The organism is Mesorhizobium sp. P2_C7, assembly GCF_056404515.1.
Map to the genome: position 1 here is coordinate 1 of NZ_JBFUDW010000020.1, position 56781 is coordinate 56781.

Below are 56781 nucleotides of genomic sequence, written 5' to 3' on the forward strand. Positions count from 1 at the left end.
GCATAGGTGATTGCCAGGAGATCCGTCAGCGACGCATAGCGCCAAATACCACGGTTCAGCCCAAACAAGAAACCGACGCCGCTAACAATGACCCCGAATAGAGCCGCTGCACCAAGGAAATACGTCAGGTTCTGAACGACAATATCGAAATCAAGCCTCAACACGAGCGAAAGCAACATCGCGGCAGCACCCATTATGCCGTCGTGAACCAGAGCCAAGCCCCGCAATACTATCAGCCGAGAAACCCTCCATGGCCAAGTCGTATTGTCTACAGTATAAACACGCTCTCGCCGTTTGCGTTCTGCTGGAAACACTAGTTTAGACCTTAATAAAGGTGGCGATCATCCGCCGATGTCTAATTTCCAAACAACCAAGGCTCGGTCGCTCGGAGTCGCAGTATAGGGCTCTGGCGCTGACATGTGCCACCAACTTCTGAAAATGTGAATCTTTCACGCGGCGATTATCAACTTCCCCGATGGAGGCCGCCAGGTTCAAGGCGATGGTCGAAGCGGGTTGCGATGGATCCTGTCGACGTCGGAGGCCACACTGTCTGGCAGGGCGCCGAAGGCTTCCTCGAGGAACTTGACCTATTTAGGTGTGCTCTCTCAGAGTCTTACGCGGGCCGGATGGCTTCGGATTGGGCGGGACATAAAATAGGTTCCTTGGGGTATCGGGGCTTGTAGCGCTCGATGCTCCAGCCGTCAGCCTCCATGGCGGCAGCCTCCTCAGCATGGCGCAGCTCCTGGATTCCAGCCGAAGTTGACAGAGACTCAAATAGTGGTTTTGGGCTCTGGTTTGTCAACTTGATGTAAACTTAGGGTAAAGCGCGCTCTTACGGCTTAAGAGAACGCACGTTTTCTGGTTGACAGAAATGCCCACGGATCGCCTCTCCCGCAGAGGCCAAGTTGACACTGTCAACCTAGATCCTCGGTCGGGTAGTGTCTCAGTTTGAATTTCGGCTACGAGTGGTTTTCAGACGTTGGGCGCGACAGTATTGTTGTAGTGTGGGTCTGCAAGCACACCCATGGGTTTCGAGAGGTATCGTATGCCCAAAGCGCGAGGCCGAATGGCGCTGACCGCAGATTTGGTCGCGCGCGCCTATCGGGCGATTGAGAACACCGGCCCAGCCCCGGATATGGTTCGTAATACCGAAACGGAGTGGAACGCCACCGTTCGGGAAATGCTTGCGTCGCGTCCTGGGGGACAGGATGTGTGGATCTTCGCCTATGGCTCACTTCTCTGGAAGCCGGCTGTGGAGCATGTGGAGCAGCGTTCGAGCGTCGTGCGGGGATGGCACCGTTCGTTCTGCATTGGCATGAAAGATTGGCGCGGAACCGTCGACCAGCCGGGCCTCATGATGGGGCTCGACAGGGGTGGGCAGTGCAAGGGGATGGTTTTGCGGCTGGCCGAGGATAACGTTGAGGCCCAGCTCGGAAAACTTGTCCGGCGCGAGATGCCCGTGAGGCCCTCCAGCAAGCCTTTCACCCACACCCCGCGATGGGTGCAGGTTCATACAGCCCAAGGGCACTTTCAAGCGCTTGCCTTCGTCGTCAATCGAAGGGGGGTCAACTATGTGGGAGGCCTTACGCCGGATGAGACGGCGGGTATTTTGGCCAACGCATGTGGCCATGGAGGCTCGTGCGCCGAATATCTTTACAACACAATCTCGCAATTGCTTTAGGCATTCGGGATCGCAACTTGTGGCATTTGCAGTCGCTTGTGGCAGACAAGCTTGTTTCATTGCATCCGTGACAGGGCCTCAGGCGGGCCTACACCCCGCCGGGGTTGAGCGCTGAAAGGCGGCGCAATTGCCATCTTTGCCGAGCCACCAGGGTCGTAAGCAAAAATTCAAACTGAGACACTACCCCTCGGTCCGGTATGTGAGCAGCGAAGGCAAGCTCTCTGTGCTGGATTAGCCGGCGCAAAACGGGCGTTGCATTGAGCCGCCTCCGGTCACCCCACAGGGAGCGGAGTATCAATGGTATTTTTTCTCCGGCAACAAAAGGCATCCCCATGCGCTCGCCATGGCTTATCTAAGACTTCATCCAGACCCAGAAACGAAGTCGATCGGGAGGAACCCGGACGATCGTCCTCAGCTTCCTCTCATGGCATCCAGAACCGGCACCCGATTCCCCTAGTGGTGCACTCGCTGACGCGCACCTGCTTCGCCGAGTCCTCCCCCGCCGGATTAGCGGGACTGACCGAACATGCGCTCCATGCTCGCGGTCTCGCGGAGCTGAGGGCAGTAGTAAGTAAAATCGGCTGGCTGGCACCAATGGCATAGATGGATTGGAGTTATCGTTCGATCATCTGCCAGAACCACCACGTTGCGCCATTTCGCACCTACGCGGGGACAAGCGTGAACGTCTCATCTCAACCATTCCGTTACATTCCAGTCCAAACGGACAACGCGCGTCTCGGGTGCGCAATGAGCCAAGCTTGCATCAGATCGACGCAAACTGCGTTGTCGGAACCGACGCAGATGGTGCGACCTCAGCGGCTCAGCGCGTCCAGCGCCCGTTGTGCCGCGATGAGGTCGACCACCGGATATCTGGTTTCAAACGTGTCGATCACGGATCGTAGACGCGTCGCGGCCTCATGGACACGACCTTGACGTGCCAGAACTGGTGCTAGTTGGGTTGTGGCGCGAAGCTCGAAGAGTCTCGCTTGCTGACGACGGGCAGTGGCAATCGCAGTTTCGAATAGGTGCGCGGCGCCCGTCAGGTCACCTCTGCCCGCGGCGATTTGGCCACGAAGGCGAATGCATTCTGCTAGGTAGCTCGCTTCGTCCGTATCGAAAACGAGGGTATCGATATCATCAAGCATTTGCGATGCCTCGTCGAGGCGACCGGCCCGCAGGAGAAGATCACAAAGTTCGCATGCCTTCTCAGGGGTATGAAATACGACGCCCTGCCCACGCCAAAGAACCATACTCTCCCGGACGTCATCGATGCCGGCATCCAGTTCACCTAAATGCGAGCGGGCATGGCCACGCCACCTAATGCCGCTGCTTCGACGCGCCGTGTAGCCATGCCGATCGCAAATCTCGACGATCTTCGTAGCGTTCTCAAGGAGTTCCTCGTATTGACCGAGTAGCGCGCACAATTCGCAATGCCCGAGAAGACGCCACGCGAATTCGAAGGGCTTATCGACCTGGTCAAAATTTCGAATTAGGCGCTCTTTCTCTTCGACGGCATCATCAAAGAAACCCAATATTATCAGCGTTTCACTAAAATATTCCTCGGCAGCGACACGGAGTTGATCGAACAAGATACCCGGATTTGGGTCAACATGATCGATCAAATCTAAGCCATTCCGCAAAGCTTCAGCTGCCTGTGGTTGTTCTCCCCGGCTATAATGAGCCATCCCCTTGGTTGCCCAAAGACCGCTTAGATAGGCCGGTGGAAGGAGATCGGCACAATCTGCGAGCTGCTTTTCGGCTAGGGTCAGGTAATCGTGATTGCGCCCAGTGGCTAAAAAAAATGGAGCGGATGAAAGCGCAACGTCACATTGCAATTCGACCGATGCGGTGTTCGCGGCAGCAAGACGTGCATCTTCAAGCGTCTTCCCAAGGCGCTCAGAACGATATCCTTCAGCCTGCATCAAGGCATTGGCCATCGCAAGGTGGAGGCGTGTCATCCGTTCGGCGCCGCCGGACACATCGCCAAGTCTCCTGCTGCAGTCAATGGCACTGGCAAAGTGCGACACGGCTTCCCGAGTGGCAGCTCTGGCCACGGCGGTCCTTCCAGCCTTTTGCCAGTGATCGAGCGCGCCCGCCCAATCCCCAGCTTCCTGAAGGTGGTGCGCGAGGAGCTCGGGTTGCGCTTCAGTGATTTCGGTCCACTTTTCCTCCAACACATCTGCGACACGCTTATGTAGCGCCTGGCGCTTGGCGCGCAGCAGCGTGCCATACGCTGCGTCCTGAACGAGCGCATGCTTGAAGAGGTAAGTGGCCAGTGGCCGCGTCCCGCGGCAGAACACCAGACCGGCGCCGACGAGTTGATCCAGTGCTCCATTTAGATCAGCGGCATTTCGCTGTGCGACCGCTGCCAGCAATTCGTAGGAGAACTCCCGACCGAGAACCGCGCCGACCTGTGCGACCTCCTTAACGGTTGAGCCGAGGCGATCGAGCCGCGCCATTAACGAGGCATGCAGCGTCGCGGGGACGTTCAACGCCGTTGCAGCAGCTCTTGAGAGCACTGTCCTGGCGTTGCCGCCCTCCAACACCGCCTTGGTCAGCTCCTCGACGAACAGTGGCACCCCATCCGTGCGCTCGATGATCTCCGCGACAACGTCGCTCGGCAGCTCCCCGGTGCCGACGACCCGCTGGACCAGCGCGGCGCCTTCACGACGGTCGAGCCGGTTGAGGACAAGAACCGTGACGTGCGCCTGCCCAGTCCACGGCGGTTGAAACTCGGGGCGGAACGTCAGGAGAAGCAGCACTGGCAGGCGCTGCACCCGCTCGACTACAAGGTCGAGCAGCTCGCGCGAGCTGGGGTCGATCCAGTGCACATCCTCGAAGAGCATCAGCACCGGACCTTGTCGCGCCAGGTCTTCAAGCTGCCGGAGCAGCGCATCGAAGGTTTTCTCTTTCTTACGCTGGGGCGTCAGTTGGAGAGGCGGGAAACGGCCTTCGGTCGGCAACGACAGCAGCTCGGCCAGCAGCGCTACGTCCTCCGGCGAGGCCGGGGCAAGCAGGGCCGTAAGCTTATCCAGCTTCCTCTCAGGTGGGTCGTCGCGCTCCAACCCGGCGGCACGTTCTAGCTGCGCAATGGTCGGGTGGAGCGCGCTGTCTTGATGGTGCGGCGAACAGAAATAGCGCAAGCGGGTGTGTGGCTCATTCTGGATCCGCTCCTGCAAGGTGACGGTGAGGCGCGACTTTCCGATGCCGGGCTCACCTGAGAGCAGCACCACACGACCTTCACCACTTTTCGCGCGATGCCAGTGGCGCTGCAGCAGGTCGACCTCCTCCTCACGCCCGACCAGCGGCGTGGGCGTCGTCCCATGCAGCGCCTCGAACCGGCTTTCGACAGCGCTCTCACGAAACACTTGATAGGGATGGATCGGCTCCGGAAAGCCTTTCACCTCGACGGCGCCAAGATCGCGATATTCGAAAAGATCGCCGACCAGCTGCCGCGTTTGCGGCCCGATCACGACCGCGTCGGGTTCGGCAAGAGCTTGCAGGCGGGCGGCGAGGTTCGGCGTTTCACCCACGACGCCGCGCTCTTGCCCTTCGCCGGCGGTGATCAGATCGCCAACGACGACCTGTCCGGTGCCGATGCCGATACGAACCCGCAATGGCTCGGGCTCCGGAAGTCGCCTAACGGCATTGACGAGAGCAAGGCCAGCGCGCACCGCCTGCTCGGCTGCGTTCTCGTGCGCCTGCGGATAGCCGAAATACACCAAAACTCCGTCGCCCATATACTTGGCGACAAAGCCGCTGAAGTGGGCGACCGTATCGGCGACACAGCGGTGATACGCTCCGATGGTCTCACGTAGGTCCTCGGGATCCAGACGCGTCGACAGCGCCGTCGAGCCGACGAGATCCACGAACATGACGGTCAGTTGTCGACGCTCCGCGCTTAGCTCCCGGGTGCGGCTCTGAATCGCGATGTCATCGGTGCTCGCGTCGGGATGGCTTGATGACGGCCCCAGCCCCACTACCGCCTTGCGGAATCGCTTGCGATGACCGAGGAGCATACCGAGCTTCTCGAGGTCGGCGTCGGTCAGTTCCGGCAGGACTTCCGCGTCGATCGCGTTGTCGCGAAATGCCTGCTCGTATTGCTGGAGGCCGAGGCCTCGCAACCAAGCGGCGACGTCCACACAGCTCTCCCAAGGCTGAATTCGGGTCCTTCAGCCGCAATATTAACTCAGATGCCAGGGAAATGCTGTAGTCCGACGCGGGTTTCCGCGGCGGTGACAGCTTCTGGCAGCAAAGCGGACGATACGCTCCTAGTGATCAAGCGTCCGCAACGGGTCAGTCGCGTCGTCCGACGACCGCGACTGATCGATCCACAGAGGGTCGAACTCGGCCGATCACAGGGTTTCGACCCGTGGCACCTGTGATCATTGGCAACCACGGTTCGCATTGTTCGCATGCGATAGCCACGGACACATATCGCCCCCTACCAACCGTATTGGAGCGACCGCCAGTGGGCGAGGTTCGACCGTTGCGACCATTGGATTACTCACACAGCAGCTCTCATTGACCCGGGTATGGTCCGATCTTCCCAAAAATCGCGCGCAAGATCCTTGCGCGCTTGGCAGTTACGGGTGGATCGGTGTTGTCGGAGGCTTTGCGAAGCGCCTCGATCCATGAAACCTCGTTCTCGCTCACGACAGTTCCGAAGATCTGCTTGATCGCCATCAACGCGCTGCTCTCAAAGTATTGCTCGAGCGCCAGGAGGAAAAGTCTCGCAGGGTCGCACTCCAGCGCCTTCGCGAGACCGGGGACCCGATCAAATGGAACTTTTGCTACACCCGATTTTATCATCGAAATAAAGTTGACGTTGGTGAACCCGGCTTCGACGGCGATGTCTTTCTGGCTTTTACGACCCTTTAGCCGATCGATGCGGCCATCTATAAACTTCGCGATTTCTGAGTTCGCGTTTGGGCGACCTGAAGGTGTATTCATTTTTACTTCTCGCTTTTTCTAAATAAAAACATCTAAGTCTTTTATATAGCGAGAATGTAATGGGATATTATATATAACTCAGCCTATGCGCGCAAAAATTTATTAAGTATAAAATCGATCCTCTATTGCCTGCTCCATATCTACAACTGGCCATCAATTGGAACGCCTCACAGACGCGCGGCATTCCCAAGTCGGGCGCGGATCGTGTCGCTTGCCGGCGTCACCATGTAGCCCTCTTGGAAGTCCCCAATCATAATCGAGTGACTTCGATCTGCCTGAAATGTGACGGCGGATGGTCGTGGATCCGCGGCGGCCAAAGATGGCGAGGCGGAAATGGCATCGAGTGCAGAAGCGGTGTCGCACGGTTGATGCGACTCGGATAAGGGCTGTCCGGTGTGGTCAACCGGCTGCTCGATGGGATGACCACCACGGATGAACTACTCGACCACAGTCGTCCTCCAAGGCTTCAAGGACCCGACGCGACAGGTTGTGCTGGAATACTTGGCGACACTGTCGACAGCGACCCAGCGGCGGTTGGCGGGAAGGACAGTTGTTCACCCGGTGATCGATCTCGGCGACTACACGTGCCGAGCCGTAATTGACTGGGTCGAGATCGACTTCTGGTTCCAGCGCACGACCCAGTTTCGATTCGTCCAGGACATCCTGCGCCCGATCATCGGTCGACAACCACACATGGATCCAATCGAACCAGGCCTCGGAAGGGAAAGCACTAAGTTTCGAGTCAAATTCCAGGAACCTGAGCTGGACCTTCTGACCACGTGCGAAGATGAGCTGAACAAGAAATTCGGCCCGGAACTGCAGGCGATAATTCACTCAATTGAGATCAGCGTAGATTTTAAGCCGAAGACGCCATCGTCCGACAAGATCGGGAGGATGGCCGGCGTCTTAGCCCGACATCTGTTTCCGGACCGGGATTTCATGACGGTCGGCCTCGACAGACCACGTTTCCTATGGAGTCGAGAAGAGCCAACTTTTCTGATGGCGGCGGGAAGCCTGATGTCCTCAGATGCTGACCAGCCTGCTCCCATCGATGCAACGTTCTATGTTGGCAAACAGGATGGGCCAGTGCGTTGGCGAGTGATGGAAAAGACAATCGACAACCAAAACATCGCAGCCGGAACTTGGGATGAGCTACCAGTCAGCGAACACCGAGCTAGGATCGAAGTGACTCTGGATCGGCAGGAGCTGATCGACCTCGGCGTCAGCTCTCTGGATGATCTGCGGCGCTTCAACTTCGGCAAGCTTCAAGGCAGCTACTTCCAGTTCATGGTTCCAACGTTCGAGAACGACTTCGCCAGGAAGCACCCTGCCCGCAGGGCGATCGAGGTCGACCGCTGGAAAAGGTTCGTCAACGCCGGTGTTGTCGGGCTAGTCGCCATGGAAGGGGCGCGGCAGTCGTTCCGACACAAAGCCAGGCCGGAGCTCAAGAAGCAGGTGCGAGCTAAGAGGCTCAAGGTCCGGCCCACGACCAGGGTCGGCGCCGGCTCTTCAGGTAGCTTCCTCGCCTATGAGGATCTCAATGGGCGGGCGGCGATGGCACTGGAGAAGCTGGGGCATAGGGAGGGTGGGGGAGGTAGATGAGGCAGGCTCTACACAGAGCAAGTTATTAGGTCGCCGGAACCGCTGATTGCGTCGAACCCTTGCTCCGAAAGCAGCTGTTTACATCCGAACACGCTAATAGCCAGAGTTTCTGGTGGGAAAAACCTGCCAAATTGGGATCGACGAATACATACCCAGGCGCTGATTTAGACCACCCTGTGCTTCGCCATCAGGTCACCTAACGCTGCGCTCTCGGTAACCGCGCTTTCGCGATCGCGTAGCCCAAGGCTTCGAGCCAGTATCCGTCGATACCTGAGAGGGGCAATGGCCTCGATCCTCGGTCTCGCAGAGACCGGACACGGTTCGATCTTCCTCTCCAGTCTAGCGCCCGACAACGCACCGTTCGGAAGAGCGCCCCGCCCTGTTGATGTCGAGAAAAAGACTTATATGCGATATTCATACCTCTCAAGCGAAACGGCGGCAGACCGAAAGCTGGTTTGACAATTTGGGAATAAAGCCTTTGTTATCAATGACCGGCAATCGAGCGTTTGACAGCCTAACCACTTGAACTGCCACGGCTGTTCCAGAACGGCTCAGCGTGGAATAGAATGCCGCCTGCGGCCGGTCGAACGGTTGCGGGCAAGCGAAAAGAGCGAATGGCAACCACGGAACTGCAACAGCCGGGCAATAACGGCTTGAGCGCACGCGCCGCGCGCACGCTCAAGGCGGTGCCGCGTGCCTGGAACCGGTTCTGGCGCCTCGTTTCGCTGTATATGCCGAAGCGGCTCTATGCCCGCTCGCTGATCATCGTCATCGCGCCGATGATCCTGCTGCAATCGGTGGTCGCCTTCGTCTTCATGGAACGCCATTGGGCAACCGTGACGCAGCGTCTATCGCAGGCCACCGTACGCGACATCGCCGCCATCATCGACATGATCGAAACCTATCCGCACGACGCCGACTACGCCAACATCATCCGGATCGCCCAGGACCGCATGCAGTTGAAGGTCGACCTCTTGCCGCCCGACCCGCTGCCCGCGCCCGGGCCCAAACCCTTCTTCTCGATCCTCGACGATGTTCTCTCGGCCGAAATCACCCGCCAGATCAACCGCCCGTTCTGGATCGACACGGTCGGCAATTCCAACATCGTCGAGGTGCGCGTCCAGCTTGAGGGCAAGGTGCTGCGCGTCTTCGTGCGCCGCAGTCAGGCCTATGCCTCGAACACTCACATCTTCCTGATCTGGATGGTCGGCACCTCGCTGGTGCTGTTGATGATCGCCATCCCCTTCCTGCGCAACCAGATCCGGCCCATCCTGACGCTCGCCGAGGCGGCCGAAAGCTTCGGCAAGGGCCGGCCGATGCCGCGCGATTTCCGGCCGCGCGGCGCCGAGGAGGTTCGCCGCGCCGGCTTTGCCTTCATTCAGATGCGCGAGCGCATCGAACGCCAGATCGAGCAACGCACCGCCATGCTGACCGGCGTCAGCCATGACCTGCGAACCATTCTCACCCGCTTCAAGCTGCAACTGGCGTTGGCCGGCGGCAAGGCCGAGACCAAGGCGGCGCTCGACCAGGACATCGACGATATGCAGTCGATGCTCGAAGGCTACCTCGCCTTTGCCCGTGGCGAAGCTTCCGAGGATGCCGGGCGGTTCGATCTCGAGGCCTATTTCCAGAAGCTCGACGAGGAAGCCGGATTGCGCAAGCGCAAGCTGTCGACGACGCTAGTTGGCGACCGTGATGTGCATGTGCGGCCGAACGCCTTTGCCCGGCTGCTGTCCAACGTCATCGGCAACGCCTTCCGCTATGCCAGGACGGTGGAGGTCAACGCCAACCATGGCCGCGGCTCGCTGCTGGTCACCATCGACGACGATGGCCCTGGTATCCCGCTCGACAGGCGCGAAGACGTCTTCAAGCCCTTCGTGCGGCTCGACGAAGCTCGCAACCTCGATGCCAGCGGCACGGGGCTCGGCCTGTCGATTGCCCGCGATATCGCCCGCAGCCATGGCGGCGACATCACCCTCGACGACAGCCCGCTCGGCGGCCTGCGCGCCGTCATCAAGGTTCCGGCCTGATCGGGGCATGATCTCGAAAAATGGAAACCGGCTTTCTCGGACAAACGGAAACTGTTTATCGAGATATCATGCTTAGCTAGACGACTGCTTCATCCGCCCGTCATGAAACCATGGTGAAGAGCGCGCATGAAGCGCGCGACCTCACTTGATTCGGCCTTGCCGCCTCACTTCGATCCCGTGCCCGCCCGGGTGCGCAGGAGCGAAGCGAGAGCCGCAGGCTGGTCGCCGTTCCGGCATCGTCTCAAGGCAACCGTCGACCTTTCGAGCAAAGGGCCGCCATGCGCATATTGATGGTCACCGACGCCTGGCGCCCACAGGTCAATGGCGTCGTCCACACGTTGGAACGGCTGACCGAGACGCTGAAATCCTTCGATGTCGCGGTGGATTTCCTGACACCCAACATCTTTCGCACGCTGCCCTTGCCGACCTACCCCGACATCCGGCTGGCGCTGACCACGCCCGGCCATGTCGCGCGCCTGATCGAAGCCGGCAAGGCGGACCACATCCACCTCGTCACCGAGGGACCACTGGGCATCATGGCGCGACGCTATTGCCGCAATGCCGGCCGGCCGTTCACCACCAGCTATCACACCCGCTTTCCCGAATATCTGAGCGCCCGCCTGCCGGTGCCGGAAAGCTGGGCCTATCGCTGGCTGCGCGATTTCCACAATTCCGGCCAGGGCACGCTGGTCGCCACGCAGTCGCTCGCCGACGATCTTGCCTCGCGTGGCTTCAACAAGCTGCGCCCCTGGACGCGTGGCGTCGACACCGACCATTTCCGGCCGGACAAGAAGAAGGATCTCGGCTTTCCCAGCCCGATCTTCCTTTGCGTCGGCCGCGTCGCCATCGAAAAGAACCTCTCGGCCTTTCTCGACCTCGATCTGCCCGGCAGCAAGGTGATCGTCGGCGAGGGTCCGGAACTGGCCAAGCTGAAGGCGAAATACCCGCAGGCGCATTTCCTCGGCCATCGCCCCAATGACGAACTGGCCGAGATCTACGCCTCGGCCGACGTCTTCGTCTTTCCCAGCCGCACCGACACGTTCGGCAATGTCATCATCGAGGCGCTGGCCAGCGGCACGCCGGTCGCCGCCTATCCGGTGACCGGTCCGATCGACATCGTCGGCGACGGTTTTGGCGGCGCGGTATCGACCGATCTGCGCGAGGCGGCGCTCGCCGCCCTCAACGTCGACCGCGCCGAGGCGCGCGAACGCGCCATGCGCTACAGCTGGAAAGCCTGCGCCGAACTGTTTCTCGACACGGTCGAGGAAGCGCTGGGCATGCCGCGGAAACTGGCTGCCTGACATTTGCCTTCGTCATCCACGGTTGAAGCGGTGGCAAAGCCGACGCGCAGACCCGGGGATGAACAAGCCGTGGTCAGTCGACGACCCTACCTAAAAAAGCCGCCCGCCATCCGGCACCCTACGCTCGATGGCGCCGAGCACCACGGCACCCTCCTCGTCGGGAAAGCCGAGCGTCAGCACTTCCGACATGAACGGACCTATCTGGCGCGGCGGGAAATTGACCACCGCGAACACCTGCCGGCCGATCAGCGTCTCGGGCGTATAGTATTTGGTGATCTGGGCCGAGGATTTCTTGATGCCGATGTCGGCGCCGAAATCGATCTTAAGCTTGAATGCCGGCTTGCGCGCTTCGGGAAACGGCTCGGCCTCGACGATCGTGCCAGCGCGGATGTCGACACGATCGAAGTCGGCAAAACTGATGTCGGGCTTGCGCTCGCTGCTCGAACTCATCTCTGTCTTGTCTGCCTTGCGGTCGCTCTAGAGCATGATCCCGAAAAGTGGACCCCAGTTTTCTCGGACAAACGGAAACCGATTGTCCAGAGATCATGCTCAAACAATGAGATAGAGCCCCATCCCGATTCCATCGGGATGGAACGGGCTCTAGGCGTTGCCGTACGTCTCGAACAGCACTCCGGCCAGCGCGTCCTTGGCCGAGGTTCCCGACCAGACGACGAACTGGAAGGCCTGGAAATAGCATTCGCAGGCTTCCAGCGCCGACGACAGCAGCACTTCGACCTGCTGGCTCGACGGCTCGACACCGCCGGCCAGGAGCAGCGACTGGCGGAACATGATCGCGCCTTCCTGCTCCCAGAGGTCGAAATGGCCGAACAGCATCTGTTCGTTGATGAGCGACAGCAGCCGCATCACTTCCAGTGCGCGGGCCTCCGGCACCTTGATGTCGAAGGCGCAGGCCAGGTGCAGCGCCTCGAAATCCTCCATCCACGAGAAGGAGACGTGATAGTCGGTCCAGCTGCCGGCAACCGAGATCGAAATCTCGTCATCACCGGCCCGCTCAAAGGACCAGTCGTTGTTGTGGGCCACCTGCTCGATAACATCCACCGGATGGATTTCGCGGGAGAATTCGAGTTCGAGAAGTTCCATGGAATGCTTCCTGTCGTTCTGAGGAGCGCCGCCACACGCTCCGCGGGAGGGCACACACAACGAACAATCTTGTCTAGAACTCGGACGGCCAGGACTTCTCGACGCAAAGACCCCCAGACCGGACCCCACCGCCCGGCCACATGACCCTGCTCCGAATCATGCAACAAATTCAGTCTATTGATCGGGAGTCGCGTGAACAGCCCAATTTTTCGCACTGCGTCATTCGCATGTGGAAAGCCGCTGTCACAAAGATTCATGCAACGCCGTTAAGCGATTCACGGCAAAGCGCTTTTCAGGATCGGGCTATGTGGAAAAGTTTAATGATTATTTTTTTGCGCGGGGCTTTGCCGCCGCCGCCGGTGCGGCCTGTCCGCTCAATTCGGCAAGCTTGGCCTCGAGCGCCTCGATACGCTCTGCAAGGCGGGTGTTTTCTTCCCGGGCCTTGGCGGCCATCTCGCGCGCCGCCTCGAACTCTTCGCGCTGCACCACATCCATGGTGTTGAGGATGCGTTCGGCCTGGCCCTTGAAGGCGGTCTCGACCTCGCGGCGCACGCCTTGGGCGGCCCCTGCGGCATCGGTCATCAGCTTGGCGAATTCATCGAGAATGCGGTTCGGTCCGGTCGACATGGCAAATCCTCGCTTGCTCGAATTGACGTAGTGGTGCTGCGCGCGGAATGCAAGAACGTTGAGGCCTGGTGTGGCATCAAGTCGGACACACCTTATCCAAAATTACTGGCAAGCCCGATCAATAACTATTATTATTCCAATGGTTTTGCAGGAGTACCGTCATGGCCATTAGCGCAGACTTGGGCAACCGTCTCGAAGAGATCGTGAACCAGCTTGTCAGCACCGGTCGCTACAATTCGAAGAGTGAAGTGCTGCGTGAGGGTGTTCGCCTCGTCGAAGAGCGGGAGAAGCGCCTTGCCGCCCTCGACGCAGCCCTCGCCAAAGGCATTTCGGATGCCGATGCCGGACGGATAAAGCCGGCCGACGAAGTGCTTGATCGACTGGAGGCCAAATACAGGGCAATGGTAGAGAAGAGCAAGTGAAGCGGCTGGTCTTCACCAGCCAGGCTGAGGCAGACCTTGAAGCCATTGGCGACCACATCGCACTCGACAACCCGTTTCGTGCCATAACATTCATTCAAGAATTGCGCCGCGATTGCATGGAATTGCGCGCAATGCCGGAGCGATATCCACTTCTTGAGCCCCATCGATCCACAGGCATTCGTCGGCGCGTCCATGGCAACTATCTGATTTTCTATCGCGTCGGCTCAGACACAGTAGAGATACTGCATATCCTGCACGGCGCGATGGACCTTGGGGCGATCCTGTTCCCAGATAATTGACGACGTCCGCCTTGCCTTGACCCTGCCAAAACCCTGCCGCATGGTCCGCGCCCAAATGCGATCGCAACCGAGAGTTCCCTGTTGAACGACTATTTCCTGCTGCCGCTGGCCTCCCTGCCCTTCCCCAACATCAACCCGATCCTCATCCAGATCGGGCCGCTGGCGGTACATTGGTACGGCGTCGGCTACATCGTCGGCATCCTGTTCGCCTGGTGGTACGCCAAGCGGCTCGCCGCCAATGCGAGGCTGTGGCCGAACGGCGTCCTGCCGATGAAGCCGGAGGACCTCGACGACTTCATCGTCTGGGCGGCCATCGGCGTCGTACTGGGCGGCCGCACGGGCTACGTGCTGTTCTACGACCTGCCGCGCTACATCGCCCACCCGCTCGACATCTTCGCTCTCTGGCAGGGCGGCATGTCGTTCCATGGCGGCCTGCTCGGCGTCATCCTCGCCATGACGCTGTTTTCCATCAAGCGCGGCATCCGCACATGGTCGCTGTTCGACGTGGTGGCGGCCGGTGTGCCGGTTGGCCTTGGCCTGGTGCGCGTCGCCAATTTCATCAATTCCGAGCTTTGGGGGCGCCCCACCGACGTGCCCTGGGCGATCGAATTCCCCAATGGCGGGCCGTTTGCCCGCCATCCTAGCCAGCTCTATGAGGCCTTGCTGGAGGGCGTGGTGCTGTTCCTCGTCCTGCGCATCCTCACCCATTCGCGCCTCAAGCTGAAGACGCCGCGCTTCGTCGGCGGCGCCTTCATCTGCGGCTACGGCCTGTCGCGCATCTTCGTCGAATTCTTCCGCGAGCCCGACCAGCAGCTCGGCTATCTCCTTGGCACCAATTGGCTGACCATGGGCATGATCCTGTCGTCGCCGATGGTGCTGGTCGGCATCTGGGCGATGGTGACCGCCAAGCCGGTGCCACAGCCGCAGCCGGCATGACACGGCTGAGGACCCGCATCGTCGGCCTTATCGAGGCGTCGGGGCCGCTTCCCGTCAACGAATACATGGCGATGTGCCTGTTCGACCCCGTGGACGGCTACTACACGACGCGCGAACCCTTTGGCGCGGCCGGCGACTTCATCACCGCGCCGGAGATCAGCCAGATGTTCGGCGAACTCGTCGCCATCTGGCTCTACCAGGCCTGGCTGGCCAGCGGCCGGCCGCTGCCGGTCACCGTCGCCGAGATCGGTCCTGGCCGCGGCACGCTGATGAACGACATGCTGCGCACGCTGTCGCGACTTGATCCTGATCTGGCCAAAGGCGCCGGCTTCGCGATGATCGAGACCAGCCCACGCCTGACAGAAGTTCAGAAACAGACGCTCGGCACGACGCCATTCGCGATCGATTGGCACGAAACCATCGACACGCTGCCGCAACAGCCGCTGTTCATCGTCGGCAACGAATTGTTCGATGCCGTGCCCATCCGCCAGTTCGTCCGCGCCGGCGCCGGCTGGCGCGAACGCGTGGTCGGTCTGGACGAGACCAGTGAGCTGCGCTTCTTTGCCGGCGCCGGCTCGGTCGACCCGACACTGCTGCCTGACGACGCCACCGACGCGCCGCAAGGCGCGATCGTCGAGGTCGCGCCGGCACGCGCAGCCCTGATGGCGACCATTGCCGAACGCATAATTACGCATGGCGGAGCCGGCCTGTTCGTGGACTATGGCCACCTCCGGCCAGGTGTCGGCGACACGCTGCAGGCTCTGCGCAGGCACGATCACGAAGATGTGCTGGCCAATCCCGGCGAGGCCGACCTGACGACCCACGTCGATTTCGCCGCTCTTGCCGCAACCGTCCGCGCGCATGGGCTCGACGCCCATCTGTCGACGCAAGGCGGCTTCCTGCTCGGCATGGGCATTCTCGAGCGTGCCGGCCGGCTCGGCGCCGATGCCGACCAGACGGCGCGCGACAAGATCGCCGACGACGTCGAACGCCTCGCCGGCGCGCAAGCCATGGGCGAGCTGTTCAAGGTGCTTGCCGTGCTCCCCCGCGACATGGCCGTCCGGCCCTTTGCCACGGCGGATTGACTTTTCACTGCCGCCTCTCCCAATCTCCCGTCCGGCAAGCACCGTTCGGACCGCCAGCCGAACTCTGCCCCGCCTTCTTGTCGAAAAGCACTTCTCCTTGACGAAACCGCCCACACGGACAACAACGCCCGCATGCTGAATCAGACCAAACCGGATCCCGTTCGGTCGGCCCTGCTGGACAAGGCGCAGGCGCATGGCATCCGCCACGGCTATTTCACCCGCCTCGGCGGTGTTTCCAGCGGCATCTACCAGGGCCTCAACATCGGCACCGGATCGAATGACGACCAGGCGCTGGTCGCCGAGAACCGCAGCCGTGTCGCCGCCTGGATGGGCGTGCCGGCGAGCCATCTGTTGACCGCCTGGCAGGTCCATTCTCCCGATGTCATTGTCGTGCGCGAGCCCTTTGCCGGCGAGCGGCCCAAGGCCGACGCCATCGTCACCGACCGGCCGGGCATCGCCATCGGTGCCTCGACCGCCGATTGCGGCCCGGTGCTGTTCGCGGATACGCAGGCGCGCATCATCGGCGCCGCGCATGCCGGCTGGAAAGGCGCCTTCACCGGCGTGCTGGAAAACACCATCCTCGCCATGGAAAGCCTTGGCGCCAGCCGCCAAAACATCGTTGCCGTGCTCGGCCCTTCGATCGGCCCTGAAAACTATGAGGTCGGGCCGGAATTCGTCGCCCGTTTCGTCGAGGCCGACGCTGAAAACATCCGCTATTTCGTACCCTCCGCCAACGCCGGCCATGCGATGTTCGACCTCAATCGCTACACGGTCGACCGGCTGGCTAAGGCCGGCGTGACGGCCGAGGGCCTCGGCCGCTGCACTTATGCCGAGGAAGATCTGTTTTACTCCTACCGGCGCACCACGCACCGCAAGGAGCCCGATTACGGCCGGCAGGTTTCGGCAATCGTTTTGGAGAAGCAATAATGGCGCTGCATTTTGAACGTTCGGAATTTGATGCGCGGCGCGACCGGCTGATGATCGAGATGGCCGAGAAGAAGCTCGACGCTATCCTGCTGTTCGCCCAGGAAAGCATGTACTGGCTGACCGGCTACGACACGTTCGGCTTCTGCTTCTTCCAGTGCCTGGTGGTGAAGGCCGATGGTTCGATGGTGCTGTTGACCCGCTCGGCCGACCTGCGCCAGGCGCGCCAGACCTCGATCATCGACAACATCGTCTTGTGGACCGATCGCAACGGCGCCAATCCGGCGGTCGACCTGCGCAATCTGCTCAACGAGCTCGACCTGCTCGGCGCCCGCATCGGCGTCGAATACGACACCCACGGGCTGACCGCCTACAATGGCCGGCGGCTGGACGAACAGCTGCAGACCTTTGGCCAGATCGCCGACGCGTCCGGCATCGTCGGCCGGCTGCGCCTGTTCAAGAGCCCGGCCGAAATCGCCAAGGCCGAGAAGGCCGCCAACCTTTCCGACGACGCGCTCGACGCGGCCTTGCCGCTGATCAAGCAGGGCGGCGACGAAGCGCTGATCCTGGCAGCCATGCAGGGGGCGATCTTTGCCGGTGGCGGCGACTATCCGGCCAACGAGTTCATCATCGGATCCGGCGTCGATGCGCTGCTGTGTCGCTACAAGTCCGGCCGCCGCAAGCTCACCAAGAACGATCAGATGACGCTTGAATGGGCTGGCGTCTTCAACCACTACCATGCGCCGATGATGCGCACCGTGCTCACCGGCAAGGTCTCGAAGCGCCATCAGGAGCTGTTCGACGCCGCCCGCGCAGCACTTCTGGCCGTCGAGAAGGCGATGACGCCGGGCAACAGCTTCGGCGACGTGTTCGACGCCCACGCCCGCACCATGGAGGCGCACGGCCTGACCAAGCACCGGCTGAACGCCTGCGGCTATTCGGTCGGCGCCCGCTTCACCCCGTCCTGGATGGACATGCCGATGTTCTACCAGGGCAACCCCGAGCCGATCGCGCCGAACATGACGCTGTTCGCCCACATGATCATCATGGATTCCGACACCGAGACGGCGATGACGCTTGGCCGCACCTACCTGACCACCGAATCCCAGCCGAAGCCGCTGTCCCGCCATGATCTCGACTTGATCGTACAGTGAATCCACAATGGGAGGCGTGCTTCGCCAAGGAGTTAGAAGGCAAATGAGACGATCGCATGTGACGACCGTGTCATTGCTTGTGGCATTGGCTCTTGCCGCCTGCACCAACGCAAAGGACGTTCTCGAACCGTCAGCCATCACCCCGCCGGCGACCTCGACGCCGTCGACGCCCGGCACCCAGGGCAGCGCCGCCCCCGCCCCGTCGCCCGCCGACCCCGCCATTGCGGGCAATCCCGCAACCACCACCACGCCGGTCACACCAGCCCAAAGTGCTGCCATCCTGTCGAAGACCCGCCTGCAGATCGCGCCGATCGTCGGTGCTTCGGTGGAGGCCGCCACGCCGCTGACGGCGGAATTGCAGACGCGCGCCAGGCAACGTGGCATCACGCTTGCCGGCAGCACCGACCAGACCGCGACCCATGTGCTCAAGGGTTATTTCTCGGCGATATCGGAAGGCAAGGACACCACCGTCATCTATGTCTGGGACGTCTACGACCCGGCCGGCAACCGGCTGCACCGCATCAACGGCCAGCAGAAGGCAGCTTCGACAAAATCCGGCGACAGCGGGGGCGGCGATAGCTGGAAAGGGGTCTCACCGGCGACTATGCAGGCAATCGCCGACCAGACCATCGACCAGTTCGCGGCCTGGCTCGGCGGCAAGGCGGGCTGAGGTGTTGCCCACTGGCGATGGCGCGAGGCTTTCTTGAGATTAGCCGGCGGATTCCCGATCTCGGCGCTTGCAATACCGGCGCGGGCCGCTAAAAGCCCGGTTAAAAGGTGCAGGAGAGTCTGTCTGATCTCTCCATCCTCCACCAGGAACGGTGTATGAAACTCTTCGCGGGCAATTCCAACAGGGTGCTGGCCGAAGCGGTCGCCCGCTATCTCAACATCCCGCTGGGCAAGGCCAGTGTCAGGCGCTTCGCCGACCAGGAAATCTTCGTCGAAATCCAGGAAAATGTGCGCGGCGAGGATGTCTTCATCCTGCAGTCGACCTCGTTCCCGACCAATGATCACCTGATGGAACTGCTCATCATGATCGATGCCTTCATGCGCTCGTCGGCCAAGCGCATCACGGCGGTGATTCCCTATTTCGGCTACGCCAGGCAGGACCGCCGCGCCTCCGGCCGCACGCCGATCTCGGCCAAGCTGGTCGCCAACATGATCACCCGTGCCGGCGTCGACCGCGTTCTGACGCTCGACCTGCACGCCGGCCAGATCCAGGGCTTTTTCGACATCCCGACCGACAATCTGTTTTCGGTGCCGGTCATGGCCCGCGACGTGAAGGCGAAGTACAAGCAGCTCGGCAATGTCGTGGTGGTGTCGCCCGACATCGGCGGCGTGGTGCGCGCCCGTGCGCTGGCCAAGCGCTTCGACGCGCAGCTGGCCATCGTCGACAAGCGCCGCGAGCGTCCGGGCGAATCGGAAGTGATGAACATCATCGGCGCCGTCGCCGGCAAGGATTGCCTGCTGATCGACGACATTGTCGATTCCGGCGGCACGCTGTGCAATGCCGCCGATGCGCTGCTGGCCAACGGCGCCACCAGCGTCACCGCCTACATCACCCACGGTGTCCTGTCGGGCGGCGCCGTCGCCCGCATCAGCGGCTCGAAGCTGCAGGAACTGGTGATCACCGATTCCATCCAGCCGACCCAAGGCGTGCTCGACGCTCCGAACATCCGCGTCATCTCGATCGCCGACCTCATGGGCGAAGCCATCTCGCGCACGGCGACCGAGGAATCGGTGTCGAGCCTGTTCGACTAGGCCTGTCTCCAAACAGCTTCAAACCTCGAAATAACTCGGGCCGTCGAGGTCGGCAACCAACCCGGGCTGCGTCGGCTGCCATCCCAGCGCCTGCCTGGTCTGCTCGCTGCAAGCAGGCCAATCCATGCCGAAGAAGTGGCCGAGGAAGCCGAAATGGTCGGCTGCTTCCTCGCGGGTTTTGGACACCACCGGCAGTTTCAGCCGGCGACCGATGATCTCGGCGATCTCCCGCGTCGGCACACCCTGGTCGGCAACGCCGTGGTATCTGGCTCCTCCAGCCCCCTTCTCGAGCGCCAGCCTGAAGAGGGTGGCTGCATCGAGCCGGTGCACTGCCGGCCAGCGGTTCGTCCCGTCGCCAATATAGGCCGAAACACCCTTTTGACGCGCGATGCCGATCAGCATCGGAACGAAGCCATGATCGCCGTCGCCGTGGACCGAGGGCGAAAGACGCACCGCCGAGGCGCGCACGCCGCGTGCCGCCAGCGTTTCGGCCGTCACTTCCGAGGCGCGGGGATAGGAAGCGGATGGAGGAACAGGCGCGTCGTTCTCACTCGCCACTTGACCGGCCGGCGTCAGCAGCGCCAGTCCGGAGGTGACCAGCAAGGGCCGCTCGGAGCCTTCGAGTTCCGCCCCGAGCGTCTCGATGGCGCGCCGGTCCGCCTCGCAATTCGCCGCGAATTTCGAGAAGTCATGGTTGAAGGCGGTGTGGATGACGCCATCCGAAAGGGCCGCTCCACTGCGCAGGCTCTCCAGGTCCTCGATATCGCCGCGATGCACCTCGGCGCCCGCAGCGACGATCGACCTCGCACCTGCATCCGAACGGACGAGGCCAAGCACCTGATGGCGCGCTCCAACGAGCTCCCGCACAACCGCTGAACCGACAAAACCGGTGGCACCGGTGACAAATACACGCATCGCGATTTCTCCTTTGTTTGCTCAAGGGCCGTATGGACAGCCCGTTGCCGAAGGAGATACGGGATTGAGGAAATACGATCTATGCTGTAAAGTCCGTATTATCTTCGCAATCGTCCGGAATGCTCATGGATCCGCTCTCAGATGTGCTGTCGCTGCTGAAGCCGCGCAATTACCTGTCCGCCGGGCTGGAGGCCGGTGGCGACTGGTCGATCCAGTTCCCCGACCAGCAGGCAGCCATCAAATGCGGTGCCGTGGTATCCGGCCGATGCTGGCTGTCCGTGGACGGCGTGGCGGATGCGGTGCGGCTGGAGACGGGTGACTGTTTCCTACTGCCGCGCGGGCGTCCTTTCCGCCTTGCCAGCGACATGGAGCTGCCATCGGTCGATGCCCGCACCATCTTTTCCCCCGCACGCACCGGTGGCATCACCTTGCATAATGGCGGCGGCGATTTCCTTCTCGTCAGCAGCCGCTTTGCCCTATCCGGGAACCATGCCGGCATCCTGTTGCGAATGCTGCCGCCGATCGTCCACATCCGCAGCGACTCCGATCATTCGGCGCTGCGCTGGCCGGTGGAGCGGATGATGCAGGAATTGCGCGAGCGGCGGCCAGGTGGCTTTCTCATCGTCGAGCATCTGGCCCACATGATCCTGATCGAGGCCTTGCGCCTGCATATGGCCGAGGGCTTGCGGGGCGGCGTCGGCTGGCTGTTTGCGCTGGCCGACAAACAGATCGGCGCGGCGATCGGCGCCATGCACGAAGACCCGGCGCATGGCTGGACATTGCAGGCGCTGGCCGAGCGCGCCGGCATGTCGCGGTCGACCTTTGCGCTGAAATTCAAGGCGATGGTCGGTGCTTCCCCCATGGACTACCTGACGCGCTGGCGCATGCTCTTGGCCGGCGACAGGCTGGCGAGTTCCGGCGATCCTGTTTCCGTCATTGCACTGTCGCTCGGCTACGAATCGGAAAGCGCCTTCAGCACCGCCTTTAAGCGGGTGATGGGCTGTTCGCCGCGCCAACAGAGCCGTGGCCGGCCACCGGCTTCCGCCCCGCATGGCGAGCAGATCATCCGCACCAGCCTGCCCGAGCCGGTCGCGGGCTGAAGGGCCGCGCATAACGCCGAAATCATGGGCTTTCCAGTCGAAGCGCAGCGCTTGGCCGACGTATGCTTTCGCCGCTGTCACGCGCACCGCGCATATAGCCGCGTGGCGACGCGCCCAGCATGCGCTTGAACATGGTGATGAAGGCCGGCACGCTGTCATAGCCGAGATCGAGTGCCACCCTGGTGATTGGTTCCCCGTCGGCCAGCCGTGGCAGTGCTGCGAACAGGCAGGCCTGCTGCCGCCACGTCGACAGCGACAGGCCGGTCTGACGCTGGAAGGCGCGGGTGAAGGAACGGCGGCTCATGCCGGCGGCATCAGCCCATTCGTCGATCGTCGCATGCGGCGAAGGGGCCGCCACGAAACGCCGGCAGAGTGCCGCCAGCCTGGGATCGGACGGGAACGGCAGGCCGAGCGGCCGTTCCGGCAGGGTCGGGATTTCATGCAGCAGGAGATTCATGATCAGCCCGCCACGGCCTTCCAGCACGCCGCCCTGCGGCAGCTTCTCGGACTCCACGATCAGGCTGTGCATCAGGTCGGTGACGCCGACCACGCGCAAGCCTTCCGGCAGCCCCGGAATAGCCTGCGGCATGACATAGACCGAACGCATCGAGACATCGCCCAGCATCTCGACCGAATGCTCGGTGCCGGCCGGAATCCACATCGCATGATCAGGCGGTACCATCCAGCGCCCATGCCGCGTCGTCACCAGCACGACGCCGACCAGCGCGTGCAGCAGCTGGTTGCGGCTGTGGCGGTGTTGCGGCACATGGTAGCCGTCGGGATATTCGGTCGGCAGCGCCACCGCCGGCCCGACTGCTTGCTCCAGCCACAGCCAGCGGCGCTCGTGCAATTGCTCGAGGTTGGCATTGCCCGCGTGAAAGATTTCCCTGCCGTGCGGCATTGGGTATGGCCCACTTGCGAAACTATTGGACCAAACCACGAAAGAAGTCGCGCCGCAAGCAGCTTATAAGGCAACCGTCCTAAGGCGGTCTGCAGGAGCGTCCGCCAGAGCTGCCCGCGGGCGTGCCCGCCAAAAAGACCACGGAGCCTACCTTGACCGATACGACAGCCGCCAGCGTCGCGCCACCAGCGACCGCCAGTCACGCTTCAGCCCAGGCGACGGCCTTCACCGTCATCCTGGCGGTAAGCTTCTGCCACTGCATCAACGACATCATGCAGTCGCTGCTATCGGCCATCTATCCCTTGCTGAAAGAGAATTACGGCCTCGACTTCTGGCAGATCGGCCTCCTGACCTTCACCTTCCAGGTGACCGCATCGCTGCTGCAGCCGGTGATCGGCATGGTCACCGACAAGCGGCCGATGCCCTATTCGCTGCCCTATGGCATGGCGTCGTCGCTGATCGGCCTGGTCGTGCTCGCCTATGCCGGGCATTATTCGCTGCTGTTGATCGGCGCCTCGCTGATCGGCATCGGCTCGGCGATCTTCCATCCGGAATCCTCGCGCATCGCCCGCTTTGCGTCCGGCGGCCGCTTCGGGCTCGCGCAGTCACTGTTCCAGGTCGGCGGCAATTTCGGCCAGTCGATGGGGCCGCTGCTGGCTGCCTTCATCGTCGTGCCGTTCGGCCAGACCAGCATCTCATGGTTCGCTGTCGGCTCGCTGATCGGCATCATCGTTCTGTGGCAGGTCGGCGGCTGGTACAGCCGCCTGCGCGCCGCACAGGGCAACCGCAAGACGGCAACCTTCGTCTCGCCCTTCCCGCGCCGCAAGGTGATGAATGCATTGATCGTGTTGACCCTGCTGGTATTGAGCAAGAACGCCTACATCGCCAGCCTCGCCAGCTACTACACCTTCTATTCCATCCATAAATTCGGCGTTTCCGTGCAGATGTCGCAGGTCATGCTGTTCCTGTTCCTCGGCTCCTCGGCACTCGGCATCCTGCTTGGCGGCCCGTTCGGCGACCGCTACGGGCAGAAGGCGATGATCTGGTTCTCGATCGTCGGCGTGCTGCCCTTCACGCTGGCCCTGCCCTACGCCAACCTCGAATGGACGATGGTGCTGACGGTGCTGATCGGCCTGATCCTGTCGTCGGCCTTCTCCAACATCGTCGTCTTTGCGCAGGAGCTGGTGCCGGGACGTGTCGGCATGATTGCCGGCATCTTCTTCGGCTTCGCCTTCGGCATGGGCGGCATCGCGGCCGCCGTGCTTGGCGTCGTCGCCGACATGAAGGGCATCGAGTTCGTCTTCCAGATCTGCTCGTATCTGCCACTGCTCGGCCTGCTGACGGTGTTCCTGCCGAACATGCGGGAAGCCAGGAAGGCGGAGGCGGCGATCAGCTGATATCAGCCAGTCTTCAGGATTTTGACGTGAGGGCGTGGCAGCTGCCACGCCCTCAATGATTCTTTCGTCATTCGCGGGATATAGGCCTGTTGTTGTTCGAAACACGTGCAACAAATGGCGCCGACGGCAAGGCTGGGTCAGCGGACGCTTTCACGTTGAAAATAAAGTACCGGGCTCGGCGCGACTGATCAGTGCGCAGCGCTCCGCGTCAGGAAAGGCAATCTGTTATGTCCAGGCTTAAGACAAGGTCGCGCTGATTACGGGTGGCACCAGCGGCATCGGCCTGGTGACGGCGCAACGTTTCATTGAGGAAGGCGCGCGCGTCGCCATTACCGGCACCAATGCGGGCCGTCTCGAGGAGGCGCGCAACATCTTGGGCAGCGATGTGCTTGTCATCGCCTCCGACGCCGGAGATGCCGCCGCCCAAAGCGACATTGCCGGGCGGATCGGCGAAACCTTCGGCAAGCTCGACGCTCTCTTCCTCAACGCCGGCATCGCCGATCTGCGGCCGCTTGGCGACTGGACCGAGGCAGCGTTCGATAGGAGCATCGATGTCGACCTCAAGGGACCGTACTTCCTGGTCAAGGCGCTCGTTCCCCTGTTTTCGAACCCGTCGTCGATCATCCTCAGCGGCTCGGTCAACGCGCATATGGGAATGGCAGGAACGCATGTCTATTCGCTGGCCAAGGCTGGCATGATTTCGCTGGCGCGGACGCTGTCGGGCGAACTGATAGGACGCGGCATTCGCGCCAATGTAATCAGCCCGGGCCCGATCGACACACCGCTCAATGACAAACTTGGGCTGGATCCGGCAGCGGCGAAGGCCCGTGCGAAAGCGGTGGTCGGCCTGGTCCCCGCGGGCCGTTTCGGAACCGCCGAGGAAATTGCCAATGCGGTGGTGTTTCTGGCTTCGGACGAATGCCCGTTCATGGTCGGTGCGGAAATGCTGATCGACGGTGGCTTGAGCATCGCCTGAGATCGGCAGGGCCTTAGCACCCGCCAGATGGCGGGTGCTTTTGTCTGTGACGTCGAAATATCCTACGCCTTGAAGAAGGCCAGCAGGTCGGCGTTGATGATCTCGGCATGGGTCGTGGCCATGCCATGCGGGAAGCCCTTGTAGACCTTGAGCTCGCCCTTCTTCAGCAGCTTGATGCTCAGCAGTGCCGAGTCGGCGATTGGGACGATCTGGTCGTCGTCACCGTGCATCACCAGCACCGGCACGTCGATTGTCTTCAGGTCCTCAGTAAAGTCGGTCTCCGAGAAGGCCTTGATGCAATCATAGTGTGCCTTGGTGCCACCCATCATGCCCTGGCGCCACCAATTGTCGATGACACCTTGCGAGACTTCCGCGCCCGGACGGTTGAACCCGTAGAACGGGCCAGCCGGAACGTCGCGGAAGAACTGGGCGCGGTTGGCTGCCTGGGCGGAGCGGAAACCATCGAAAACCTCGATCGGCAGACCGCCGGGATTGGCCGGGGTCTTGAGCATGATCGGCGGCACCGCGCCGATCAGCACTGCCTTGGCGACACGACCTCCCGAACCATACTGGGCGACGTACCGCGCCACCTCGCCGCCGCCGGTCGAGTGGCCGACATGGATGGCGTCCTTGAGGTCCAGATGCGCCGCCAGTGCCGCGACATCGGCGGCATAGGTGTCCATTTCGTTGCCGATATCCGTCTGGGTCGAGCGGCCATGGCCGCGGCGATCATGGGCAATGACGCGGTAGCCCTTGGACAGGAAGAACAGCATCTGGGCGTCCCAGTCGTCGCTGCTCAATGGCCAGCCGTGATGGAAGACGATGGGCTGACCGGTTCCCCAGTCCTTGTAGTAGATCTGCGTTCCGTCCTTGGTGGTGATTGTGCCGCTGCCGGTGCTGGGCTTGGATTGCGAGGCCTGGTTCATCTCAATCTTCCTTCGATTGTTGTCGCGATAAACAATATCGCGATGTCCACATGCCTAGCGTAGCCCAAACCGCTTGTCCATGGAAATATGTATCGCGATATCATTTTTCGTGGTACAGACTTGGTGCCTGCCTTGGCAAGAAGGAATCCGCCGTGCCTCTCCCGTTGGACAATCAGCTCTGTTTCACGCTCTACGCCACCAGCATGGCGATCAATCGCACCTACAAGCCGATGCTAGACGAGATGGGCATCACCTATCCGCAATATCTCGTGCTCAATGCGCTGGCAGAGGCCGACGGCATGTCGGTCGGCACTATCGCGCACCGGCTCGCCTTGGAATCGAGCACCGTCACACCGCTGGTGAAGCGAATGGAACAGGCTGGGCTGGTGAGGCGCCAGCGCAGCCAGCTCGACGAGCGCCAGGTGCAGGTCGACCTGACCGCAACCGGGCGCGCGCTGCTTGTCCGGTGCAACTGCCTGAATGAGACCTTGATCGAGCGCTCGGGCATGACGCTGGCACAGCTTGATGCCTTGAACCGGCAGATTCAGGCGCTGCGCGACGCGTTGACCGGCGACCGGTAGCCAGCCGCCAACAACAGTCTAGGCCAAAAACCACAGTGCCGGCGCCGGCACGGCTATCATGCGGATTTAAGCACGGTGAATGGGCGTTTGCGCAGGGTCCGCTTTGCCTGGAAACTTGCGGCGGGAGCGGGACGGCCGACATGGAAGCCCTGGACCTTGTCTATGCCAAATTCGCGCATAAGGGCCATCTGCTCGTCCGTTTCCACCCCTTCGACCAGGATTTTGTGGCCGCGATTTCGGACCAGGGTAATAATGTCCTGGAGCATTGCCTTGCCGTTCGGGGCGCTGCAGTCGTGCAGAAACGAGCGGTCGATCTTCACCGTGTCGAAATCGATGAGACGAAGCCACGACAGGCCGGCAAAGCCGGTCCCAAAATCATCGAGCCATATCTTGATGCCGAGCAGCTTCAGGTCGCTGATGCAGCGAAGAATGTCCGAGTGCATCTCCATTTCCAGTCCTTCGGTGATTTCGAAGGCCAGCCTGCTGCCGGCGACGCCGGTCTCGCCCAAAATGGTCGCGACGGACGTTGCGAAGCCAGGTGTCTTGAGCTGAATTGGAGAGACGTTGACACTGACGACACGGACGTGGTCGTCCGCCAGAAGCTCGGAGCACACTGTCCTTATTGCCCAGCGCCCGAGTTCCAGGATCGCGCCGGTTCGTTCCGCAACGGGAATGAACAGGCTCGGCGGAACCGACGTACCGTCCAGCATTCTGAGGCGCATCAGAGCCTCTACGGCTTCGACCCGGCCCGATTTGACATCCTGGATAGGTTGATAAACGAGCGAAACGAGATTCTGGCCAATCGCGATCTTCAGCAAGGCCGCGATGTTCTCACTTTCGTCGCTGCTCTGGGGATCGGTCGGATCGAACAGCCGAGCGCAATTTCGACCACCGGCTTTTGCCAGATAGAGCGCGCGGTCGGCTTCGTGGATGATTTTCTCCAGCTTGGCGCCAGTCTGCGTCCTGGTGAATGCAGCGCCAACGCTCACTGTCACAATCGAGACGCCGTCTCGCCGCAGCTCGTGGGTAAGCGCCAAGCCCTCCACCGTACTGCAAATGGCTTCGGCCAGATCCATGATCTGTTCTTTTCTCTCCACTCGAGCCAGGACAATGAATTCCTCCCCGCCATAGCGACCGATCGAGCCACTATACTGCTTGATCATTTCGCTAAGGGCATTGGCGACATGGATCAGGCAGCGGTCGCCTTCCTGATGGCCGTAGCAGTCATTGAACTTTTTGAAGAAGTCCACGTCGATGAGGATCGCCCCAAAACTGGTGCCAACCCGTTGCCAGTCGCTCCAGTAATCCCGCAGCTTTTCGTCGATCGCCCGCCGATTTTCGAGACCCGTAAGCGGATCGGTCCGCGACAGTCTCAGCAGAGCCTTGCCTCGTTCGGTCGCCTCGTTGTGCTGAATTTTGGCTTCCAGCGCGTTCAGGAAGACGTTGTAGCGCTCCTCATTCAGTTTCCAGTTCACATATGAGGTGAATGTGAAGCAGGAAATGTAGAACGTTCCAAACACCAACTTGTATGTTAGCGTGGAAGGCACAAAGTAGTTTACGACATACAATATGCATAGGATTATAGTTGACGTTATAATAGAAACTTTGAATCTGAACGTAAAGAAGAGATTGGCACTCATCATGAAGATGGTGCCGAAGACCATATAATAAGAGACGCTTTCCTTGTCCGCACCCATAACCGCTGGGGACAACCAGCCGACATAGCCAAAGATAATGGCCCCGGCGCAAGTGATGTCGAGCCATTCCGTCCCGACGCCATGGCGAAGCTGCATTTCCAGGATCAAAAGCGCGGTCAGTCCGACCGCGAAGCGCGCCGTGATCGTGTAGGCGGCCACATCCGGGATCAGCAGCAGGTCAGTTGCCGAAAACAGCACATAGATGGCAACGGCCATCCAAAGCCCGGGCCTGGCTTCCCCTCTTCGCGTCACCTGGGCTTCCGTCCGGTAAAGGCTGCGAAGCTCGTCGGACGCCAGTTCGTAACGCGGTTCGTACGGTTCCGCATCAGCCGCATCGGCAAATACGGATGCCACGCGTTCGTCCATCACAACGAACCCCGTTTGAAGGGGATCTTGTATGCCGAACTCATCTCTAGCTTCTGCCCTCACGCAGGCCGGCTCCTTGGACGCGACGCGATTGCGACGCCGGGCCAACAAATGCAATCGAGCAAGACAAGTTTCCGTTAACTCGAACGAGGAATCGGCCCCAGAAGCGGCCTAACGAATGAACATGGTTTGCGGGAAATTAATCATACCGATAAAATGCGCCCGACCCGCCATTGGCAAATGGAGCATTCTACGCAATAAGTTAACTGACTGTTAACTATGGAGTGATGGGTTGCAAACCGTGTTTGATGGCAAAAGCCTGATTACTGCCAAGATGATCGCCAGCAGTCTCCGTCGAGGAACGATCGAGCATCATGGCGAAGAGTTCGAAAACGCTCGCGCGGAGCTGGCGCTCATTCTCAGCGCGACACAGCAGCAAATCGAACAACGAAAAGACCCTGCCGAGATCATTCGTCGCCTGATGTCGCACCTCAACGCGACGCGTTCCAAGGTGCATCCCGACGTTTGGCAAGCATTGATACCGGTGGTGCAGGGCCACCCGGTCCTGGAGTATTTTCTCGAGGATCCCCTGACACGGTGGTCCTTCAGCAAGCCCAGGGGGTATTCTGGCGACGCGGAGTTGCTCGACTACATCTATTGTGATCCGCACGTGGCCGAGAGCGTGGCAAACGCCTCGGAGACCGGCAAGGCGCTCTATACCCATACCCAGGACGTGCCGTCGTGCGTCGCGGCACGGGAACGACGCGATCTTTTGACCCGATATGTCGACGAGTCTGCGGCCAAGAACGGACCGCAAACCGAGGTCCTGGCGATCGCGGCCGGCCATTTGCGTGAGGCCAATCGCTCAGTCGCCCTGGCGGAGGGCCGTCTCAAGCGCTGGGTTGCGCTCGATCAGGATCCCCAGAGCGTCGGATTGATTTCGCGCGACTTCCAGGGCACCGCGATCGAAGCCATCGACGGCTCGGTGCGCACCGTGCTCACGAGGGGCCACAAGCTGGGCCAGTTCGACTTGATCTACGCCTCAGGCCTTTACGACTACCTTGCGCACAACGTTGCCGTGAAACTCACGAAGACCTGCCTGCAGATGTTGAAGCCGAACGGGACGTTCCTGTTCGCGAACTACGCGGAGGGCAATCCTGACGCCGGGTACCGTGAGACGTTCATGGACTGGGTGTTGCTGCTGCGCTCGGAAGTCGACATGTGGAACATCGTCAATGCCAGCGTCGACCGCAACACCGTCGAGGCCAAGGTGTTCTTTGGCGAGAACCGCAACGTGCTGTACGCCGTCATCGAAAAGCGCGGCTAGCCTTTGGCTTGCACCTCCGGCCACCTTCCGCTATAGAGCCGCCACCCGCGTAGACACCCTTGGAGGCAACGCGGCGGAAAGCCGCCTCACCCGGCGGCTTTCGACGTTTACGGCCAAGCACGTTGCCGGCCGCGAACGCTCCAGAACAAACCGAAAGGAAATGCCATGAGCCACGACACTTACGAGCTCAAGGCCGAAGCACGCGAACAGGTCGGTAAGGGGTCCGCCCGTGCAGTTCGCCGCAACGGTAAAGTGCCTGCAGTAATTTATGGTGACAAGCAGCCTCCCCTGGCCATCGCGCTCACCTACAAGGACATCTACTACAAGATCCATGGCGGCGGGTTTCTGACCACGATCGCCACGATCGATGTCGACGGCAAGAAGATCCAGGTCCTGCCGAAGGACTTTCAGCTCGACCCGGTCAAGGATTTCCCTGTCCATGTCGACTTCCTGCGCATCGGCAAGGACACCGAGGTCAATGTCGACGTGCCTGTCCACTTCATCAACGAGGACAAGTCGCCCGGCATCAAGCGCGGCGGCGTGCTCAACATCGTGCGTCACGAAGTCGAGTTCCACTGCCCGGCCAATGCGATCCCGGAATTCATCACCGTCGATCTCACCGGCGCCGACATCGGCGACTCGATCCACATCTCGGCGGTCAAGCTGCCGGCCGGTGTGAAGCCTGTCATCTCCGACCGCGACTTCACCATCGCGACCATTGCCGGTTCGTCGGCGATGAAGCCGGAGACGGAAGTTACGGCTGAAGTGGCGACCCCTGAAGCGGCCCCTGCCGCCGAAGAGAAGTAACTCTTTCACGCCCGGAGCAGGCGATGCTGCTGTTTGCAGGTCTCGGCAATCCGGGCGCGAAATACGCCAACAACCGGCACAATGTCGGCTTCATGGCGGCGGACGCAATCGTCCGCCGCCATTCCTTTTCGCCCTGGTCGAAGAAATTCCAGGGCCTGATTAGCGAAGGCACGCTTGGCGGCGAAAAGATCGTCCTGATCAAGCCGCAGACCTTCATGAACCTGTCCGGCCAGTCGGTCGGCGAAGCGCTGCGCTTCTACAAGCTCGAGCTTTCCGCGCTCACCGTCTTCTACGACGAGATCGACCTTGCCGAGGGCAAGCTGCGCATCAAGACCGGCGGCGGCGCCGGCGGCCATAACGGCATCCGCTCGATCGACGGCCATGTCGGCAACGCCTATCGCCGCGTGCGCATCGGCGTCGGCCATCCCGGCGTCAAGGAAATGGTCCAGTATCACGTGCTTGGCGATTTCGCCAAGGTCGACCGCGAATGGCTGGAACCGCTGCTCGACGCGATCGCCGACAACGCCGCCATGCTCGTCAAGGGCGACGAATCCGGCTTCATGAACAAGGCCAGCCTCGCCGTCCAGGGTAAGGCCGCGCCGGAGCCGGAAAAGCAGGCGCCAAAGCAGCCGGCGCCCAAGCAGCAAAGTCACGTCCGCCAGGCTCGCCCGCAGCAGCCGGCAGTCAAGCTGCCGGAAAGCGGCCCGATGGCCGCGATGCTGAAGAAACTCTTCGGCAAGGAGTGAACGCAGCAGGAGCGTGCGGCGTTACAGGGCTTGACGTTGATCACCCCTATCGCCCATAGCCCTGATCAAATTTCGATTTCCCGATAGGACCGGACAAAATGGGTTTCAAATGCGGCATCGTTGGCTTGCCCAATGTCGGCAAGTCGACGCTTTTCAACGCGCTGACCAGGACGGCGGCGGCGCAGGCCGCCAACTATCCGTTCTGCACCATCGAACCGAACACCGGCGAGGTGGCGGTGCCCGATCCGCGCCTGCAGAAGATCGCGGCGATCGCCAAGTCGAAGGAGATCATCCCGACCCGCATCTCCTTCGTCGACATTGCCGGCCTGGTGCGCGGCGCCTCGAAGGGCGAAGGCCTGGGCAACCAGTTCCTCGCCAACATCCGCGAGGTCGACGCAATCGTGCACGTGCTGCGCTGCTTCGAGGATGACGACATCACCCATGTCGAGGGCCGCATCGACCCCGTCGCCGACGCCGAGACGGTCGAGACCGAGCTGATGCTCGCCGATCTCGACAGCCTCGAGCGGCGCATCGTGCAGATCCGCAAGCGCGCCGGCAGCAAGGACAAGGAAGCGACGACCGTGCTGCCGCTGATGGAGGCGGCGTTGGAGCTGCTGCAGGCCGGCAAGCCGACCCGCATCCTGCTCAAGGGTATTTCGGCGGACGACCTGCGCATCCTGCAGGGGCTGAACCTTCTGACCTCGCATCCCGTGCTCTATGTCTGCAACGTCGCCGAAGCGGACGCCGCCACCGGCAACGAGCACACAAGGGCCGTGGAAAAGATGGCCACAGCGCAAGGCGCCAGCACCGTGGTGATCTCGGCCGCGATCGAAGCGGAAGTCGCCCAGTTGTCGGACGAGGAGGAGATGGAATTCCTGTCCTCGCTCGGCCTCGACGAGCCCGGCCTGAACAAGGTCATCCGCGCCGGCTACGAGCTGTTGCAGCTGATCACCTATTTCACCGCCGGCCCCAAGGAAACGCGCGCCTGGACCGTGCACAAGGGCGCCAAGGCACCGCAGGCCGCAGGCGTCATCCACACCGATTTCGAGCGCGGCTTCATCCGCGCCCAGACCATCGCCTACAACGACTTCATCACGCTGGGCGGCGAAGTGGCGGCCAAGGAAGCCGGCAAGGCGCGCGACGAAGGCAAGGAATATGTCGTCCAGGACGGCGACGTCCTGCTGTTCAAGTTCAACACCTGATTTTGTGAAGATCACGCTTGGCGGCAAGCCCTTCCGGTACCGGCAGCTCTAAGAGTTCTTCCGAGCCGCCGGAGTCATTCGCCCGCCAGTTGCTTGTCTTGATTTTGTCACGCCACAGGACTAAGCGGCAGGTGCACGCGCCGGACCGCCGTGCCATCCGACACGAGCTTCAATCCGAACGCACCCTTTGGCCCCAACAAGGGAGACCCGGCGATGATCAAGGCCTTCGTCGTGGACAATGACCGCCTGCGCGTCATCGACGATCTCCTGGCAAACGGCGAGAACGTCGTCTGGGCCGACCTGCTCAACCCGACCAGGGAAGAGGAAGTGGCGATCGAAAGCTGGCTCGGCGTCGCCATTCCGACGCGCGAGGAGATGGAGGAGATCGAGATTTCGAGCCGCCTCTATGTCGAGGACGGCGCCTACTTCATGACCGCCACCCTGCCCGCCCAGACCGAGGTTGACGATCCCCTGATGTCGCCGGTCACCTTTGTGCTCGCCGGCTCCCGGCTGATCACCGTGCGCTATCACGAACCGAAGGCATTCAAGACCTTTCCGCAACGCGCCGAAAAAGTGGCAACCGGCTGCACCAGCGGCGACACCATTCTGATCGGGTTGCTGGAGGCGATCGTCGATCGCCTCGCCGACATCCTGGAGCGCGCCGGCCGCGACATCGAGGCGATTTCGCGCGATATCTTCGAGGCGCGGTCGACCAAGGTTTCCAAGCGCAATCGCGATTTCCAGGATCTCCTGAAAGCCATCGGCCGCAAGGAGGACATCGCCTCCTCGATCCGCGACAGCCTGATCTCGCTGCAGCGCTTGGCCGGTTTCTTCGCCCACGCCTCGACCCGGACCAAGATGAGCAAGGACACCAAGGCGCGCATCAAGACGCTGTTGCGCGACGTGCTGTCGCTAGCCGACCACGCCACCTTCCTGTCGCAGAAGATCAGCTTCCTGCTCGATGCCACGCTCGGCATGATCTCGATCGAGCAGAACGCCATCATCAAGATCTTCTCGGTCGCCGCCGTCATCTTCCTGCCGCCGACGCTGGTGGCTTCGATCTATGGCATGAATTTCGACATCATCCCCGAGCTCAAATGGCAGCTCGGCTATCCCTTCGCGATCGGCCTGATGATCTTGTCGGCGATCCTGCCCTTCTGGTATTTCCGCCGCCGCGGCTGGCTTTGACCCGTCCGCCAAAGGCCACGTGGCCGTGACGTGGCGCTATAGAAATCTCTTGACCAAACGGCGGCCTGCCTGCATCCGGAAACCCCGATCCGAAATCGTGGGTCTATGAACCGGATTCCAGACCATGACTGCAAAAACCTGGGCCTATGAGGACTTTGTCGAGGGCGCCTTGTTCGACCTCGGCAGCAAGCAAGTGAGCGCCGCCGAAATCATCGAATTCGCCAGCGAATTCGAYGCGCAGCCCATGCATCTCGATGAGGAAGCCGGCAAGGCGAGCATCCTCGGCGGCCTCTCCGCTTCGGGCTGGCATACCTCAGCCATGTTCATGCGCATGCTGTGCGATGCTTTCCTGCTCGACTCCACCTGCCAGGGATCGCCCGGGGTCGATCAGGTGAAATGGAAGAAGCCGGTGCTGGCCGGTGACACGCTGACAGGAAGCCTGGTGGTTCTCACCAAGCGCCTGTCGCGGTCGAAGCCGCAGCTCGGCTTCGTCACCATGCGCAGCGAACTGCTCAACCAGCGCGGCGAAAGCGTCTTCGAGCTCGAAAACTCCGTCATGTTCCTCACGCGAGACGCTACCGGGAGCGCAGCATGACACTGGACGAATTCTTCCGCATCGGCACTACCGTTACGCTCGGCTCGCACACATTCGAGCCAGAGGCGATCAAGGCGTTCGCCAGGAAATACGACCCGCAAATTTTTCATATCGACGAGGAAGCAGCCAAGAAGAGCGTGCTCGGCGGGCTCTGCGCGTCGGGCTGGCACACGGCCGCGACCTGGATGAAACTCAATTTGGCAAGCAGCATGGACGCCGAGATCGCTGCGTGGAGCGGGCCCGGCCCGGTGCCGGAATTCGGCCCCTCGCCTGGCTTTAAGAACCTGAAATGGCTGAAGCCGGTCTATGCCGGGCAAACGATCACCTTCACGCGTACGGCACTTTCCCACCGGCCGATCGCCTCACGCCCCGGCTGGCGGCTGCTGGCGTTGCGTTGCGAGGCCTTCGATTCGACCGGCGACAAGGTGCTGGAGTTCGAAAGCGCAGTGCTGGTGAAGGTGGAGTAAGCCCGGCGCTTCTCCCTTCTCCCTTGTGGGAGAAGACGTCGGTGCTCCCTGGAACACCCCTCATCCGACCGGGCTTCGCTCGGCCACCTTCTCCCACAAGGGGAGAAGGCAAGAGGTCCCCTCAATGCCCCTCGAATCCGATCAGCGTCCTCACCGGCACGCCGAGCGCTTCGAGCTTGGCGCGGCCGCCGAGATCCGGCAGGTCGATGACGAAGCAGGCTGCAAGGATGTCGGCGCCGATCTGCCGCAGCAGTTTGACCGCCGCTTCCGCGGTGCCGCCCGTGGCGATCAGATCGTCGACGAGGATCACCTTCTCGCCAGGAGAAACGCCGTCCTTGTGCATCTCCATCTCGTCGAGCCCGTATTCAAGGCTGTAGGCGACGCGCACGGTCTCGAAAGGCAGCTTGCCCTTCTTGCGGATCGGCACGAAACCGGCCGAGAGCTGATGGGCGACGGCGCCGCCAAGGATGAAACCACGCGCCTCGATGCCGGCGATCTTGTCGATCTTCTGGCCGGCATAGGGATGCACCAGCTCGTCAATGGCGCGGCGGAAGGCGCGCGCATTGCCGAGCAGCGTGGTGATGTCGCGAAACAGGATGCCGGGCTTGGGATAATCCGGAATGGTACGGATCGCGGCAAGCAGTGAGTCTTCGAGGGAGGATTTCATGGGTCGAGATTACCTGAAACGGAGATTCTTGCGCGACAATTGTTCGATCGAACTGCAGCCCATCAGCTTCATGCCGCGCTCGATCTCGACCCGCATCTGTTCGAGCGCCCGTTCGACGCCCGGCTGGCCGGCCGCCGCGAGCGGGAACAGATAGTAGCGGCCGACGCCGACCGCCTTGGCGCCGAGCGACAGCGCCTTCAGCACATGCGTGCCGCGCTGCACGCCGCCATCCATGATGACGTCGATCTTGTCGCCGACCGCGTCGACGATCTCGGCAAGCTGGTCGAACGCCGCTCGCGAGCCATCCAGCTGCCGGCCGCCATGGTTCGACAGCACGATGCCGCTGCATCCGATCTCGACGGCGCGTTTGGCGTCCTCCACCGACATGACGCCCTTGAGGCAGAACGGACCCGACCACAGCCTGACCATCTCTGCGACATCGTCCCACGTCATCGACGGGTCGAGCATTTCGGTGAAGTAACGGCTGATCGACATGGTGCCGCCGCCCATGTCGACATGCTCGTCCAGCTGCGGCAGCTTGAACCCCTCATGGGTGAAATAATTGATCGCCCAGGCCGGCTTGATCGCGAACTGCAGCATCCCGGCCAGGTTGAGCTTGAAGGGGATGGCAAAGCCGGTGCGTTTGTCGCGTTCGCGGTTTCCCCCGGTGATGCTGTCGACGGTCAGCATCATCACTTCGACGCCAACCTCCTTTGCTCGCTGCATCATCGCCCGGTTGAGGCCGCGATCCCGATGGAAATAGAACTGGTAGACCTGCGGGCCGCTGCTGATCCCGCGCGCCTCCTCGAGGCTGACGGTGCCAAGCGAGGAGACGCCGAACATCGTGCCGTATTTGGCCGCGGCCTTGGCGACCGCGCGCTCGCCCTGATGATGGAACAGCCGCTGCAAGGCGGTCGGCGAACAATAGACCGGCATCGCCAGCTTTTGACCCATCACCGTCACCGACATGTCGATCTCGCTGACGCCGCGCAGGACGTTGGGAACCAGATCGCAGGCATCGAAGCTTTCGGTGTTGCGGCGATAGGTGACCTCGTCGTCCGCCGCGCCGTCGATATAGTCGAAGATCGGCCCCGGCAGCCGCCGTTGCGCCATGCGGCGGAAATCGGAAAAATTGTGACAGTCGCTGAGCCGCATCATTGATTTCCAGACGTCATATCGTGGCAATCGCTTCGCCACCGTTTGGTGCGTCGAATATCAACCTGTTGTCTCCGTGCCAACGGCCTAATTGCCGAGCCGTCCCACGAGCTACAATCGCCAGCACAAAAAGGGGCGCCCGAAGCGCCCCTTTCGTCGGAAACCGGCAGCTAGCGAAAAATTACATGCCGAGATCGGAACGAAGCTCGGCCTTGGCCACGTCGTATTCGGCCTTGAAGTCGTCCCGGTTGAGCAAGACGGCGGCGATCACGCTGCCGGAAATCTTGCCCATTTCAACATCGGACGCGTAATGGATACCGCCAACCTCGCGATTGTGGGCGTATTCAGCCGCACGCGCCATGATCTCGGCGCGCTTTTCCGGAACCATGTCAGACAGGATGATGCCCATCATGGTGCCGACGGTGGCGTGGCCGGAAGGCCACGAACCGGAGCTGGACAGCTTGACCGCGGGCTTGACGAGGTCGCTGAGCTGGTGCGGACGCGGGCGCTTCCAGACATCCTTGGCCGGATCGACGACGGCGCCTTCGGTGGCCACCACGCGATCGAAGAAAGCACTGAATTTCGGCAGTGTTTCCTTGTTGAACTTCGGCCCCATCACATTGGCGAAGCGCCAGACATTCTCCTCGGCGTCGGCAACAGCGCTGGCCACCATTTCGGGCGTGCGCGTCACCTGCAGCGTCAGCACCTCGCCAAGTTCGGCCTTGGTCTGCGCCGAATCGTTTGCCGGCGGCGGCGGCAGGATCATCGTCAGGTCGACATCCTTGTTGGTGATGAAGGGCTGGGCGTCTTCTGCTTGCGCGGCCGAGCCGAGGATGAGCAGCAGCAAGCCTGCCGCGAGCGATGCGTATCTTTTCATGGGGGGCGATCCTTTGGTGAGAGCGGCACAGGATCGCCGGATGCGGTGACGGCCATGTGACACCACAGGCCTCCCCAAATGCAAAGGGCGCCTTTCGGCGCCCTTTTTTGATCGTATGGCTGTGCGCGGTTTAGTGCGCCACGCCTTCCCACACCTTGCGCTTGGTGAGATAGACCAGCGCACCGAACAAAAGCAGGAACACCAGCACGCGGAAGCCGGTCTTCTTGCGGTCTTCCATATGCGGCTCGGCCGCCCACATCAGGAAGGCAGAGACGTCGCGGGAATACTGGTCGATGGTCTGCGGCGCGCCGTCGTCATAGGTCACCTGGCCGTCGGACAGCGGCTTGGGCATCTTCAGCGACACGCCCGACATGAAGTACGGATTGTAGTGGGTGCCTTCCGGGATGACCATTCCGGCCGGCGGCGTCTGGTCGTAGCCCGTCAGCAGCGAATGGATGTAGTCGGGGCCGCCCGCGGCATACTGCGTGAAGATATCGAAGACGAAGCGCGGGAAGCCGCGCTCGACGCCGCGCGCCTTGGCCAGCAGCGACATGTCGGGCGGGGCAGCGCCGCCATTCGAGGCAGCGGCGGCTTCCTCGTTGGCGAATGGCGGCGGGAAGTGGTCGGACGGCTTGCCAGGGCGGTCGAACATGTCGCCGGCGTCGTTCGGGCCGTCATGGATGGTGTACTCGGCCGCCAGCGTCTTGATCTGCGCGTCCGAATAGCCGAGGTCCGACAGCGTGCGGAACGCCACCAAATTCATCGAATGGCAGGCCGAACAGACTTCCTTGTAGACCTTCAGGCCGCGCTGCAGCTGCGCCTTGTCGTAGGTGCCGAACGGCCCGGCGAAGCTCCAGTCCATCTCCTTCGGCTCGTTGATCGGGAAATGCGTCGGTGCGGCCGCGTTGTGTGCCTCCTCGGCGGCGATCGCCCCGGTGCCAACAACCACGAGGCCGAGCAACGCCAGCGAGGTGAGAATCTTCTTCATGCCAAATCCCCTTAGATTCTCTACCCGCTCAGCCCTTGGTTTCCGGCGCGGCCGTAGCCCCCGCAGGATGATGACCGCCACCCTTGTTCTTCTCGAGCACCGCTTCGGTGATCGAATTCGGCAGCCGCCGCGGCGTCTCGATCAGGCCGAGCACCGGCAGCGCGACCAGGAAGAAGGCGAAGTAGAACAGTGTCGCCATCTGCGCCATGAACACGTAGCTGCCTTCCGCCGGCTGCGAGCCCAGCCAGCCGAGCAGGATGGCATCGGCCACGAACAGCCAGAAGAACAGCTTGTACCAGGGCCGGTACACCGCCGACCGCACCTTCGAGGTGTCAAGCCACGGCACCAGGAACAGCATGACGATGGCGCCGAACATGCAGATCACGCCGCCGAGCTTGGAATTGATCGGCCCGATGTTGAAAGTGATGGCGCGCAGGATCGCGTAGAACGGCAGGAAGTACCATTCAGGCACGATATGCGCCGGTGTCTTCAGCGGATTGGCCACGATGTAATTGTCGGGCGCCATAAGGAAATTCGGAATGTAGAAGACGAAATAGGCGAAGAAGAACAGGAACACGATCATGCCGAACGCGTCCTTGATGGTCGCGTAAGGGGTGAAGGCGACGGTGTCGGTCTTCGACTTGACCTCGATGCCGGTCGGATTCGACTGGCCGACGACATGCAGCGCCCAGACATGCAGCACGACGACGCCGGCGATCATGAACGGCAAGAGGTAGTGCAGCGCAAAGAAGCGGTTCAGTGTCGGGTTGTCGACGGCGAAACCGCCGAGCAGCAGTTGCTGGATCCATTCGCCGACCAGCGGGATTGCGCTGAAGAAGCCGGTGATGACGGTGGCGCCCCAGAAGCTCATCTGGCCCCACGGCAGCACATAGCCCATGAAGGCCGTCGCCATCATCAGGAGGTAGATGATACAGCCGAGGATCCACAGCAGCTCGCGCGGCGCCTTGTAGGAGCCGTAATAAAGGCCACGGAAGATGTGGATATAAACGGCCATAAAGAAGAACGAGGCGCCTGTGGCATGGAGATAGCGCAACAGCCAGCCCGAATTCACGTCGCGCATGATCTTCTCGACCGAATCGAAGGCGAGACTGGTGTCGGCCGCAAAGTGCATGGCCAGCACGATGCCGGTCAGCATCTGCGACACCAGCATGATCGCCAGGATACCGCCGAAGGTCCACGCATAGTTCAGGTTGCGCGGCACCGGATAGGCGATGAAACTGTCATAGACCATCCGCGGCAGCGGCATGCGGGCGTCGAACCAGCGTTCGATACCGGTCTTGGGCGTATAGGTCGAGTGTCCCTCGCTCATCGAAATATCCCCTGCCTCAACCGATAAGGATCTTGGTATCGGAAATGAACTTGAATACCGGCACTGCCATGTTCTCGGGCGCCGGGCCTTTGCGAATGCGGCCGGCCGTGTCGTATTGCGAACCGTGGCACGGGCAGAACCAGCCGCCGAATTCGCCTTCCTGGCCGAGCGGAATGCAGCCCAGATGCGTGCAGACCTGGACCATCACCATCCAGGCTTCCTTGCCGGGCGTGGTGCGGTTGGCGTCGGTCGCCGGCGCGTCGGCCGGAAGGTTCGCGTTGCGGGCGATCGGATCCTTGAGGTCTGTCAGCTTGACCGCCTCGCCGTCCTTCATCTCCTGCTCGGTGCGGTTGCGCACCACGACAGGCTTGCCACGCCATTTGACAATCAGCGACATGCCCGGGGTCAGTGAAGCGACGTCGACCTCGACGGAAGCCAACGCCAGTGTCGAGGCGTCAGGGCGCATCTGGTCGATGAACGGCCATGCGAGGGCACCCGCGCCGACCACCGCGGCCATGCCGGTGGCGACATAGAGAAAATCACGACGGTTGGGATCCTGGGTGTCGGTTGCGCTCACGGGTGCCTGATCCTTTCGCCTATTCCGCGCCGGTGGCTGAGCCATGTTCCCCGCTCAATTGCGCCAACCCGACAGCGCATGGCGAACAGGCTTGCGAATTCCTCCGGCATTTGGACTTCGGTTTATGCGTGAAGCCCGTTTTTGTCCAGACGGGTGAAGGCACAAGGGCAGATTGTCGCGGGGACAAAATCCGTCCTCGGTCAGCGCGACGCCGGATGGCCGCCAAAGATCGCTAAACAACAGGGAAACAACCGCAATTCCGGGGTCGCCTCCACCTCGACACCGGACACCGGCCCGGTCTATCCTTGCCACCATGGCACACGTCATAGACCGCGACACATGGGCTGTTCGCTCTGACGGCTGGAAGGGCGAGCTGCAATGCGGCGCCTACGGCTCCAAGTCCTGCCTGATCTTCAACTATCTGCCTGATGTCGGCGGCGGCCCCCGGCTCCACACGCATCCCTACGCAGAGATCTTCATCATCCGCCAGGGCACCGGCCTGTTCACGGTCGGCGACCAGGAGGTCGAGGCCTTTGCCGGCCAGATCGTGATCGTTCCGCCCAACACGCCGCACAAATTCACCAATCTCGGACCGGGCCCTCTGGAAACCACCGACATCCACGAGAACGGCACCTTCATCACCGAATGGCTGGAATGACCATGATCCCGAAAGCGGGAACCAGTTTTCGCCGGAGGTCATGGTCGAACAAAAGAGCTATTTCGCGCCGAGCCTGACCAGAACCGCCTTCGGGATGTTGTATTCGCGAATGACGGCGTCATGCTTTCGCAATCCGCACAGTTCGCGCTGGATGAAATAGCCGTGCACCGCCTCTGCGGCCTCCTTGAGGAGACGGGGACGCAGGTTCTCATCGCCATTGTCGCGCAGCCTCCCCAGCGTTTCCTCGACCCGCTGGCCGGCGCGGCCGAGTGCTGCCGCCTTCTCGGCGAGGATTTCATGGCCGAGCGCGTCGAAGGCGGCTTCGGCAGCCGTGGCGCTGGCAGATGGAGGACGCAGCGACATTTCAGCCTCCTTTCCCAAAAATCATGCGGTGTGTGACGAATTCTTCGCCTATCACCGGCTGGAAGCCAAGCCGCTCATAGAACGCGAAGGCTTCTTGCGGCGCACGGGTGTTCAGCGCGGTAAAATGCTGACGCGCCCTATCGATGACGGTCTCGACCATCATGCGGCCAAGGCCGGTGCGGCGGTGAGGCGCGCTGACGAACAGGTGCCGGACCCGGCCCTGGTCCCTCGCCTCGAAATAAGGATCGATGTTCAGCCCGCACACACCGGCAAGGTCGCGGCCATGCCATGTGCCGTACAGCGCCTCGCCCCGCTTCAGGAACTTGTTGCGGCCGCTTGCCCAGCCATCCGCCAGGCGCACCAGCATCCAGTACCCCTCCAGACGGCTCTCCTCCTTCAGCGCGTCGAAGCCCGGCGTGGTTGGCCGGAGCCGCTTGAGCACAAAGCCGACCTCCGCCGATCCACCCATGCCCTCACTCCGCCGCCCCCTCATTCCGCCGGTCGCGTCTCTTCGAGCACGCTTTCCTCGTGATAGAGGAAGCCGCCGGACTGCCGCTGCCACAGCCGCGCATAGAGCCCGTCAAGCGCCACCAGTTCGTCATGCGTGCCTTGTTCGACGATGCGGCCGCCGTCGAGCACCACCAGCCGGTCGAGCGCGGCGATGGTCGACAGCCGATGGGCGATGGCGATGACCGTCTTATCCTCCATCAGCAACGCCAGATTCTCCTGGATCGCCGCCTCGATGTCCGAGTCCAGCGCCGACGTCGCCTCGTCGAGGATCAGGATCGGCGCGTCCTTGAGGAAGACGCGGGCGATTGCCACGCGCTGGCGCTGGCCGCCCGACAGTTTGACGCCGCGCTCGCCGACAAAGGCCTCGTAGCCGGCACGGTCCCGGTTGTCGCGAAGGCCCACGATGAATTCGTGCGCCTCGGCCTTCCTGGCCGCAGCGATCATCTCGGCATCGGTCGCGTCAGGCATGCCGAGTTTGATGTTGTCGCGCAGCGAACGGTGGAACAGTGCCGTGTCCTGGCTGACGACACCGATATTGGCGCGCAGCGAATTCTGCGTCACACCAGCGACGTCCTGACCGTCGATGGTGATGGACCCGCTTTCCAGATCGTAGAGCCGCAGGATCAGATTGGCGAGCGTCGTCTTGCCGGCGCCGGACGGCCCGACCAGCCCGACCTTTTCACCCGGCCGCACGACTAGGTCGATGCCGTTGAGCACGCCGAACCCCTTGCCGTAGTGGAACTCGACATTCTTGACCTCGATGCGCCCACCGGCCACCACGAGTTCTTTTGCGCCGGGCGCATCGGTGAGGCCGAGCGGCTGCGAGACCAGCGCCTTGGAGTTTTCCAGCACACCGAGATTACGCAATATGCCGTTGAGCTGCATCATCACCCGGCCGAGCAGCATGTTGAGCCGCAGCACCAGCGACAGCGTGAAGGCGACCGCGCCAACGGTGATCGAGCCTTCGAGCCACAGATAGACGGCAAAGCAACCGATCGTCGTGATCATGATGCCCGACAGTGTCGTCAGCGCCATACGCACGCCGGTCAGTCGGCGGGTGAACGGGCGCAGCGCGTCGAGATAGATGTCGAAGCCGTTCTTGATGTAGCGGTCGTCGCCATCGGCCGAGAACAGTTTCAGCGTCTGCACGTTCGAATAGGAATCGACGATGCGGCCGGTGATCATCGAGCCGGCTTCGGCGGTTTCCTCTGCGTGCTTACGGATTGCCGGCAGATAGAGCTTGGCCAGCCAGCCGAAGGCGGAAATCCAGATCACCACCAGCACGGCCAGCCTGAGATCCAGCCCGGCGACCAGCGCCAGCGTCGTCACGGTATAGACGATCATGAACCAGATGACCTCGATGAAGCTTTCCATCAGGTCACCGGTGGCTTGGCCCGCCTGCCAGACCTTGGTGGCGATGCGGCCGGCGAAATCGTTCTGGAAGAAGGCGTAGGACTGGCGCGACACGTACCGGTGCGCCTGCCAGCGCACCAGATTGTAGAAGCCGGGCGTGATTGTCTGTTCGTCGACCAGCGCTGACAGGCCGACGACGATGGTGCGGATGACCAGCACCACCGCGATCATGAACACCAGTTCGGGGCCGGCGGCATTCCACAGCGCGTGCCAGCTGCGCTCGCCGGGAAGCTGGTCGAGAATGTCGACCAGCCGCCCGACGAAGTAGAACAGGCCGGCTTCGACCAGCGGTGCTATGCCGCCGATGAGCAGCATGGCGAAAAAGGCGAATTTCGCCTGGCCGACATAGTGCCAGAGAAAACCGCCGACGCTCGTCGGTGGCCGAAGATTCGCCGGCTCCCTGAACGGATAGACCCAGTTCTCGAACCAGCGATAGACGGCTGTCATCATGCGGCGGCCATCATTCTGCGGCTTGCCCCTTTGCACGTGCGTCATTGGCGGCATCGGCCGGGCCATCGTCGAGCAGGAACCCGCCCGACTGACGCTGCCAGAGCTGCGCGTAGAGCCCGCCCCGGGCGACGAGTTCCTCGTGCGAACCTTCCTCGATGACGTGGCCCCTGTCCATCACCACCAGCCGGTCCATCGCCGCGATGGTCGACAGCCGGTGCGCGATGGCGATGACGGTCTTGCCTTGCATGAGCTTGTAGAGATTCTCCTGGATGGCCGCTTCAGCCTCGGAATCGAGCGCGGACGTCGCCTCGTCAAGGATAAGTATAGGTGCGTCCTTCAACATAACGCGAGCAATGGCGATGCGTTGCCGCTGGCCGCCGGACAATTTGACGCCGCGATCGCCGACATGGGCGTCGAATCCCTTGCGGTCCTTGGCATCCGAAAGCCCGGAGATGAAGTCCAGCGCCTCGGCGCGCCGCGCCGCCTCGACGAGCAATTCGTCGCTGGCGTCAGGCCGGCCATAGAGGATGTTTTCACGCACCGAACGATGCAGCAGGGAGGTGTCCTGCGTGACCATGCCGATTTGGGCGCGCAGCGAATCCTGCGTCACGCCGGCGATCTCCTGGCCGTCGATCAGAATCCGGCCAGCTTCCAGGTCGTAGAAGCGCAGCAGGAGGTTGACCAGCGTCGACTTGCCGGCGCCCGAGCGGCCGACAATGCCGACCTTCTCGCCCGGCTTCACCGTCAGCGACAGGCCCTCGATGACACCTTTCTGCTTGCCATAGTGGAACCGGATGTCGTCGAAGCGGATCTCGCCCCTGGTGACGGAGATGTCCTTGGCCCCCGGCCGGTCCTCGACCAGGCGCGGCAACGAGATCGAGGCGATGCCGTCCTGCACGGTGCCGATGTTCTCGAACAGGCCCGACATTTCCCACATGATCCACTGCGACATGCCCCACATCCGGAGCACCAGCCCGATGACCACGGCGACCGCGCCGATCGTCACCGCCTGCCCCAGCCACAGCCATAGCGACAGCGCGGTGACGGAGAACAGCAGCAGCGCGTTCAGGATATAGAGGACGCCATACAGCACCGTCACCAGCCGCATCGACCGGTAGACCGTCTCGAGGAAGCCGGCCATGCCCTCCTTGGCGAAGGATGCTTCGCGGCGTGCATGGCTGAACAGCTTGACCGTCTGGATGTTGCTGTAGCTGTCGACGACGCGGCCGGTCATGGTCGATCGGGCATTGGCCTGTTCTTCGCCGACCTTGCCCAGCCGCGGAATGAAATAGCGCAGCAGCAGGACATAGCCGACGAGCCAGACGACAAGCGGCGTTGCCAACCGCCAGTCGGCCGAGCCGACAATGAAGAGCATGCCAAGGAAATAGACGATGACGTAGTTCAGCACATCGATCAGCTTGATGACGCATTCGCGCACGGCGAGCGCCGTCTGCATCAGCTTAGTGGCGATGCGGCCGGCGAACTCGTCCTGGTAGAAGCTCATCGATTGCTTGAGCAGGTAGCGGTGCACCTGCCAGCGTATGCGCATGGGATAGTTACCCATCAGCGTCTGCTGGTTGAGCAGCGAATGGAGCCACACCGTTCCCGGCAGCGCGAACAGCACGATGAACGCCATGCCGGCGAGCTTCCATGCTTCCGTCTGCAGGAAGGTTTCGCGATTCTGCCCCGACAGCCAGTCGACGATCCGGCCGAGGAAGCCGAACATCCACACTTCGGCGATGGCGATGGCCGTCACCAGCACCGCGTCAAGAAGGATGTAGGGCCAGGCCCCGCGTGTGTAATGCACGCAGAAGGCGACCAGCGTCTTGGGCGGCTCGACCGGTTCCGCTGCGGGGAACGGGTCGAGCCTTTTTTCAAACCAGCCGAACAACATAAGTCATGCTCACAAATCTGTTTTCCGCTCACGCGGCGTGGGAACGTACGAAGTCGCCAGACCGCTCGGCGTCAAGGACCGATGGCTCGGCATCGTCCGAGCCATCGGTCCTGCTTCGCGCTATATAGGGGCTCGCGCTCTTTTCGCCGACAGCCGTGCTTGTCGATCCTGACGGCGCGGTGTCGACAACCCGGAGCTTCGGCCCCGGCCGGATCAGCCGGATGATCCGGCGCACCAGCGACGGCCGGCTCGGGTCGGGAACCGCGTGCGAGAAATCGACATCCGGCAGCATGCCGCGATGCGGCCGGCGGCGGACTTCGGCATGCACCGCCGACGAATAGGTTTCGCCGATCAGCAGCGCCCAGGTTGCCATTTTCTGGTCGTGCAGGCTCCTCGAGCCAGGTATTCTGTAGGGATCGAACATCGGTCCGTCCTCCGTGTGAAAATAGAGATGAAAAGGTGAATCCATATCGTCCGCCGGCATTCGGCCGGAGGCACGGATTGCGTCGGTCTGGACACGACGGTAGTCGTTGGTCTGGACATGACGGCGGGCGTCAGTCTGGACACGACAAGCGTCGGTCTGGACACGTTCAGGCGGGGCGTTCAGCCCCTTTGACAGTTTGAAAAACATCGCAGGATTCCTTCGAGAGCCGAAAAAGCGTTTCGGCGGGAATCGGTGCGATCAAGTCTTAGAGAGCCAGGAGAATTGTCGTACCGAAACCGCCATGGGGCGAACAAGCCCACGAGAGGGGCGCTGGATGTGCATGGTCATCATGAATTTCCCCTCCATCGGTTCGGGTTGACAATGGGTCTGACATACCCGACTTCGCAGAAAATGGCCACCCGCAGGTCCAGCAATTTCCAAAACCGCGAGCCGGCTGTGGCCGATCTGCCACTTATTAGAAGGACGCGGAAATGAACGACCGTCTCCGCATCGCGCTCTACCAGCCTGATATCGCCGGCAACACCGGCACAATCCTGCGCTTTGCCGCTTGCCTCGGCCTTGGCGTCGATATCATCGAACCGGCCGGCTTTCCGCTCTCCGACCGGGCGCTTAAGCGAGCCGGCATGGATTACCTCGAAATGGCTGATCTGACCCGGCATGTCGATTGGCACGCCTTCGAGGACTGGCGCAGGGCGGGCGCCCGCCGGCTGGTGCTTCTGTCGACCAAGGCCGCGATTCCCTACACGAGCTTTGCCTTCGCCAGTGGCGACATCCTTTTGTTCGGCCGCGAATCCGCAGGCGTGCCGGATGCTGTCCATCAAACGGCGGATGCGCGGCTGACCATCCCCATGCAGGGTGCCGCGCGCAGCATCAACGTCGCGCTGTCCGTCGCCATGGTGGCGGGTGAAGCCATCCGGCAACTCGGCTAGGAGTTCGCTGGCAACCCCCGTCAATTTGACCCAGGCGCACATCGCCCTCTCCTTCATTTGCACATCCTGGGTTTCTTGCTACAAGCTCAACTTAACTTGAGGTCAAGCGATAAAATCGAGGCGGGAAAGCAAGGATGGCACCAGTAACGGAATTAACGGTCGGCCAGGTGGCGATGCGCAGCGGGGTGGCGGTGTCGGCTCTGCATTTCTATGAGGCGCGCGGCCTGATCCGCAGCCACCGCACGTCCGGCAACCAGCGCCGCTACGGCCGCGACGTGCTGCGGCGCGTGGCGATCATCAAGGTCGCGCAGGAGGTCGGCATCTCGCTGGCCGAGATCGGTGCCGCCTTGGCATCCCTGCCAGAGGGCCGCACGCCGACCCGCGACGACTGGAACCTTTTGTCCACCGCCTGGCGCGACGGGCTCGATCACAAGATCGCCCAGTTGAAGAAACTGCGCGACGGGCTGACCGACTGCATCGGCTGCGGCTGCATGTCGATCGACAAATGCCCGCTCAGGAACAAGGGCGACCGCCTGTCTAGGGACGGCACGGGGGCGAGACGGTTGGTGGCTACACCTTCTCTCCGTTCGGGGAAAAGGTACCTGAAATCCTAATCCGCCGCCGGCAGCCGCCTGATGGTGAATTCGATCAGGTCGCCCGGTCGCTCGAACCAGCTTTCGATCTCGGTCCAGTAGGCCTGCTTGGGAAAGCGCTCGAACCATTCCTTGGCCTTGAGGCGCGCATCGGAGCGCGGCAGCACGAAGGTCTCGCGCAAAAACCCGTCGCGTGGCATGCGCGTGCGCTCGGTCCGGCTTTGGTCGAGCCTTTTCTTCAGGCCATCCAGCGGTGGTCTTGCCGGGGTGCGCACGAAACAACTCCTTGCACCTTAATGACGCTTGGACACTTGACCCTTGCCCCTAAGAGATTAGGGATCGCGCCGGCAAAAGACGAGTCATTTGTAGGGACTCGGCCCCCGCAACCGGAGACGGCACTTGGAACGACCTGAAATACCGGCAGGCCTGCCCGCCGACATCGAACAGAAGAAGATGAAGGCGCGCCTTTGGTTCGAGGCGCTGCGCGAACGCATCTGTGGCGCCTTCGAGCAAATCGAGCAGGATCTTGGCGGCCCGCTGGCCTCGTGGTCGCCAGGCCGTTTCGAAAAGACGCCATGGGAGCGCGACGAGGGCCGCGGCGGCGGCGGCACCATGTCGATGATGCATGGCCGCGTCTTCGAGAAGGTCGGCGTCCACACCTCGACGGTCTATGGCGAGTTCTCACCCGAATTCAGGAAGCAGATGCCCGGCGCCGAGGAAGACCCGCGCTTCTGGGCCAGCGGCATTTCGCTGATCGCTCACCCCTGGAACCCCAACGTTCCGGCCGTGCACATGAACACCCGCATGGTCGTCACGTCTAGCCAATGGTTCGGCGGCGGCGCCGATTTGACGCCGGTGCTCGACCGTCGGCGCACCCAGGACGATCCCGACACCATCGCCTTCCACCGGGCCATGCAGTTCGCTTGCGAGAAGAGCCCCGAGGTCGCCGATTATCCGAAATTCAAGGCCTGGTGCGACGAGTATTTCTATCTGCCGCATCGCAACGAGCCGCGCGGCACCGGCGGCATCTTTTTCGACTGGCTGCATTCGGGCGAGGACAAAGGCGGCTGGAACGCTGATTTCAACTTCGTCCAGGATGTCGGACGCTCCTTTCTCGTCGTCTACGGCCACCTCGTGCGCGCCAACTTCAATGAGAACTGGACCGATGGCGACCGCGACGAACAGCTCATCCGGCGTGGCCGCTATGTCGAATTCAACCTGCTTCACGATCGCGGCACCATCTTCGGACTGAAGACCGGCGGCAATGTCGCCTCGATCCTCTCCAGCCTGCCGCCCGAGGTCCGCTGGCCGTAACAAAATGGTGAGCGCGATGTGAGCCGCATTGATGTCCCATTTGCTCGAAATGGGCATGGAATGTGGCATACAGCACCGCGAAAGATTTCTTTTTCGTCTAATAGGCGATTGAAAAGGCTGGCCTATTTCCTGCGCCGGGTCGGGAAGCGCCGGCGGTTCGCCTGAGAGCAAAACAGAAGCGAGCCGCGACCCGACGCGACCGGACGGCCCAGACGATGCGGGACATCTTCGTCAAAAAGGATACCCGCCTTTTCCAGGAGTACTTCGCAATGCGCAGGATCATTGTTTCGGCTGCCGCGGCTGCCCTTCTCGCTTCCGGTTCGGTGGCATTCGCCGCCGTCAAGCACACCACCGGAACGATCAAGACCTTTGACGCAACGGCCATGAGCCTTGTCCTCGATGACGGATCGTCTTTTACGCTTCCCAAGACCTTCAAGGATCCTGGCCTTCAGGTCGGTGAAAAGGTTCGCGTCTCATGGGAGATGAGCGGCAAGAACAAGGTTGCCGAGGCCGTCAAGATCGCAAAGTGACAGCCTGCCTGCCACAGCAGGACGAGACGATTTCTGGTCCTGCTTTGGGATAGCGTAAGAGGGCGGAGCAGCGCTGCTCCGCCTTTTCGCCGTTGACTGCGACCAATGCCGCCCCATCTGTGTTATGCTGTTCCCCCGCTCGCGGCCCAAGTTCCCATCCTGGATTTGGACCATGAGCCGAAAAACTATCGGAGCCTCAGGCTCCGCGGAGGAAAAGGAGAAATCCCATGAAACAATTTCACTGCGGGTCGCTGGTGCCCGGCTGTGACTGGCACACGCGTGCCGACGAGGAGGCCGAGGTCATGCGCCGTGCCGTAGAGCACATGCGCGAGACCCATGGCGAGGCGGTCATCCGCGAGACGATGATCGAGGCGATCCGCTCGCGCATCGAGAAGACCCGCGACGCTGCGTGACTTCAGCCTGCTTTCAAGGCTTCCGCGGCGCGTTCAAGCAGCGCGCCGCGATCGGGCGAAAAGCCCGCTTCGACCCATTCAGTCTCAAGGGTCTTGAGGATTTCCCCAAGCTTCGGCCCTGGAGTTGCGCCGAGCCGCGTCAGATCGGCGCCCTTTAGCGGAAACAACGGCTTCTCCCATTTCAGGGCGAAGGTAAGCAGGCGCGAAAAGCCGCCGGCTTCGAGCAACGCGTCATTGTCCTGGACGGCGCGCATCCGCGCGCCCGCAAGCGACAGCCGCAGGCGGTCGACGAACCCCTGTCGGTCGCCGCGATAGAGCCGCTTTGCCAACTCGCCCTCCGTCGTCTTCGGCTCGGCGGCGGTGGCCAACGTCCAGTGGCGCAGGCGATCCGCTTCGGCGGTCGAAAATTTGAGCCGCTCGGCGAGCGTCTTCATGCGCGCGGCATCCGGCGGCACGATCGCTTCCAGCCTGAGCAGGGGGTCAGGTGCCCAGTCCAGATCCTTCTCGGCCTTGGTCAGCGCATGGATCGCGTCGATGCCCCATTTCTCGCTTTCCGGCAGCGCGGCGGTCAATACGCCGGCCTGCCGCATCCAGAGCAACGCCCGCGAAGGATCGGGCGCCGACAGAAGCTTCTTCAGTTCCGACCAGATGCGCTCGGCCGAAAGCTGGGCCAGCCCTTCCTTCAGCCGGGCACAGGCTTTCAGCCCCTCGGCATCCGGCCGGCCATCGCCGTACCAGGCGAAGAAGCGGAAGAAGCGCAGGATGCGCAGATAATCCTCGCGGATGCGCGCTTCCGGATCGCCGATGAAGCGCAACCGGCGCGCCTCGATGTCGGCGATGCCGCCGACCAGGTCGATCACCGTGCCATCGGCCTCGGCATAGAGCGCGTTGATGGTGAAGTCGCGCCGCTCGGCGTCGAGCTTCCAGTCGCTCCCGAACGACACCTTGGCGCGACGGCCATCGGTCTCGACATCGGCGCGTAAGGTGGTGATCTCATATGGCTTGCCGCCGGCAACCACGGTGATCGTCCCATGCTCGATGCCGGTCGGAACCGCCTTGAAGCCTTCCGCCTCGGCGCGGCGGATGGTTTCCTGCGGCAGACAGGTGGTGGCGATGTCGATGTCGGCAACCGGCTGGCCCATCAGCGTGTTGCGTACCGCGCCACCGGCAACACGCGCCTCTTCGCCGCTTTGCGCCAATGCGGCAAGCAGGCGCTGCAGATGCTTGTCGCCGAGCCACTCGGCCCGGCCCGCGATAGAGACATTCACGCATAGAGCCTTTCGTAGAGCGTACGGATAATGCCGGCGGTGACGCCCCAGATGCGCCGGTCGCCATAGGGCATGTCGTAGAAGAACCATTCGAGATCGTTCCACATGCGGCTGTCGCGCTTGTGGTTGGCCGGGTCCATCAGGAAACGCAGCGGCACTTCGAAGGCGGCATCGACCTCGTCGGCATTCAAGCTGAGCCGGAAACCGGACCGCACGATGCCCAGCACCGGCGCGATGCGGTAGCCGCTGCCGGCTACGTAGTCGGGCATGCGGCCGATGATCTCGATGCGATCCTGAGCAAGGCCGATTTCCTCTAAGGTCTCGCGCACAGCCGCCGCTTCCGGACTGGCATCGGTCGCATCGATGGTGCCGCCGGGAAAGGCCACCTGCCCCGAATGGTTGCGCAGCCTTTCGGCCCGTTTGGTCAACAGAACCGTGGCTTCGCCCTCATGATCGACCACCGGGATCAGCACCGCGGCATTGCGCAGCGGCTTGCCATGGTTGAGGCGTGGATGGCCTGGATTGAAGCGATGGTCACCATAGTCGTCGCCGGCATGCGCATCCGGCTGTGCCGCAAAGCGCGCGCGAAAGTCCGCTGCGGAAAACGGCGCCGTTGACATCTGGTCCATCACGCGCTCAGCCGCTTCAGCTGGTCCGCCGGCATGATCGCAAACACCGCGCCCTTGGAGCGCACGGCGAACATGGTCTTGCCGCCGATCTCGATCTCCTCGCCATGTCCGACCAGCTCATACATCACCGGCCGCGCCACCAGCGCTTCCAGCCGGCCGCGCACCAGCACATAGGGTTTCAGGCCACCGGTCTCGCTCTCGTCGACAAAGCGCAGCGGCCGTTCCGGTCCGGCTTCGACGACATCGCCGACATTGGTGCGGAAGGTGATAATCTGCGCGTCGCCACTGCCCGAAACATCCATCTCGACGGCGATGAATGGCGCGTCGGCGACGCGGATGCCGACCCGTTCCACCGGTGTCACCAGATAGGTCCTGCCGTCCGCGTCCTTGCGCAGCACCGAGGAGAACAGCTGCACCAGTGGCATGCGTCCGATCGACGTGCCCAGATAGAACCAGGTGCCGTCAGCCTTGATCTCCATGTCGAGATCGCCGCAGAAGTCGGGATTCCAGCGCTCGACCGGCGCCGCGCCCTTGCCGGCGCGGGCGGCGCGCGAGATCAGCGCTTCGAGACCGCGCGCCTCGGTGGCGGTCGTGAGGCTTAGCTGGCGATGTTCGGAGTGTTCCGTCATGGTCACGAAATAGTCACTGTTGTTCCGCTTGTCAGCCTAAGTCTGTGATTTAAGTTTTGACATAGGCGCCACGCGAGGCCGAATCGCGGCAACCTATGCTATGGTGCGTGCCGGTATTTCCAACCATGGTATCTCCAACCAAAGGGATCGAAGCTGCATGAGCGTGATGGTCAAGGAAAGCCCGATGAGCGAAACGGACATGATCGCCGAGGCCGAGAAGGCGCTTGCCGACATCTCCAGGATCCGCGACGGGGTCGGCCGGGTCATCTTCGGCCAGGAGAGCGTCGTCGAGCGCACGCTGGTGGCGCTGCTGGCCGGCGGCCATGCGCTGCTGGTCGGCGTGCCGGGCCTTGCCAAGACCAAGCTGGTCGAGACGCTGGGCGTCGTGCTCGGCCTCGATTCACGCCGCATCCAGTTTACGCCCGACCTGATGCCGTCCGATATCCTCGGCTCCGAGGTGATGGAGCAGGACGAGTTCGGCAAGCGTTCCTTCCGTTTCATCTCCGGGCCGATCTTCGCCCAGCTTTTGATGGCCGACGAGATCAACCGTGCCTCGCCGCGCACCCAGTCGGCGTTGCTGCAGGCGATGCAGGAGTACCACGTCACCATTGCCGGCGCCCGCCACGACCTGCCGGCGCCCTTCCATGTGCTGGCAACACAGAACCCGCTGGAGCAGGAAGGCACCTATCCCTTGCCCGAGGCCCAGCTCGACCGCTTCCTGATGCAGGTCGACATCCTCTATCCCGAAATCGAGGCCGAGCGCCGCATCCTCTTGGAAACCACCGGCATCGAGGACGCCAAAGCGCAGAACGTGCTGAACCCGGTGCGGCTGAAGGAGATCCAGACGCTGATCCGCCGCATGCCGGTGCCGGAAAGCGTCGTCGAGGCGATCCTGACGCTGGTGCGCTCGGCGCGCCCCGGCCAGGGCAATGCCGAGACCGACAAGCATGTCGCCTGGGGGCCCGGCCCGCGCGCCAGCCAGGCGCTGATGCTGTGCACAAGGGCGCGCGCGCTCTACGATGGGCGGCTGGCGCCCTCCATCGACGATGTCCGTGCGCTGGCAGAGCCGGTGCTGCAGCATCGCATGGCGCTGACCTTCGCCGCCCGCGCCGAAGGCACCAGCGTGCGCGACGTGGTGGCAAAGCTGGTGAAAGGGATTTGATGGCGCGCATCGGCGAGGTCCAGGCTCCGGCAGCGACGCGCGACGCGCTCGCTCGTGGCCGGTTGCGGGCCTCGCTTCTGCCTGATCTGCTCGTCGAGGCGCGCCGCATCGTCAACACCGTGATCGCCGGCTGGCATGGCCGCCGCAAGCGCGGCATCGGCGAGAATTTCTGGCAGTTCCGGCCCTATGTCGAAGGCGATGCCTCGCGCATCGACTGGCGCCGTTCGGCCCGCGACGACCACACCTATGTGCGCGACCGCGAATGGGAAGCCGCCCATACGGTGTGGCTTTGGGCCGACCCGTCGCCGTCGATGCTCTACAAATCGACCGGCGCCGGCGTGTCCAAGCAATCGCGCGCGCTTGTGCTGACGCTGGCCATGGCCGAGCTGTTGTCGCGCAGCGGCGAGCGCATCGCCTGGCCCGGCCTCACCGATCCGTTCACCGCCCGCAACGGCGCCGAGCGCATCGCCGCCCAACTCATGCACGCCGGCGAGTTGCCGGCAAAACCCGACCTGTCCGACATCCGCCGCTTCTGCGACATCGTCATCGCCAGCGACTTCCTCGATCCGGTCGAGGAGACGATGGCCTGGCTCGACGTGCTCGCCCGCCATGGCGTGCGCGCGCACCTGATCGAGGTCGCCGACCCGGCCGAGGAAACCTTCCCCTATGCTGGCCGCACCGAATTCACCGATCCCGAGACCGGCGACAAGCTGACCGCCGGCCGCGCCGAAATGCTCGGCGATGAATACCGCCTGCTCTACACCGCCCGCCGCCACGAACTTGCCGCCTGGTGCAAGCGGCTCGGCTGGAGCTTTACCGTCAACCACACCGATCGGCTGGCTTCCGACGCGCTCGTGCGCCTGCACATGGCGATGACCGCCGACGGCGGTTATACCGGGCCGACCGCCGGGGGCAGTCGTGCCGGGAAGGCCGTCGCATGAGCTGGCTGCCGCTCTCCTTTGGCGCCCCCATGGTGCTGTGGGGCCTGCTGGCGCTACCGGTGATCTGGTGGCTGTTGCGGCTGACGCCGCCCAAGCCGCAGACCGAGATCTTCCCGCCGCTGAAGATCCTGGCGCGTGTGTTGAAGCGCGAGGAAACGCCGCAGCAGAGCCCGTGGTGGCTGACGCTGCTCAGGCTGTTGATGGCGGCGCTCATCGTCACCGCCCTTGCCGAGCCGGTGTTCAACCCGCGCGAAAAATTGCCGGCCGAGGGCGCGGCCCTTGCGTTGGTCATCGACAATGACTGGGCAAGTGCCGCCGACTGGAACAAGCGCGTCGCCACCGCCGAGCGGCTGATCAAAGACGCCGGCTCGAACGGCGTGCCGGTCATCGTCGCCTTCACCGCCGAAAAGCCCAATTCGGAAATCGGCCCGTTCGATGCCGCCGCCGCCCTCGACCGGCTGCGTGCCGCCAAGCCACGGCCGATCCCGACCGACCGGCCCGCCGTCTATGCCCGCGTCGCCGGGGCGCTGGACACCTTGCCCGGCGCCAGCGTCGCCGTGCTTGCCGACGGCCTGGCGGCGAAGGGCGACGAGGCCGCCTTCAACACGCTGTTGTCGAAAAATGCCGCCCGTGTCGTGTGGGCCAGTTCAGACCGGCTGTCGCTGACCGGCCTGACCACCGCCGACAACCAGGTCGACGGCTTTGCGCTGACCGCCATCCGCGCGCCGGGCGACCCGGCACCCGCACAAGTCACCGCCGGCGCTTTCGACGACAAGGGCCGCCGCATCGCCGATGCGACGCTGACCTTTTCCCCTGGCGAAACCACCGCCACCGGCACCATGGCGGTGCCGTTCGAGCTGCGCAACGACTTTGCCTCGATCTCGCTCGACGGCGAGCGCCAGGCCGGTGCTGTGCGCGTCCTTGACGAAAGCTCCAAGCGCCGCCGCGTCGGGCTGCTGTCGCAGGCCGAGGCCGACCAAGCGCAGCCGCTTTTGTCGCCGCTCTACTACATCAGGCGCGCGCTGCAGCCCTTCGCCGATCTCGTCGAACCCTCCAGCGCCGACCTCGCCGATGCCATCCCGCAGATCCTCGACCAGAAGCCGGCCATGATCGTCATGGCCGACATCGGCACCATTCCCGCACAGGTTCGACAAAGGCTGGTCGACTGGGTCGACAATGGCGGCACGCTGGTGCGCTTCGCCGGCTCGCGGCTGGCCGCCGCCGGCAATGACGACGACCTGCTGCCGGTCCGCCTGCGCACCGGTGAGCGTTCGCTAGGCGGAGCCCTGTCATGGACGTCACCGCAACCGGTCACCGAATTCCCCAAGGCCGGTCCGTTCGCCGATCTTGCGCCGCCGACCGAGGTCACCGTCACCAGGCAGGTGCTGGCCGAGCCGACGCCCGACATTGTCGAGCGCACCTGGGCCGCCCTCGCCGACGGCACACCGCTGGTCACCGGACTGAAGAAAGGCAAGGGCACGCTGGTGCTGTTCCACGTCACGCCCGAGGCGACCTGGTCGAACCTGCCGATCTCCGGCAGCTTCGTCGAGATGCTGCGCCGCATCGTGCAGCTGTCGCGCAACCAGGGCGCGGCGATCGCCAATGCCGAAGCCGCGGCCACCTCGCTGGCGCCCTACCGCATGATATCAGCCGACGGCTCGCTGGTGCCGCCGACGCCGGATGCACGGCCGCTGGTGCCGGGTCCCGCGCTGGCGGTAACCTTCGAGAACCCGCCCGGCCTCTACGGCTCCGAGACCGGCGTCTTCGCTCACAATTTGCTCGATGCCGCAAGCAAGCTGGCGCCGCTGGCGCGCCCGCAAATCACCGTTCCGGTCACATCGATCCAGTATGCCTTTGACGAATCGCGCAACCTGAAGGGCGCACTGGTCGCCGCCGCTCTGGTGCTGATGCTGCTCGACACCCTGGCGGTGTTCTGGATGGGCGGCCTGTTTGCCCGCCGGCCGCGCCGTGCCGGTGGC

General features: G+C 62.4%; 56 protein-coding genes and 1 pseudogene (1 of these 57 only partly in view). 32 read left to right on the forward strand and 25 right to left on the reverse strand.

Annotation, left to right across the window (positions count from 1 at the left end):
- Positions 1-194: pseudogene (locus AC1D2G_RS30765) on the reverse strand (polysaccharide biosynthesis protein); the annotation flags it as partial.
- Between the two features lie 872 nt (positions 195-1066).
- On the opposite strand from AC1D2G_RS30765, the gene AC1D2G_RS30770 reads away from it, so the two are divergent.
- Complete coding sequence (locus AC1D2G_RS30770; RefSeq protein WP_477418794.1) at positions 1067-1681, forward strand: gamma-glutamylcyclotransferase; 615 nt, start codon at positions 1067-1069, stop codon at positions 1679-1681.
- 812 nt (positions 1682-2493) lie between these two features.
- Here AC1D2G_RS30770 and AC1D2G_RS30775 read toward each other — a convergent pair.
- On the reverse strand, positions 2494-5823 hold the full coding sequence (locus tag AC1D2G_RS30775) for an AAA family ATPase (protein WP_477418796.1): 3330 nt from the start codon (positions 5821-5823) through the stop codon (positions 2494-2496).
- 379 nt (positions 5824-6202) lie between these two features.
- Positions 6203-6634, reverse strand: a complete 432-nt coding sequence (locus tag AC1D2G_RS30780; RefSeq protein ID WP_477418798.1) for an XRE family transcriptional regulator — start codon at positions 6632-6634, stop codon at positions 6203-6205.
- A gap of 432 nt (positions 6635-7066) precedes the next feature.
- Between AC1D2G_RS30780 and AC1D2G_RS30785 the strand changes: the two genes are divergently transcribed.
- The 3 genes from AC1D2G_RS30785 (at position 7067) to AC1D2G_RS30795 (ending at position 11567) form a co-directional block, all read left to right on the forward strand.
- Positions 7067-8236, forward strand: coding sequence for a hypothetical protein (locus tag AC1D2G_RS30785; protein WP_477418800.1), 1170 nt, complete (start codon positions 7067-7069; stop codon positions 8234-8236).
- A gap of 614 nt (positions 8237-8850) precedes the next feature.
- The gene (locus AC1D2G_RS30790; protein ID WP_095090872.1) at positions 8851-10266 is read left to right on the forward strand and encodes an ATP-binding protein; all 1416 of its coding nucleotides are present in this window, start codon (positions 8851-8853) and stop codon (positions 10264-10266) included.
- A 278-nt stretch (positions 10267-10544) separates the two neighbouring features.
- Positions 10545-11567, forward strand: a complete 1023-nt coding sequence (locus AC1D2G_RS30795) for a glycosyltransferase family 4 protein (protein ID WP_477418802.1) — start codon at positions 10545-10547, stop codon at positions 11565-11567.
- Positions 11568-11657: 90 nt separating this feature from the next.
- Here the strand turns inward: AC1D2G_RS30795 and AC1D2G_RS30800 are convergent, their stop codons facing one another.
- From AC1D2G_RS30800 to AC1D2G_RS30810, 3 genes are all read right to left on the reverse strand, one after another.
- Positions 11658-12017 (reverse strand): tRNA-binding protein, encoded by a 360-nt coding sequence (locus AC1D2G_RS30800; protein WP_457151538.1) that lies wholly within the window; start codon positions 12015-12017, stop codon positions 11658-11660.
- Positions 12018-12167: 150 nt separating this feature from the next.
- A complete protein-coding gene (locus tag AC1D2G_RS30805; protein ID WP_006202532.1) occupies positions 12168-12668 on the reverse strand; it encodes a type III secretion system chaperone family protein in 501 nt (166 codons plus the stop codon).
- Positions 12669-12992: 324 nt separating this feature from the next.
- Entirely contained in the window at positions 12993-13295 is a 303-nt protein-coding gene (locus tag AC1D2G_RS30810) for an accessory factor UbiK family protein (protein ID WP_184874869.1), read from the reverse strand.
- Between the two features lie 161 nt (positions 13296-13456).
- On the opposite strand from AC1D2G_RS30810, the gene AC1D2G_RS30815 reads away from it, so the two are divergent.
- The 8 genes from AC1D2G_RS30815 to AC1D2G_RS30850 all read left to right on the forward strand — a co-directional run bounded on the left by AC1D2G_RS30815 (position 13457) and on the right by AC1D2G_RS30850 (position 19876).
- A complete protein-coding gene (locus AC1D2G_RS30815) occupies positions 13457-13717 on the forward strand; it encodes a type II toxin-antitoxin system ParD family antitoxin (protein ID WP_457151540.1) in 261 nt (86 codons plus the stop codon).
- Positions 13714-14016, forward strand: a complete 303-nt coding sequence (locus AC1D2G_RS30820) for a type II toxin-antitoxin system RelE/ParE family toxin (RefSeq protein ID WP_457151541.1) — start codon at positions 13714-13716, stop codon at positions 14014-14016. The genes AC1D2G_RS30815 and AC1D2G_RS30820 overlap by 4 nt, the downstream gene beginning before the upstream one ends.
- 81 nt (positions 14017-14097) lie before the next feature.
- Positions 14098-14952, forward strand: coding sequence for a prolipoprotein diacylglyceryl transferase (gene lgt, locus AC1D2G_RS30825; protein ID WP_477300354.1), 855 nt, complete (start codon positions 14098-14100; stop codon positions 14950-14952).
- On the forward strand, positions 14949-16037 hold the full coding sequence (locus AC1D2G_RS30830) for a class I SAM-dependent methyltransferase (protein ID WP_477228201.1): 1089 nt from the start codon (positions 14949-14951) through the stop codon (positions 16035-16037). The genes lgt and AC1D2G_RS30830 overlap by 4 nt, the downstream gene beginning before the upstream one ends.
- A gap of 132 nt (positions 16038-16169) precedes the next feature.
- On the forward strand, positions 16170-16964 hold the full coding sequence (gene pgeF / locus AC1D2G_RS30835; protein ID WP_477228202.1) for a peptidoglycan editing factor PgeF: 795 nt from the start codon (positions 16170-16172) through the stop codon (positions 16962-16964).
- Positions 16964-18115, forward strand: a complete 1152-nt coding sequence (locus AC1D2G_RS30840) for a M24 family metallopeptidase (RefSeq protein ID WP_477228203.1) — start codon at positions 16964-16966, stop codon at positions 18113-18115. Before pgeF ends, AC1D2G_RS30840 begins: the two co-directional genes overlap by 1 nt.
- 43 nt (positions 18116-18158) lie before the next feature.
- The gene (locus AC1D2G_RS30845) at positions 18159-18785 is read left to right on the forward strand and encodes a hypothetical protein (protein ID WP_477228204.1); all 627 of its coding nucleotides are present in this window, start codon (positions 18159-18161) and stop codon (positions 18783-18785) included.
- A gap of 155 nt (positions 18786-18940) precedes the next feature.
- Positions 18941-19876: a ribose-phosphate pyrophosphokinase gene (locus AC1D2G_RS30850; protein WP_019860650.1), complete on the forward strand. Its 936-nt coding sequence runs from the start codon at positions 18941-18943 to the stop codon at positions 19874-19876.
- Between the two features lie 18 nt (positions 19877-19894).
- Here AC1D2G_RS30850 and AC1D2G_RS30855 read toward each other — a convergent pair whose 3' ends face one another.
- Entirely contained in the window at positions 19895-20791 is an 897-nt protein-coding gene (locus AC1D2G_RS30855; RefSeq protein WP_477228205.1) for an SDR family oxidoreductase, read from the reverse strand.
- A 125-nt stretch (positions 20792-20916) separates the two neighbouring features.
- On the opposite strand from AC1D2G_RS30855, the gene AC1D2G_RS30860 reads away from it, so the two are divergent.
- Entirely contained in the window at positions 20917-21891 is a 975-nt protein-coding gene (locus AC1D2G_RS30860; RefSeq protein ID WP_477418804.1) for an AraC family transcriptional regulator, read from the forward strand.
- Positions 21892-21913: 22 nt separating this feature from the next.
- Here AC1D2G_RS30860 and AC1D2G_RS30865 read toward each other — a convergent pair whose 3' ends face one another.
- A complete protein-coding gene (locus AC1D2G_RS30865) occupies positions 21914-22792 on the reverse strand; it encodes an AraC family transcriptional regulator (protein WP_477228207.1) in 879 nt (292 codons plus the stop codon).
- Between the two features lie 152 nt (positions 22793-22944).
- Between AC1D2G_RS30865 and AC1D2G_RS30870 the strand changes: the two genes are divergently transcribed.
- Together AC1D2G_RS30870 and AC1D2G_RS30875 are read left to right on the forward strand one after the other, a co-directional pair.
- A complete protein-coding gene (locus tag AC1D2G_RS30870) occupies positions 22945-24189 on the forward strand; it encodes an MFS transporter (RefSeq protein WP_477228208.1) in 1245 nt (414 codons plus the stop codon).
- 286 nt (positions 24190-24475) lie between these two features.
- A complete protein-coding gene (locus AC1D2G_RS30875; protein ID WP_477418806.1) occupies positions 24476-25165 on the forward strand; it encodes an SDR family oxidoreductase in 690 nt (229 codons plus the stop codon).
- A 62-nt stretch (positions 25166-25227) separates the two neighbouring features.
- On the opposite strand, the gene AC1D2G_RS30880 is transcribed toward AC1D2G_RS30875, so the two are convergent.
- The gene (locus AC1D2G_RS30880; protein ID WP_477228210.1) at positions 25228-26091 is read right to left on the reverse strand and encodes an alpha/beta fold hydrolase; all 864 of its coding nucleotides are present in this window, start codon (positions 26089-26091) and stop codon (positions 25228-25230) included.
- Between the two features lie 152 nt (positions 26092-26243).
- Between AC1D2G_RS30880 and AC1D2G_RS30885 the strand changes: the two genes are divergently transcribed.
- Entirely contained in the window at positions 26244-26672 is a 429-nt protein-coding gene (locus AC1D2G_RS30885) for a MarR family winged helix-turn-helix transcriptional regulator (protein WP_477228211.1), read from the forward strand.
- A 56-nt stretch (positions 26673-26728) separates the two neighbouring features.
- On the opposite strand, the gene AC1D2G_RS30890 is transcribed toward AC1D2G_RS30885, so the two are convergent.
- Positions 26729-28735 (reverse strand): putative bifunctional diguanylate cyclase/phosphodiesterase, encoded by a 2007-nt coding sequence (locus AC1D2G_RS30890; protein ID WP_095090858.1) that lies wholly within the window; start codon positions 28733-28735, stop codon positions 26729-26731.
- Between the two features lie 292 nt (positions 28736-29027).
- Between AC1D2G_RS30890 and AC1D2G_RS30895 the strand changes: the two genes are divergently transcribed.
- The 7 genes from AC1D2G_RS30895 to AC1D2G_RS30925 all read left to right on the forward strand — a co-directional run bounded on the left by AC1D2G_RS30895 (position 29028) and on the right by AC1D2G_RS30925 (position 35067).
- Positions 29028-30062: a class I SAM-dependent methyltransferase gene (locus AC1D2G_RS30895; protein WP_457153930.1), complete on the forward strand. Its 1035-nt coding sequence runs from the start codon at positions 29028-29030 to the stop codon at positions 30060-30062.
- Positions 30063-30227: 165 nt separating this feature from the next.
- Positions 30228-30869, forward strand: coding sequence for a 50S ribosomal protein L25/general stress protein Ctc (locus AC1D2G_RS30900; protein ID WP_184874668.1), 642 nt, complete (start codon positions 30228-30230; stop codon positions 30867-30869).
- 23 nt (positions 30870-30892) lie between these two features.
- Entirely contained in the window at positions 30893-31615 is a 723-nt protein-coding gene (gene pth, locus AC1D2G_RS30905) for an aminoacyl-tRNA hydrolase (RefSeq protein WP_477418808.1), read from the forward strand.
- 98 nt (positions 31616-31713) lie between these two features.
- Entirely contained in the window at positions 31714-32817 is a 1104-nt protein-coding gene (ychF, locus tag AC1D2G_RS30910; RefSeq protein WP_095090854.1) for a redox-regulated ATPase YchF, read from the forward strand.
- Between the two features lie 213 nt (positions 32818-33030).
- Complete coding sequence (gene corA / locus AC1D2G_RS30915) at positions 33031-34005, forward strand: magnesium/cobalt transporter CorA (RefSeq protein ID WP_477418810.1); 975 nt, start codon at positions 33031-33033, stop codon at positions 34003-34005.
- 124 nt (positions 34006-34129) lie between these two features.
- On the forward strand, positions 34130-34600 hold the full coding sequence (locus AC1D2G_RS30920) for a MaoC family dehydratase (protein WP_477228213.1): 471 nt from the start codon (positions 34130-34132) through the stop codon (positions 34598-34600).
- On the forward strand, positions 34597-35067 hold the full coding sequence (locus tag AC1D2G_RS30925) for a MaoC family dehydratase (protein ID WP_477289521.1): 471 nt from the start codon (positions 34597-34599) through the stop codon (positions 35065-35067). Before AC1D2G_RS30920 ends, AC1D2G_RS30925 begins: the two co-directional genes overlap by 4 nt.
- Before the next feature lie 121 nt (positions 35068-35188).
- On the opposite strand, the gene AC1D2G_RS30930 is transcribed toward AC1D2G_RS30925, so the two are convergent.
- The 6 genes from AC1D2G_RS30930 to petA form a co-directional block, all read right to left on the reverse strand.
- Positions 35189-35734 carry an adenine phosphoribosyltransferase gene (locus tag AC1D2G_RS30930; protein WP_095090850.1) on the reverse strand — a complete coding sequence of 182 codons (546 nt, stop codon included), beginning with the start codon at positions 35732-35734 and terminating at the stop codon, positions 35189-35191.
- A 9-nt stretch (positions 35735-35743) separates the two neighbouring features.
- Positions 35744-36889: an alpha-hydroxy acid oxidase gene (locus AC1D2G_RS30935; RefSeq protein WP_477418812.1), complete on the reverse strand. Its 1146-nt coding sequence runs from the start codon at positions 36887-36889 to the stop codon at positions 35744-35746.
- A 181-nt stretch (positions 36890-37070) separates the two neighbouring features.
- Entirely contained in the window at positions 37071-37766 is a 696-nt protein-coding gene (locus tag AC1D2G_RS30940; RefSeq protein WP_477228216.1) for an acid phosphatase, read from the reverse strand.
- Between the two features lie 130 nt (positions 37767-37896).
- On the reverse strand, positions 37897-38754 hold the full coding sequence (locus tag AC1D2G_RS30945; RefSeq protein WP_477228217.1) for a cytochrome c1: 858 nt from the start codon (positions 38752-38754) through the stop codon (positions 37897-37899).
- 28 nt (positions 38755-38782) lie between these two features.
- Entirely contained in the window at positions 38783-40084 is a 1302-nt protein-coding gene (locus tag AC1D2G_RS30950) for a cytochrome b (RefSeq protein ID WP_477228218.1), read from the reverse strand.
- A 16-nt stretch (positions 40085-40100) separates the two neighbouring features.
- Positions 40101-40661, reverse strand: coding sequence for a ubiquinol-cytochrome c reductase iron-sulfur subunit (petA, locus tag AC1D2G_RS30955; protein ID WP_457154199.1), 561 nt, complete (start codon positions 40659-40661; stop codon positions 40101-40103).
- 313 nt (positions 40662-40974) lie between these two features.
- Here petA and AC1D2G_RS30960 point away from each other — a divergent pair, with 313 nt between their 5' ends.
- Entirely contained in the window at positions 40975-41319 is a 345-nt protein-coding gene (locus AC1D2G_RS30960; protein ID WP_477300327.1) for a cupin domain-containing protein, read from the forward strand.
- A gap of 57 nt (positions 41320-41376) precedes the next feature.
- Here the strand turns inward: AC1D2G_RS30960 and AC1D2G_RS30965 are convergent, their stop codons facing one another.
- The 5 genes from AC1D2G_RS30965 to AC1D2G_RS30985 are packed head-to-tail and all read right to left on the reverse strand — an operon-like array spanning position 41377 to position 46580.
- Positions 41377-41682: a DUF6665 family protein gene (locus tag AC1D2G_RS30965; RefSeq protein WP_457154201.1), complete on the reverse strand. Its 306-nt coding sequence runs from the start codon at positions 41680-41682 to the stop codon at positions 41377-41379.
- 1 nt (position 41683) lies between these two features.
- Positions 41684-42151 carry a GNAT family N-acetyltransferase gene (locus tag AC1D2G_RS30970; protein WP_457154202.1) on the reverse strand — a complete coding sequence of 156 codons (468 nt, stop codon included), beginning with the start codon at positions 42149-42151 and terminating at the stop codon, positions 41684-41686.
- Positions 42152-42171: 20 nt separating this feature from the next.
- A complete protein-coding gene (locus AC1D2G_RS30975) occupies positions 42172-44055 on the reverse strand; it encodes an ABC transporter ATP-binding protein (protein WP_457154203.1) in 1884 nt (627 codons plus the stop codon).
- 10 nt (positions 44056-44065) lie between these two features.
- The gene (locus tag AC1D2G_RS30980; RefSeq protein WP_477418814.1) at positions 44066-45949 is read right to left on the reverse strand and encodes an ABC transporter ATP-binding protein; all 1884 of its coding nucleotides are present in this window, start codon (positions 45947-45949) and stop codon (positions 44066-44068) included.
- A 28-nt stretch (positions 45950-45977) separates the two neighbouring features.
- A complete protein-coding gene (locus tag AC1D2G_RS30985; RefSeq protein WP_477418816.1) occupies positions 45978-46580 on the reverse strand; it encodes a hypothetical protein in 603 nt (200 codons plus the stop codon).
- Between the two features lie 284 nt (positions 46581-46864).
- Between AC1D2G_RS30985 and AC1D2G_RS30990 the strand changes: the two genes are divergently transcribed.
- Together AC1D2G_RS30990 and soxR are read left to right on the forward strand one after the other, a co-directional pair.
- Positions 46865-47323, forward strand: a complete 459-nt coding sequence (locus AC1D2G_RS30990) for a tRNA (cytidine(34)-2'-O)-methyltransferase (protein ID WP_477418818.1) — start codon at positions 46865-46867, stop codon at positions 47321-47323.
- A 134-nt stretch (positions 47324-47457) separates the two neighbouring features.
- A complete protein-coding gene (gene soxR, locus AC1D2G_RS30995) occupies positions 47458-47937 on the forward strand; it encodes a redox-sensitive transcriptional activator SoxR (protein ID WP_457155080.1) in 480 nt (159 codons plus the stop codon).
- On the opposite strand, the gene AC1D2G_RS31000 is transcribed toward soxR, so the two are convergent.
- Positions 47934-48191, reverse strand: coding sequence for a hypothetical protein (locus AC1D2G_RS31000; RefSeq protein WP_095090839.1), 258 nt, complete (start codon positions 48189-48191; stop codon positions 47934-47936). The two genes, soxR and AC1D2G_RS31000, sit on opposite strands and share 4 nt — an antisense overlap.
- Before the next feature lie 124 nt (positions 48192-48315).
- Here AC1D2G_RS31000 and hemF point away from each other — a divergent pair, with 124 nt between their 5' ends.
- From hemF to AC1D2G_RS31015, 3 genes are all read left to right on the forward strand, one after another.
- Entirely contained in the window at positions 48316-49230 is a 915-nt protein-coding gene (hemF, locus tag AC1D2G_RS31005; protein ID WP_095090838.1) for an oxygen-dependent coproporphyrinogen oxidase, read from the forward strand.
- A gap of 269 nt (positions 49231-49499) precedes the next feature.
- Positions 49500-49760, forward strand: a complete 261-nt coding sequence (locus AC1D2G_RS31010; RefSeq protein WP_457151226.1) for a DUF1344 domain-containing protein — start codon at positions 49500-49502, stop codon at positions 49758-49760.
- 227 nt (positions 49761-49987) lie between these two features.
- Positions 49988-50173, forward strand: a complete 186-nt coding sequence (locus AC1D2G_RS31015) for a DUF1059 domain-containing protein (protein WP_095090837.1) — start codon at positions 49988-49990, stop codon at positions 50171-50173.
- Positions 50174-50175: 2 nt separating this feature from the next.
- Here AC1D2G_RS31015 and AC1D2G_RS31020 read toward each other — a convergent pair whose 3' ends face one another.
- From AC1D2G_RS31020 to AC1D2G_RS31030, 3 genes are read right to left on the reverse strand one after another with little or no spacing between them, the layout of a single operon-like run.
- Positions 50176-51441, reverse strand: a complete 1266-nt coding sequence (locus tag AC1D2G_RS31020; protein WP_457151225.1) for a CCA tRNA nucleotidyltransferase — start codon at positions 51439-51441, stop codon at positions 50176-50178.
- Positions 51438-52070, reverse strand: coding sequence for a CoA pyrophosphatase (locus AC1D2G_RS31025; RefSeq protein WP_457151224.1), 633 nt, complete (start codon positions 52068-52070; stop codon positions 51438-51440). Before AC1D2G_RS31025 ends, AC1D2G_RS31020 begins: the two co-directional genes overlap by 4 nt.
- The gene (locus AC1D2G_RS31030; protein WP_457151227.1) at positions 52070-52699 is read right to left on the reverse strand and encodes a DUF1285 domain-containing protein; all 630 of its coding nucleotides are present in this window, start codon (positions 52697-52699) and stop codon (positions 52070-52072) included. The genes AC1D2G_RS31025 and AC1D2G_RS31030 overlap by 1 nt, the downstream gene beginning before the upstream one ends.
- Positions 52700-52856: 157 nt before the next feature.
- On the opposite strand from AC1D2G_RS31030, the gene AC1D2G_RS31035 reads away from it, so the two are divergent.
- The 3 genes in view from AC1D2G_RS31035 to AC1D2G_RS31045 are tightly spaced (each overlapping or abutting the next) and all read left to right on the forward strand, a layout consistent with a single transcriptional unit that may run on beyond the window.
- Positions 52857-53861, forward strand: coding sequence for an AAA family ATPase (locus AC1D2G_RS31035; protein WP_457151223.1), 1005 nt, complete (start codon positions 52857-52859; stop codon positions 53859-53861).
- Positions 53861-54802, forward strand: a complete 942-nt coding sequence (locus AC1D2G_RS31040; RefSeq protein WP_477418821.1) for a DUF58 domain-containing protein — start codon at positions 53861-53863, stop codon at positions 54800-54802. Before AC1D2G_RS31035 ends, AC1D2G_RS31040 begins: the two co-directional genes overlap by 1 nt.
- Positions 54799-56781, forward strand: the 5' portion of a protein-coding gene (locus tag AC1D2G_RS31045; protein WP_477418823.1) for a DUF4159 domain-containing protein. Its footprint extends 837 nt past the window's final position; 1983 of the gene's 2820 nt are visible here — the first part of the coding sequence; the start codon lies at positions 54799-54801; its stop codon lies off the right edge, out of view. The genes AC1D2G_RS31040 and AC1D2G_RS31045 overlap by 4 nt, the downstream gene beginning before the upstream one ends.

Coding starts and splice junctions, on each gene's coding strand:
- AC1D2G_RS30770 (WP_477418794.1), top strand. CDS start 1,067: ATGGCGCTGACCGCAGATTTGGTCGCGCGCGCCTATCGGGCGATTGAG.
- AC1D2G_RS30780 (WP_477418798.1), bottom strand. CDS start 6,634: ATGAATACACCTTCAGGTCGCCCAAACGCGAACTCAGAAATCGCGAAG.
- AC1D2G_RS30785 (WP_477418800.1), top strand. CDS start 7,067: ATGAACTACTCGACCACAGTCGTCCTCCAAGGCTTCAAGGACCCGACG.
- AC1D2G_RS30790 (WP_095090872.1), top strand. CDS start 8,851: ATGGCAACCACGGAACTGCAACAGCCGGGCAATAACGGCTTGAGCGCA.
- AC1D2G_RS30795 (WP_477418802.1), top strand. CDS start 10,545: ATGCGCATATTGATGGTCACCGACGCCTGGCGCCCACAGGTCAATGGC.
- AC1D2G_RS30800 (WP_457151538.1), bottom strand. CDS start 12,017: ATGAGTTCGAGCAGCGAGCGCAAGCCCGACATCAGTTTTGCCGACTTC.
- AC1D2G_RS30805 (WP_006202532.1), bottom strand. CDS start 12,668: ATGGAACTTCTCGAACTCGAATTCTCCCGCGAAATCCATCCGGTGGAT.
- AC1D2G_RS30810 (WP_184874869.1), bottom strand. CDS start 13,295: ATGTCGACCGGACCGAACCGCATTCTCGATGAATTCGCCAAGCTGATG.
- AC1D2G_RS30815 (WP_457151540.1), top strand. CDS start 13,457: ATGGCCATTAGCGCAGACTTGGGCAACCGTCTCGAAGAGATCGTGAAC.
- AC1D2G_RS30830 (WP_477228201.1), top strand. CDS start 14,949: ATGACACGGCTGAGGACCCGCATCGTCGGCCTTATCGAGGCGTCGGGG.
- pgeF (WP_477228202.1), top strand. CDS start 16,170: ATGCTGAATCAGACCAAACCGGATCCCGTTCGGTCGGCCCTGCTGGAC.
- AC1D2G_RS30840 (WP_477228203.1), top strand. CDS start 16,964: ATGGCGCTGCATTTTGAACGTTCGGAATTTGATGCGCGGCGCGACCGG.
- AC1D2G_RS30845 (WP_477228204.1), top strand. CDS start 18,159: ATGAGACGATCGCATGTGACGACCGTGTCATTGCTTGTGGCATTGGCT.
- AC1D2G_RS30850 (WP_019860650.1), top strand. CDS start 18,941: ATGAAACTCTTCGCGGGCAATTCCAACAGGGTGCTGGCCGAAGCGGTC.
- AC1D2G_RS30855 (WP_477228205.1), bottom strand. CDS start 20,791: ATGCGTGTATTTGTCACCGGTGCCACCGGTTTTGTCGGTTCAGCGGTT.
- AC1D2G_RS30860 (WP_477418804.1), top strand. CDS start 20,917: ATGGATCCGCTCTCAGATGTGCTGTCGCTGCTGAAGCCGCGCAATTAC.
- AC1D2G_RS30865 (WP_477228207.1), bottom strand. CDS start 22,792: ATGCCGCACGGCAGGGAAATCTTTCACGCGGGCAATGCCAACCTCGAG.
- AC1D2G_RS30880 (WP_477228210.1), bottom strand. CDS start 26,091: ATGAACCAGGCCTCGCAATCCAAGCCCAGCACCGGCAGCGGCACAATC.
- AC1D2G_RS30890 (WP_095090858.1), bottom strand. CDS start 28,735: ATGGACGAACGCGTGGCATCCGTATTTGCCGATGCGGCTGATGCGGAA.
- AC1D2G_RS30900 (WP_184874668.1), top strand. CDS start 30,228: ATGAGCCACGACACTTACGAGCTCAAGGCCGAAGCACGCGAACAGGTC.
- pth (WP_477418808.1), top strand. CDS start 30,893: ATGCTGCTGTTTGCAGGTCTCGGCAATCCGGGCGCGAAATACGCCAAC.
- ychF (WP_095090854.1), top strand. CDS start 31,714: ATGGGTTTCAAATGCGGCATCGTTGGCTTGCCCAATGTCGGCAAGTCG.
- corA (WP_477418810.1), top strand. CDS start 33,031: ATGATCAAGGCCTTCGTCGTGGACAATGACCGCCTGCGCGTCATCGAC.
- AC1D2G_RS30925 (WP_477289521.1), top strand. CDS start 34,597: ATGACACTGGACGAATTCTTCCGCATCGGCACTACCGTTACGCTCGGC.
- AC1D2G_RS30930 (WP_095090850.1), bottom strand. CDS start 35,734: ATGAAATCCTCCCTCGAAGACTCACTGCTTGCCGCGATCCGTACCATT.
- AC1D2G_RS30935 (WP_477418812.1), bottom strand. CDS start 36,889: ATGCGGCTCAGCGACTGTCACAATTTTTCCGATTTCCGCCGCATGGCG.
- AC1D2G_RS30940 (WP_477228216.1), bottom strand. CDS start 37,766: ATGAAAAGATACGCATCGCTCGCGGCAGGCTTGCTGCTGCTCATCCTC.
- AC1D2G_RS30945 (WP_477228217.1), bottom strand. CDS start 38,754: ATGAAGAAGATTCTCACCTCGCTGGCGTTGCTCGGCCTCGTGGTTGTT.
- AC1D2G_RS30950 (WP_477228218.1), bottom strand. CDS start 40,084: ATGAGCGAGGGACACTCGACCTATACGCCCAAGACCGGTATCGAACGC.
- AC1D2G_RS30960 (WP_477300327.1), top strand. CDS start 40,975: ATGGCACACGTCATAGACCGCGACACATGGGCTGTTCGCTCTGACGGC.
- AC1D2G_RS30965 (WP_457154201.1), bottom strand. CDS start 41,682: ATGTCGCTGCGTCCTCCATCTGCCAGCGCCACGGCTGCCGAAGCCGCC.
- AC1D2G_RS30970 (WP_457154202.1), bottom strand. CDS start 42,151: ATGGGTGGATCGGCGGAGGTCGGCTTTGTGCTCAAGCGGCTCCGGCCA.
- AC1D2G_RS30975 (WP_457154203.1), bottom strand. CDS start 44,055: ATGATGACAGCCGTCTATCGCTGGTTCGAGAACTGGGTCTATCCGTTC.
- AC1D2G_RS30980 (WP_477418814.1), bottom strand. CDS start 45,949: ATGTTGTTCGGCTGGTTTGAAAAAAGGCTCGACCCGTTCCCCGCAGCG.
- AC1D2G_RS30985 (WP_477418816.1), bottom strand. CDS start 46,580: ATGTTTTTCAAACTGTCAAAGGGGCTGAACGCCCCGCCTGAACGTGTC.
- AC1D2G_RS30990 (WP_477418818.1), top strand. CDS start 46,865: ATGAACGACCGTCTCCGCATCGCGCTCTACCAGCCTGATATCGCCGGC.
- soxR (WP_457155080.1), top strand. CDS start 47,458: ATGGCACCAGTAACGGAATTAACGGTCGGCCAGGTGGCGATGCGCAGC.
- AC1D2G_RS31010 (WP_457151226.1), top strand. CDS start 49,500: ATGCGCAGGATCATTGTTTCGGCTGCCGCGGCTGCCCTTCTCGCTTCC.
- AC1D2G_RS31015 (WP_095090837.1), top strand. CDS start 49,988: ATGAAACAATTTCACTGCGGGTCGCTGGTGCCCGGCTGTGACTGGCAC.
- AC1D2G_RS31025 (WP_457151224.1), bottom strand. CDS start 52,070: ATGGACCAGATGTCAACGGCGCCGTTTTCCGCAGCGGACTTTCGCGCG.
- AC1D2G_RS31030 (WP_457151227.1), bottom strand. CDS start 52,699: ATGACGGAACACTCCGAACATCGCCAGCTAAGCCTCACGACCGCCACC.
- AC1D2G_RS31035 (WP_457151223.1), top strand. CDS start 52,857: ATGAGCGTGATGGTCAAGGAAAGCCCGATGAGCGAAACGGACATGATC.
- AC1D2G_RS31040 (WP_477418821.1), top strand. CDS start 53,861: ATGGCGCGCATCGGCGAGGTCCAGGCTCCGGCAGCGACGCGCGACGCG.